Below are 57671 nucleotides of genomic sequence, written 5' to 3'. Positions count from 1 at the left end.
CATTCTCCGCTCTCGAGGTCGAAATGCTGCTTGTAGATCGGCGAGGCCACCACGATGCGCTCGCCGATGCTGCCGACCAGGCCGCGCGACAGCACGGCCGCGGCCGAATTCGGATCGAAGTTATCGATCGCGAACACGCGCGGCGCTTCTTCGCCGATCCGGAACACCGCCACCTGGCGGCCATTCATCAGCGCGCAGACGCCGGTGTCGGGGACGATCTCGTCGATGGCGCAGATCGCGGTCCAGTTATCCTGCTGAAGGTCACGGGGCATGTCGTTCTCCTAGAATCGTGCGCTCAGGCGGCGCTGGCAATGGGAATGGTGCGGCGGCGTTCATCGGGTGCGGCCGGGCGGATCTGGCCGCGCTCAGGCACGAACACGACGTTCTCGTCGCCCTGCTCGCTGTTGACGAAGTGACGGAAGCGGCTGCGCACGGCCGGGTCGGTGACGGCTTCCTTCCATTCGCAGGCGTAGGTGTCGACCACGTGCTGCATCTGCGCTTCCAGTTCGGCGCCGAGGCCCAGGCTGTCCTCGACCACCACCTGCTTCAGGTATTCCAGCCCGCCTTCCAGGTTCTCGCGCCACACGCTGGTGCGCTGCAGGCGCTCGGCGGTGCGGACGTAGAACATCAGGAAGCGGTCGATCAGGCGCACCGCGGTGGCGTCGTCCAGGTCGGTGGCCAGCAGCTCGGCGTGGCGCGGCTTCATGCCGCCGTTGCCGCACACGTACAGGTTCCAGCCCTTGTCGGTGGCGATCAGGCCCACGTCCTTGCCCTGCGCCTCGGCGCACTCGCGGGTGCAGCCCGACACGCCGAACTTGATCTTGTGCGGGGCGCGCAGGCCCTTGTAGCGGTTTTCCAGCGCGATCCCGAAGCCGATGCTGTCGCCGACGCCGTAGCGGCACCAGGTCGAGCCGACGCAGGACTTCACGGTGCGCAGCGACTTGCCGTAGGCGTGGCCGGATTCGAAGCCGGCCGCGATCAGCTCTTCCCAGATCAGGGGCAGCTGCTCGACACGGGCGCCGAACATGTCGACCCGCGCGCCGCCGGTGATCTTGGTGTACAGGCCGTACTTCTTGGCGACCATGCCCACCGCGATCAGGCCGTCGGCCGTCACTTCGCCGCCCGGCATGCGCGGCACCACCGAGTAGGTGCCGTCCTTCTGGATGTTGCCGAGGAAGTAGTCGTTCGAATCCTGCAGGCTGGCGTGCTTCGGCTTGAGCACGAAGTCGTTCCACACCGAGGCCAGGATGTTGGCGGCGGTCGGCTTGCAGACGTCGCAACCCAGGCCCTTGCCGTGGCGCTCCAGCAGTTCGCCGAAGCTCTTGATGCCTTCCACGCGCACCAGGTGGTACAGCTCCTGGCGCGAATACGGGAAGTGTTCGCACAGGTGATTATTGACGGCCACGCCCAGCTTCTTCAGCTCGGCGTTCATCACCTGGGTCATCAGGGGCACGCAGCCGCCGCAGGCGGTGCCGGCCTTGGTGCAGCTCTTCAGCTCGCCGAGCGTGGCGGCGCCGCCTTCGACCGCGGCGCACAGGGCGCCCTTCGAGACGTCGTTGCACGAGCAGACCTGGGCGCTGGCCGGCAGCTTGTCGACGCCGATCGCCGGGCGCTCCGCGCCGCCGCCGTCCGGCAGGATCAGGAATTCGGGCGCTTCCGGCAGTTCGATGCGGTTGAGCATGGTCTGCAGCAGGCTGCCGTAGGGCGAGGCGTCGCCCACCAGCACCGCGCCGAGCAGGTACTTGCCGCAGTCGGACACCACGATCTTGCGGTACATCTGCTTGCGCTCGTCCAGGAACTGGTAACTGCGGCTGCCCGTCGTTGCGCCATGGGCGTCGCCGATGCTGGCCACGTCCACGCCCATCAGTTTCAGCTTGGTGCTCATGTCGGCGCCGGTGAAGCCGGCTTCGGTGCCCAGCACGTGGCGCGCGGCGGTGCGCGCCATGTCGTAGCCCGGCGCCACCAGGCCGAACAGCTGGCCGTTCCACAGCGCGCATTCGCCGATCGCGTAGATATGCGGGTCGGAGGTCAGGCAGCTGTCGTCGATCACGATGCCGCCGCGCGGCCCGATGGTGAGGCCGGAGGTGCGCGCCAGCTCGTCGCGCGGGCGGATGCCGGCCGAGAACACGATCATGTCGGTCTCGAGGTGGCTGCCGTCGGCGAACTGCATGCGGTGGGTGGCCTCCTCGCCGTCGACGATGGCCAGGGTGTTCTTCTGCGTGTGCACGCCCACGCCCAGTTCCTCGATGCGGGTGCGCAGCACGCGCGCGCCCGGATCGTCGACCTGCACCGCCATCAGGCGCGGCGCGAATTCCACCACGTGGGCCGCCAGGCCCAGGTCGCGCAGCGCTTTCGCGCATTCCAGGCCCAGCAGGCCGCCGCCGACCACCACGCCGGTGCGCGAGCGCTCGCCGCATTCCTGCATCGCTTCCAGGTCCTCGATGGTGCGGTAGACGAAGCAGTCCTTGCGGTCGGAGCCCGGCACCGGCGGCACGAAGGGATAGGAGCCGGTGGCCACCACCAGCTTGTCGTAGGCGACTTCCTCGCCGCCCGCCAGGGTCACCACCCTGGCGGCGCGGTCGATCGCCACCACCTGGGCGTTCAGGCGCAGCGCCAGGCCGTCGCGGTCGAAGAAGCCCGGCTCGACCAGCGACAGGTCCTGCGCGGTCTTCCCGGAGAAGAATTCCGACAGGTGGACCCGGTCGTAGGCCGGGCGCGGTTCCTCGCCCAGTACCGTGACGCGCACGTCCGTGCGGCCGCTGGCCGCCAGGGTGTCGACGAATTTGTGGCCAACCATTCCGTGGCCGATGACGACGATATGCATTTGCTGCTCCTTCCTTATGCTGCCGAAACTGCCGGCGCCGATTCGGCGGCGGTCAGGGTGAAACGTGCCGCGAGCGCGCAGATGCTGGCTACCAGCACCAGGACGCTCAGGATCATCAGGGTCTGCTTGATGTCGCCGGTGCCCTTCATCAGGAAGCCGGCCGCCACCGCGCCGACGTTGCCGCCCGCGCCGACGATGCCGGCCACGCCGCCCAGCGCCTTGGGCGCCACGAAGGGCACCAGCGCATAGGTGGCGCCGCAGGCCATGTGGGTGAACAGGCCGAAGCACAGCATCGCGATCACGGCGTAGGCCACGCCCTCGGCGTTGGCGAACCACAGCAGGCCCAGGCCTTCGCCGATCATCATCACGAACAGCACGGTGATGCGACGGTTCAGGTCGCCGTTGCGGGCGAAGCGGTCCGACAGCATGCCGCCCAGGGCGCGGGCAAACAGGGCCAGCAGGCCGAAGCCGCCGACGGCCATGCCGGCCTGGCCCAGGGTCAGGTCGAAGTGATCGACGAAGTACACGGCGGCGATGTTATGGATGAAGATCTCGATGCCGAAGCAGGCGCCGTAGGTGATGAACAGCAGCCAGGCGCGGTGGTTGCGGCAGGCGGCCGTGAAGCTGGCCCAGCCGCCCTTGCCGCTGCCTTCCGGCAGGGTGCCGGCCTTGCGCAGGTCGTCGTAGTTACCGGCCGGGCAGTCCTGGGTATAGTTCCAGTAGACGAAGGCCATGATGATCATCAGGATGCCCGGCACCACCAGCGCCACCCTCCAGCTCAGCGCCTGGCTGACGCCCAGCATGGTGACCGCGCCCAGCAGCAGCGGCATCAAGGCCTGCGCGGCGCCGCCGCCGGCATTGCCCCAGCCGGCCGTCGCCGCGTTGGCGGTGCCGACCACTTTCGGGCTGAACATCACCGAGGTGTGGTACTGGGTGATCACGAAGCTGGCGCCGACGGCGCCGATCCCCAGGCGGAACAGCAGGAAGCTCTCGTAGCTCTGCGACATCGCCACGCCCAGCACCGGGATGGAACCGAGCAGCAGCAGGCCGGTATAGGCCTTGCGCGGGCCGAAGCGGTCGCACAGCGGACCGATCACCAGGCGCACGAAGATGGTGATCGCGACGGCGGCGATGTTGATGTTGGCGATCTGTTCCATCGAGAGCCCGAATTCGCCCTTGATCACCGGCATCAGCGGTGCGCAGGCGAACCAGGCGAAGAAGCATACGAAGAAGGCCATCCAGGTCAGGTGGAAGGCACGCATCGGTGCGTCTGAGAACGAGAAGAGCTTGATACTGTCCGCTTTGCTGGCCATGTCTTTTCCTTTGAAAACAAAAAGGCGTCCGCACTCCAGCACTTGATGCAGGAAAGCGGACGCCGTTGTCCAGGTTGCCGGCCCCTCGTTAGGCTAGCGTTGAATTTTGTAAAGAGATCGCCGTTGATCCTGCAAGACTATGTGCAAGACCCGTGCCATGTACGCCCGTGAGGGAAAGACGTCAGTACGGGGGCCGCCTGCGCTACATTGCAGTGCACCATGCCCAAGAATGATGCGTTTCCATGCACTGCGCATGCGCTACTCATGCCGCATGCGGGTGCGCGAACCCGTCCAGGTAGGTCGTGGGGTCGAGGCCATCCCATACCCGCCCATCCATCAGCACCGACTTGCGCATGTTGCCTTCCGGCAGAGGTGTGCCGGTCAGCTCGGCCGCCTCGCGGTACAGGCCGATGCGCTGGACCTCGAGCGCGACCGCGCGGTAGGCCGGATCGGTGCGCAGCAGGCCCCAGCGCCGGTGCTGGGTCAGGAACCACATGCCGTCCGACAGCCAGGGAAAATTCGCCTCGCCGTCGGCATGGAAGCGCAGGCCGTTGTGGCCGCGCCATTTGCCTCCCGCGCCTTGGCGGCCCGCCAGGCAGTACTGCAGCAGTTCGCGGCTGGCGTTGACGTAGCCCGGGCTGGCCAGCACCTCGGCCGCGGCTTCGCGGTTGGTGCGCGAGGCGTCCAGCCAGCGCGCCGCCTCCAGCATGGCCGCGATCGTGGCGCGGCAGGTGTTCGGGTGCCGGTCCGCGAAACTGGCCAGGGCGCCCAGCGCCTTGCCCGGATGGTTGGGCCAGACCTGCTCGCTCGATGCGGCCTGGATGCCCGCGCCGTCGCGCTGCGCGCGCAGGCCCCAGGGCTCGCCGGCGCTGAAGCCGTCCATGTGGCCGGCCGCCAGGCTGTTCGCCATCTGGCCGGGCGGCACGGTGACCACCTGGCAGTCCGCGGACGGATCGATGCCCGCCGCCGCCAGCCAGTAATACAGGAACATCGCATGGTTCCCGGTCGGGAAGGTATGCGCGAAGGTCAGGCGCCTGCGCTCGGCATACACCAGCCGCCTGAGCGCGACCGGATCGTGGGCGCAGCTCGCCAGCGCGCGCGACAGCGTAATGTTCTGCCCGTTCTGGTTCAGGTTCATCAGCACCGCCATGTCGCGGCGCTGGGTGCCGATCCCCATCTGGACGCCGTACAGCATCCCGTACAGCACCTGGCCCGCATGCAGTTCCTCGCTCAGCAGCCGGTCGCGCATGCCGGTCCAGGACTGCTCCCGGCTCAACGCGAACTTCACGCCATGCTTCTCGTCCAGGCCGAGCACCGAGGCCATCACCACCGGGGCGCAGTCCGCCACCGGCATGAAGCCGATCCTGACGGTCTCGATCTCGGGGCGGTCCGAGCCAAGCGCCCACGCGCCCTTGCCTGCCAAAGCTGCCATAGTTCTCCTTCGCGCCGGGTTCAGCCCAGCAGGTCTTCCACATCGAGTATGCGCTGGGCGATTTCCGCCAGCTTCAGGTTCTTGTTCATGGCCATGCTGCGCAGGCGCTGGTAGGCCTGCTCCTCGGTCAAGCGGTAGCGCGCCATCAGCAGGCCCTTGGCGCGGTCGACGACCTTGCGCTCGGCCAGCTTCTGGCGCGTGTCGGACAGTTCGTCGAGCAGCTTCTGCTCGCGCCGGAAGCGCGCCAGCGCCACGTCGAGTACCGCCTTGACCCGTTCCGGCTGCAGGCCCGCCACGATGTAGGCGGACACGCCCGCCGCCATCGCGGCATCCATGCTGGCCGGCGCGTCGTCCTCGGTGAACAGCACGATCGGGCGGCGCTCGTCGCGGGTGGCGATCACGACGTGCTCCAGGATGTCGCGCGCGTCGGACTCGCTGTCGGCGATGATCAGGTCGGGCTGCAGCTGGGCGATGCGCTCGGGCAGGAAGACGTCCGCCGGCAGCGAGGCGACCAGGTCGTAGCCCGATTCGAGCAGGCCGATGCGCAGCGCGGCGCTGCGCCGGGCCTGGGCGGCCAGCGCCTGGTCGGGATCGGCGCCCGGCGGCGTGGCCGGCAGCACGACAACGATGCGCAGATGGGATGAGGCGTTGTGGGGCGGTTTCATGCACCGGTTGAATGCAAGATTCGCACCACCCGTCCTCATGCCCCAGGAAAATACTCTGCGGCAATGCCCTTCTTATTCATGCCTCGACAGCGCAGACATTCCTGCAACAAATATCTTGCCTGAGGATAAAGCGACAGTTATTCATAATTTGTATCGATGAGATCACGAATCAAAAGTTTGCTTATGACGATGGAGCCCCTATACTGCAACGCAACATCGCAGTATTTACCGGAGAAAACAACATGAGCACCACCATCCGTACCAGCTTCTTCGCCGCCGCGCTCGCGGCCGTCCGCAGCTTTTCGCAGGAACTCTACGCCGCCCATGGCGGCTGGGCTCCGGCAGTGCGGGGTTGAACCATGAGCCTGCTCGAATACATCCCTGTCGCCCTGGCCGTGCTGGGCATCGTCGGCCGCCTCGCCCTGTTCCTGCCGCGCACTCCGAAAGGCCCGTACCGGGTGATCTGAACGCTGCGGCGCAGCATGCCGCTCCCCTTTCGCGCCGACCATACATATGTATTGCCGGCGTTTGTGTTTACCTGCGTATTTCCTCGCCGTTGAGTGGTGGCTGAGCTAGAATGCACTCGCTTTTTCTGGCGAGACAGCATTTCCTTTCACTCAACACTATCGACGATGCGTACCCCTGCACTTACGATTCTCGCGGCGCTGATCGCGCTGCCGGCGGCGGCCTCCACGCCCATCACCCTCGACCAGGCCATGGCCCATCCCGACTGGATCGGCACACCGGTGGAAACCGCATGGTGGAGCTGGGACGGCAAGCAGGTCTACTACAGGCAGAAGCGCACCGGCTCGCCGATCCGCGACACCTTCCTGGCCGCCAACGGCAAGCCGCGCCTGGTGCCCGACGCCGAGCTGGCGAAGATCGACGACGGCGCCGAGGTGACGTATGACCGCGACCACAAGCGCGTGCTGGTCCGCCGCAACGGCGACCTGTTCGAGCGCGACCTGAACAACGGCGCCCTGACCCAGATCACGCGCGGCGCCAGCAAGCTGGAAGACGCGCAGTACACCGCCGACGAGCGCGGCGTGCAATACCGCATCGGCGCCGACTGGTACCTGTGGGACCGCGCCACCAAGGTGGTCGGCCCGGCCGCGCTGCCGCGCGCCGCCAAGGACCCGGCCGCTCCCGACGACGACGCGCTGCGCGCCATGCAGCTGCGCCTGATCACCACGCTCCAGCGCCAGAAGGACGAGCGCGAGGCGCTGCGCTCGCGCACCGAAGAGCTGCGCCGGATCGACCCGTCGATGGCGCCGTCCCCGGTCTATTTCGGCGACAAGGTCACGCTCGAAGGCAGCACGCTGTCGCCGGACGGCCGCTGGCTGGTGGTCGTCACCGCGCTGAAGAACGGCGACAAGGGCCGCGTCGGCAAGATGCCGCGCTACGTGACCGAGTCGGGCTACGAGGAATTCGACGACCAGCGCACCAGGGTGGGGCGCAACATGCCGGCCGGCCATGCACTGAAGCTGGTCGACCTGCGCACCAATAAGGTGCAAGACCTGTCCTTTGACGTGCTTCCGGGAATTACGACCGACCCGCTGGCCGCCCTGCGCGCCGCCAACAAGCTCGATCCGCTCAAGGGCAGCCGTGCGGTGCGCGTGGCCGACGGCTCCGACGCGATCCACTGGAGCCGGGACGGCGCCAATGTCGCCATCATGCTGCGCTCGGTGGACAACAAGGACCGCTGGATCGCCACCGTCGACCTGGGCGCGGGCAAGCTCAAGCCGCTGCACCGCGTGAGCGACGCCGCCTGGGTCAACTACGACAACGCCGAATTCGGCTGGCTGCCGGACAACCGCAGCTTGTGGTACCTGTCCGAGGAAAGCGGCTATTCGCACCTGTACACGGTGGACGCCGCCAGCGGCGCCTCGCGCGCCTTGACCCAGGGCAAGTGGGAAGCGACCGACGTGCGCTGGACCCATGACGGCGGCACCGCCTACTTCGTGTGCAACCGCGCCACCCCGGGCGACTACGAAGTCTGCGCCGTGAACGCGAAGAGCGGCGCGCTGCGCGAAGTGACCCAGCTCGACGGCGTGGAAGGCTTCCGCCTGTCGCCGGACGAGGGCAAGCTGCTGGTGCACTGGTCGTCCAGCTACACCCCGGTGCAGCTCGCCACGGTGCCGGTCTCGGGCGGCGCGGCCAGCAAGCTGACCGACACCCGCACCCCCGACTTCAAGGCGCGCCAGTGGATCGAGCCGCAGTACGTGGCGGTGCCGTCGAGCGACGGCGGCGACCCGGTCTGGGCCAAGCTGTACCGTCCGGCCCAGCTGGAACCGGGCAGGAAGTACCCGATCGTGATGTTCGTGCACGGCGCCGGCTACCTGCAGAACGTCAGCAAGCGCTATCCGAACTACTTCCGCGAGCAGATGTTCCACAACCTGCTGGTGCAGAACGGCTACATCGTGCTCGACATGGACTACCGCGCCTCCAAGGGCTACGGCAGCAAGTGGCGCACCGCGATCTACCGCCAGATGGGCCATCCGGAACTGACCGACTACATCGACGGCGTGAACTGGATGGTCAGGCACCACCAGGGCGACGCCGCCAACGTCGGCGTCTACGGCGGCAGCTACGGCGGCTTCATGACCTTCATGGCCCTGATGCGCGCGCCGGAAGTGTTCAAGTCGGGCGCCGCGCTGCGCCCGGTGACCGACTGGATCACCTACAACCACGAGTACACCGCCAACATCCTGAATACGCCGGACATCGACCCGCAGGCCTACAAGGTCTCGTCGCCGATCGAGTACGCCGAGAACCTGAAGGGCCACCTCCTGATCTCGCACGGCATGGTCGACGACAACGTGTTCTACCAGGATTCGGTGCGCATGGCGCAGCGCCTGATCGAGCTGAAGAAGGACAACTGGGAGCTGGCCAGCTATCCGCTGGAACGCCACGCCTACGTGCAGCCGGAAGCCTGGTTCGACCAGTACCGCCGGATCTATAAATTGTTCGAACGCACACTCAAGCAGTAACGCGGTAAGATGAAAAGGCGCCTCCGGGCGCCTTTTTTCATGTCCAACCCGAGAAACGCCAAGCCAACATGCCTATGCCACGTCCTGTCTTGAGCGCCCTGCTCCACGCCGCCGCACTGCTCGCGCTTCCCTCCCACGCCTTCCAGAAGGACCAGGCGGAGCAGCCATACAAGGGCCTGCCCTCGGGCGAACAGCTCGACTGGGGAAAGGTGCTCGATTCCCGCTACGGCGCCGAGCGCGCGCCGGCGCCCGTGCAGGATCCGGCTGCGGGGCGCCAGCCGCCAGCGCAGGAAACGGCGCCGCCGGGTCGCAAATCCGCAACACCAGAAGCGGATTCCGCCACATCCGCAGCCACCCCGGCAGCCACCCCGCCGGCCGCGCCGCCCGCGGGGCCGGCGCGCATCGCGGGCGCGCTGGCCACGGTCTGGGTGGAGCGCAGCGGCGCGGCCGGCGAAGAGGAGCGGATTCCCGTCACCTTCGGCCAGGTGTTCGCGCCGGGCGCGGTGGAGCGCGGCGTGCGGCTGGAAGGCAGGCTGGCCGACGGCGCCGCCGTGCCGCTGCAGGTCGACGCCAAGGCGCGCCATCGGGACGGATCGCTGCGCCATGCGGTCGTCTCGGCCCTGCTGCCCGCGCCACAGGCCAGGCAGCTCGCGCTCGGCCTGGTCAAGGCCAAACCCGACAGCAAGGCGGCCGCCGCCGACGACAAGGCGACGCCGGCGGCCCTGCTGCGTGCCGGCCTGGACGCCACGGTCAGGGCGACCGTCGAGGGCAAGGCCTATACGGCCTCGCTGGAACAGCTGCTCAAGCGCGGACAAGCCGAGGCCTGGCTGGACGGCCCGGTGGCGCGCGAATGGCATGTCGCCGCGCCGCTGGCCGGCCCCGACGGCAAGGCCCACCCGCATCTCGCCGCGCGCTTCGCGGTGCGCTGGTATCCGGGCGTGCGCAAGGCGCGGGTCGACGTCACGGTCGAGAACAACTGGGCGTTCGAGCCGGATCCGCAGAATTTCACCTACGACGCCGAAATCACGGTCGGCGGCGAGAAGGTGGTCTCGAAAGCGGCCCTGGAGCATTACCACCACGCCCGCTGGCGCACCCTGGCCTGGTGGGGCGGCGCGGCGCCGGCCGTGCACCTGCGCCACGACACCCGGCAGCTGATCGATTCCTTCGCGCTGCCGAACTACGACCGCTCGGTCCAGGTGGACGAACGCGCGCTGGCGAAACTGGTCGAGCAATGGCGGGGACCCAGTTCGGAGCCGATGGGCGTCGGCCTGGCGATGCGGGCCATGGGCACCACCGGCGGGCGGCCCGACATCGGCCTCCAGCCCGGCTGGGCCGCGATGTACCTGCTGGGCATGGATCCGCGCGCCAAGATGCTCACCCTGGGCACCGCCGACCTGGCCGGCAGCTGGTCGATGCACTACCGCGACCGCCGCACCGGCCTGCCGGTCAGCCTGCTCGACTACCCCAACATGACCACCGTCGGGAGCGCGTCCGATGCGCGCAACCGGGAGACCGGAAAGTCCGAGATGTTCCCCCCGTGCGCCAGCAAGGAGGCCTGCCGCACGCCCAACAAGCACGATATCTCGCACCAGCCGAACTTCGCCTACCTGCCCTACCTCGTCACCGGCGACCACTACTACCTGGAAGAGCTGCAGTTCTGGGCCATGTACGACGTCTTCGCCTCGAACCCCGGCTACCGCGAGCGCCGCAAGGGCCTGCTCAAGCCGGAACAGGTGCGCGGCCAGGCCTGGGGACTGCGCACCCTGGCCGAGGCGGCCTACATCACGCCCGACGGCCATCCGCTCAAGTCCCACTTCCTGGAAATCCTGGACAGCAATCTCGAGTGGTACAACGCCGAGTATCCCCGCAATCCGGCAGCCAACAAGCTCGGCATCATCGCCAACGGCTATGCGATCGGCTACAGGAAGAAGACCGCCGCGGCGCCCTGGATGGACGACTTCTTCACTTCCGCGGTGGGGCGTGCGGCGGAACTGGGATTCGACAAGGCCAGGCCGCTGCTGAAGTGGAAGGCGAAATTCCCGGTCGCGCGCATGATCGGCGAGGGCAGCTGCTGGGTCACGGGCGCGATGTATGCGCTGGTGGTGCGGGACAGTCCCACCGCCCCGTTCTACGACACGATCGCCCAGGTGTTCCAGGCCAGCCACGAGCCCGAAGTGCGGCCGCTACCCTGCGCGAGCGCCGAGATGGCGGCCGCCCTCAAGCTGCGCCCCGGCGAGATGTCCGGCTATTCCTCGTCGGTGGCCGGTTTCCCGTCGAACATGCAGCCGGCGCTGGCCTATGCCGCCGACGCCCTGGGCGAGGAAGGCCGCAAGGCCTGGCAGCAGTTCATGGCGCGCAGCGTCAAGCCGAACTACGGCACCGGGCCGCAGTTCGCGATCGTGCCGCGCTGACGACGCTCATCCCTGGGCGGGCGCGAGGAAGTCGAGCAGGGTCAGCGCCACCACCTTGGTCGCCTTGCGCAAGTCCTCGAGCGACAGGCGCTCGTCGGCCTTCTTGGCGTTCGATTCCGGCACCGTGCGCGGGCCGGCGCCATACAGCACCGCCGGGATGCCGCGCTCTCCGTACAGGCGCGCGTCGGCGTACAGCGGCGTGCCCTGCGCCGCGATCTCCTCGCCCATGACGGCGCGGCCGTGGCGCTGCAGGCTGGCCACCAGCCGCTCGGAGCCGGGCAGCGGCCGCAGGGCCTGCGACAGCAGCAGGCGCCGGATCTCGAGCCGGATCCCGGGCATGCCGCGCACCGCGTCCTCGACCAGCGCGCGCACCTGGGCCTCGACCGCCACCGGGTCTTCTTCCGGAATCATGCGCCGGTCCATCTTCATGACCACCTTGCCCGGCACCACATTGGTATTGGTGCCGCCGTCGATGCGCCCGACCAGCATGGTCGGCGAATCGATGCCCGCCACCTGGCTCCGGATCTTCTTCAGTTCCGGCAGCTGGCCATAGATCGCATTCAGGATGCGGGTCGCGGCCTGCAGCGCGTCGACCGCGGTTTCCGGCATCGCGCCGTGGCCGGCCTTGCCGTGCACGGTGATCTCCAGCTGCAGGCAGGCGTTGTGGGCGGTGACGATGTGGTAGCTGAAGCCCGCCGCGATCACGGCATCCGGCCGCGTGAGCCCCTGCTCCAGCAGCCAGCCCGGCCCCAGCAGGCCGCCGAATTCCTCGTCATAGGTGAAGTGCAGCTCCACCGCGCCGCGCAGCGGCGCGCCCAGCGCCTCCAGCGCGCGCACCGCAAAGACATAGGTCGCGAAGTCGCTCTTCGACACCGCGGCCGCGCGCCCATAGAGATAGCCGTCCTCCACCACTGCGCCGTAGGGCGGACGGGTCCAGCCCTCGCCCGGCGGCACCACGTCGCCGTGGGCGTTCAGCGCCAGGGTCGGGCCGCCCGCGCCATAGGCGCGCCGCACGATCAGGTTGGTGATGCTTTCCATGCCATAGTCGCGCACCAGCTGCGCCGGCACCGGATGCTTCCCGACCTGCCAGCCAAGATTTTCCAGCATGGCGGCCACCGCCTCCGCATGCGGCGCGTTGTTGCCCGGCGGGGTGTCGGTGGGGACCCGCACCACCTGCTGGAGGAAGCCGACTTCCTCGTCGAAGTGGGCGTCGATCCATGCCAGCAGTCGTTCCTGCAGCTGTGTGGTATCCATCTAGTTGTTTCCTGTCCTGGCGCCGGCCTCGAACCAGGCCCCGATCTGGGCCCGTTCGGCGTCGGTCATGTGGGTGAGGTTCGCCAGCGGCATCGCCCTGGTCTGCACCGTCTGCTGGTAGATGCGGGCGGCGTTCTGCGTGAGCAGTTCCGGCGTGTGCAGCATCACCCCGGCCGGCGCGGTGGCGAAGCCGGGCTGGGTCGGCCGCTCGGCATGGCAGCCGACGCAGCGCTGGTCGACGATGGTGCGCACGCTGGCGAACTGCGCGGCGGGACTCGATCCGGCGGCCGCCGCGCCGCCCGCCGGCGGCGCGGGCGCGATCGCCACCGCCACCGCCGCCAGCAGGGCCACGCCCGCCGCCGGATACTGCCATTCGATGCGGCCCTTGTGGCGCAGGTTGAAGAAGTGGCGGATCAACACGCCCGCCAGCATGATCGCGCCCAGCACCGCCCAGGAATACGCATGGCTGTAGGTCATCGCATAGTGGTTGCTGATCATGATGAACAGCACCGGCAGCGTGAAGTAGTTATTGTGGACGCTGCGCTGCTTGGCCCGGATGCCGTGCGCCGGATCGGGCTTCCGCCCCGCCAGCATGGCATTGACCATCTTGCGCTGGCCCGGGATGATCAGCATGGCCACGTTGGCGACCATCATGGTGCCGATCATCGCGCCCACGTGCAGGTAGGCCGCGCGGCCGCTCAGCAGATGGCTCAGCACCCAGGCGCTGGCGACCAGGAAGCCGTAGACGACGGCGCCGAAGGCCAGGTCGTGCCTGCCCAGCGGCGAGCGGCACAGCAGGTCGTACACGACCCAGCCCACCACCAGGCTGGCCAGGCCGATGCCGACCGCCTGCCAGCTCGACAGGTCGGCCACGCCGCGGTCGACCATCATGGCCTGCGCGTTCAGGTAGTACACGATGACCAGCAGCGCGAAGCCCGACAGCCAGGTGGAATAGGCTTCCCACTTGAACCAGTGCAGCTCCTTGGGCAGTTCGGCCGGCGCCACCAGGTATTTCTGCGGGTTGTAGAAGCCGCCGCCATGCACCGCCCACAGCTCGCCGGCCACGCCCTTCTTCGCCAGCTCCGAGCCGGGCGCCGGCGGACGGATGCTGTTGTCGAGCCAGACGAAATAGAAGGACGCGCCGATCCAGGCGATGCCGGTGATGATGTGCAGCCAGCGTACGAGCAGGTTGAGCCATTCGAGGCCGTACGGGGCCAGGTATCCGAATACGTCCATGGGGGGTTCCTGGTTGCGGGATTCCTCGAAGATAAACCGATTTCAATTTCTACAACATGAAAACTAGCGTATATTCGACATATCTGCTTCGATATACACAGCGATGTCCAGCCTGCCCCAGCACCTCGACCTGCACCTGATCCGCATCCTGTACCTGCTGCTGGTCGAGAAGAACGTCTCGCGCGTCGCGCTCAAGCTGAACCAGCCGCAGCCCTCGATCTCGGCCTCCTTGCGCAAGCTGCGCGAGCTGACCGGCGACCCGCTGCTGGTGCGCGGCGCGCGCGGCATGGTGCCGACCCAGCACGGCGAAAGCCTGCTCAAGCCGGCCAAGCGCATCCTCGACGAGGCCGAGAGCCTGTTCGTGAAAAAATCGCCCTTCGTGCCCGAGGAGGCGGCGCGCACCTTCCACATCGCCGCCCCCGACTACCTCGACACCCAGTTCCTGCCGAACGTGGTGGCGGTGCTGCGCCGCGGTTCGCCCAACAGCAAGGTCGTGATCCACAGCCTGGGGCCGGGCCTGGACTATTTGCGCATGCTGTCCGACGGCGAGATGGACCTGGTGATCGCCAACTGGGACGAGCCGCCGGCCCACCTGCACATCTCGAAGCTGTTCGAGGACCCGATCATCTGCACCATGCGCGCCGACAGTCCCTACGCGCGGCGCACCGCGAGCGATGCGATGACGGTCGAGGACTACCTGAGCCTGCCCCACGTGGCGCCATCGCAGATGCTGCCGGGCTACCATGGCGTGATCGACGCCTACCTCGAGCGCCAGGGCATGCAGCGCAAGGTCGCCGTCGAGTCGCCCTACTTCGGCCTGATTCCCTATATGCTGACCCAGAGCGACCTGCTGCTGACGACCGGGCGCCAGTTCATCCGCTTCTATGAAAAGACGCTGCCGCTGAAGAGCTTCACGGTGCCGGTCAAGTTCCCGCCGATGCGCTTCTACCAGCTGTGGCACCAGCGCGTGCACCAGTCGACCGAGCACAAATGGCTGCGCGACCAGATCAGCGCCGCCGCGCGCGCCCTGGTCCAGGCCTAGGCCCGGGCCTTATATCGGCGCGCCGAGGGAGCGCATGCGGCGGGCGATATACGACGCGAGGCTTGCAGGATTTATCATCCACTGCTTGAACGATGGACAGCCCATGACCACTCTCACCAGCCTGAACGCCTGCGACCCGCAGGCCTTTGCCGCCGCCCTGGGCGGCATCTACGAAAACTCGCCCTGGGTCGCCGAGCGTGCGGCGCAGCAGCGGCCCTTCGCCAGCCTGGCGGCGCTCAAGCTGGCGCTGCAGGCGGCGGTCGGCGCGGCCGGCGAGGACCAGCAACTGGTCCTGCTGCGCGCCCACCCCGAACTGGCCGGCAAGGCCGCGATCGCGGGCGAGATGACGCCCGAATCGGTGGACGAGCAGGCCAGCTCGGGCCTGAACCGCTGCACGCCCGAGGAATACACGGCGCTGCACGACCTCAACCGCCAGTACAGCGAGAAGTTCGGCTTTCCCTTCATCCTCGCGGTCAAGGGGCCGACCGGGCGCGGCCTGACGCGCCGCGCCGTGATCGAGACCTTCGCCCGGCGCCTGAAGAACGGGCGCGCCGCCGAGATGGCCGAGTGCCTGCGCCAGGTGCACCGCATCGCCGAGATCCGCCTCAACCAGCTGCTGGGCGTGCGGCACGACTTCGGCCCTGCGGTGATGGAATGGGCCGAGACCCTCGGCGCCATCAGCGACAGCGAAGCCAATCTCACCTGCGCCTACCTGACGCCGGCGCACCAGCGCACCGCGGCGGCCATCGCCGACTGGATGCGGGAGGCCGGCATGGAGGTGCATATCGACGCGGTCGGCAACGTGGTCGGGCGCTACGCGGCAGCGCGGCCGGGCGCGAAAACCCTGCTCACCGGTTCGCACTACGACACCGTGCGCAATGGCGGCAAGTACGACGGCCGGCTCGGCATCCTGCTGCCGGTCGCCCTGGTGCGCCACCTGCACGCGCGCGGCGAGCGCCTGCCCTTCGACCTGGAAGTCATCGGCTTCGCCGAAGAGGAAGGCGTGCGCTTTCGCAGCACCTTCCTCGGCAGCAGCGCGGTGAGCGGCAGCTTCGATCCGGCCCTGCTCGAACAGCAGGACGCGGAAGGCGTCAGCATGCGCGAAGCGCTGGCCGCGGCCGGGCACGATCCGGCCGCCATCCCCGCGATCGCGCGCGACCCCGCCTCGCTGCTGGGCTTCGTCGAGGTGCACATCGAACAGGGACCGGTGCTGCTGGAGCGCGGCCTGCCGCTGGGCGTGGTGACCGCCATCGCGGGCAGCTCGCGCTACCTGGTCGAACTGGACGGGGTGGCCAGCCACGCCGGGACCACGCCGATGGACATGCGCAGGGATGCCGCCGCCGCCGCCGCCGAGATCGTGCTGCTGGTGGAGGGGCGCTGCACCGGGCGCGGCGCGCTGGTGGGCACGGTCGGGCAGCTCGAGGTGCCCGGCGGTTCGGTCAACGTGGTGCCGGGAGCCTGCCGGCTGTCGCTCGACATCCGGGCGGCCGCGGATGCCGAACGGCTGGCGGCGGTGGACGACATCCTGGCCGGCATCAGCGCCATCTGCGCGCGGCGCGGGATCGAGGAAAAGCTGTGGAAGCTGGTGGAAGCCGAAGCCGTGCCCTGCTCGCCGCACCTGATGGAGCAGCTGGGCGTAGCGGTCGAACGCGCCGGCCTGCCGCGCCATGACCTGCCCTCGGGCGCCGGCCACGACGCGATGCGCATGGCGCAGCTCACCGGGGTGGCGATGCTGTTCACGCGCTGCGGCAACGGCGGCATCAGCCACAACCCGCTCGAGACCATGACCGCCGACGATGCCGAGATCGCGGGGCAGGTGCTGCTCGACTTCCTGCGCTCGCTGGCGAGCTGAGGACGCTCAGCTCGCGCTGCGCAATGGACGCTCGGCCGGTCCGTTCCATGCCCTGCCCACCAGCCTGCTGCTCATGAATTCGGAAACAGGCATCGGCCTGGCGATCGCGAAGCCTTGGGCACTATCGCAGCCTGCCGCCGCCAGCCATGCCAGGGTGTCTTCGTCCTCGATGCCTTCCGCCGTGACCGTTGCGCCCAGATCATGGGCTAGCTGGATGCTGGTGCGGACGATCGATTGATCGCTGGCGGAGTGCAGCAGGTTGGTCACGAAGGAGCGATCGATCTTCAACTCGTTCGGGGCCATGCGCTGGAGATAGGTCAGCGAAGCGTGACCGGTGCCGAAATCGTCAAGCGAGATGCGGATGCCGATGGAGCGCAGGCGTCCGATCGAGCGCAGCACCTCGTCCGCGTCGCGCATGATGCCGGTCTCGGTGACTTCCAGGATGAGCATGTGTCCCAGGGCCTCGGCGTCGCCGATCAGCGCGTCGACCAGCTCCGGATTGGCCAGGTCGTTGACCGACACGTTGACGGACAAGGACATGTCGAGTCCGAGTTCCTGCCATTGCCTGCAGTGTTGCAGAGCATGCCGCACCAGGTACAAGGTCATCGTGCCGATCACGCCGGTTTGCTCGGCCAGGGGAACGAACATGTCGGGTGACAGGGCGCCGTAGCGCGGATGGTTCCACCGTACCAGCATCTCGGCGCCCACGATGCGGCGCGTGGAAAGGCATAATTTCGGCTGGATGGCATAGCCGAGCGTATTGTCCAGCAGTGCCTGCCGCAGGTCACCCAGCAGGGTCAGGTTGCGCGGATCGGGCTCCAGGCCCCGATGGTAGACCTGGGTACGCAGGTGGCCGTCACGGGCTGCTCCGCATGCGACCTCCGCGGCACGCAAGAGTTCGGAAGCTTCGGAACCGTGATCCGGGCATCGGGCCAGGCCGGCGCGGCAATCCAGGGTCAGCGTCAACTCCTGTGCGTCGATCGGCCGCTGCACCAGGTTCATCAGCATCGACAAGTCGTCGTCGAACGAGGCGTCGCAGTGATCGCCACGCAGCATGACGGCAAACTGGCCGCCTCCGAAATGCGCCACATGCCTTTCCTCCCATCGGCCCACCAGCCGTTCGGCCACGACCCGGACAAGCTCATCACTCAAGCCCTTTCCCGCCACCGTTTCGATCAGGCCGAGGTTGACCACATCGATACGCATGACCGCGCAGCTGCCGCCGCGTTGCGCGGCCAGCTTCAGCGGCCCGCCCAGCCCCCGTTCAAAGGCATGTCGGTTTGAAATGCCGGTCGTGGGATCACGGAAGGCGAGCAGGTGTATCTGGTGCTGGGCTTTCCGGCGCAGGCTCGCCTCGCCTTCCGCGCGCTGGAACTGCAGCTGGCTGCGCCGGTGCGCGCGCCGCCACCAAAGGACGCCAAGCACCGTTGTCAGCAGCAAGGGAACCGCCATCCACGCTCCCGCCATCAGGCCGGAACGGTCACTCGTGGCTGGAGGCGTCAGGTTCGCCAGCCATTTGATATACAGCTCATCCTGTCCGCCACTGGTCTGGAGCTCCCGCAAGCCGGCGTTGACCCTGGCGAGCAGTTCCGGCCGTGTACGCGCGATCCCGAACACGTAGCTGCGCTCCAGTACGGGAGGACTGACAGCGACGATGCCCTTGATGTCGTACTCCTTGATCGCGTGATAGCCGATGTAGTCCGGCACGATCGCATAGTCGGCTTGGCCTTGTGCAACGGCGGTAATGGCAGCCGCTTCCCGGTTCACCGGAATGATCATCGGCGATGCGGCATCCGCATGCAGCTCTTCCCAGGCCATGCTGGCGTACTGTACAGCAACACGCTGGTGCGAGAGCGCCTTGATCGAACCGACATACCTGCTCCCTGTACGCCCGAACACCAGATAGCTGCGGGAGAGGATCTGTTCGCTGAAAAGATATTTCTTCGCCCGCTCTTTGGTGACGAACATCGGCACGACATCGACTTCCCCGGACTCGAGGAGGCTCAAGGCCTTGTCCTAGTCCTCGAACCGGAATGCCGTGGACCAGCCTTCCTTTCTTGCCATGCGCTGGAACAGCTCGACATCGAAGCCCTTCGGCTCTCCCTTGTCGAGGAAATGATAAGGATAGTAATCGGCTTGGTCGCCTGCGAACACGACGCGCGCGCCGCGTCCCCCGGCTTCCTGCGCCGGTGCGGCGCCTTGCGCACCGAGCACCAGGCAAGCCAGGAAGAACAGGACTGATCGGAATGTCATGACCGGTTCAGGCATCCTTGTTCAGCACTGCTCCCATTCGCTGGGCGCAGACTCCGGGCTTGCGCCACGCGCTCGACCCGGCGCGCGCGCGCGTTCCACGACCGTCCTTGCCAGGGCAAGGCTCGCCGTCGCGTCGGAACCCCGGCGCCTGGAACCGGCGGGCTGCGCCGAAGACGCCTGCACGCGGTCGAGCTTGAACACGCTGACGACTTGCGCAAGCTTCGCGGACTGGTCCTGGAGCGAACCGGCGGCGGCCGCCGCCTCTTCCACCAGGGCCGCATTCTGCTGCGTCACCTCGTCCATTTGCGCGACCGCCTGGTTGACCTGTTCGATACCGGCGCTCTGCTCCTGGCTGGCGGCCGTGATCTCTCCCATGATGTCGGTGACGCGGCGCACGCTGTCGACGACTTCCCGCATCGTCTGGCCAGCCTGGCCGACCTGCCTGGCGCCGGTATCCACCTTGTCCACCGAATCGCCGATCAGCGACTTGATTTCCTTGGCCGCGGCGGCCGAGCGATGCGCCAGGTTGCGCACTTCGCTGGCGACGACGGCAAATCCCCGGCCCTGCTCGCCCGCCCTCGCCGCTTCCACGGCCGCGTTCAGGGCCAGGATATTGGTCTGGAAGGCGATGCCATCGATCACGCCGATGATATCGACGATCTTCCTGGACGAATCGTGGATCGAGGACATGGTCGCCACGACCTCGGACACCGCCTGCCCGCCCTTGATGGCGATCTCCGACGCCGCGACGGCCAGCTGGTTGGCCTGGCGCGCATTGTCCGCATTCTGCTTCACCGTCGATGCCAGCTCTTCCATCGAGGAGGCGGTTTCCTCCAGCGACGAAGCCTGCTCTTCGGTCCGCGACGACAGGTCCAGGTTGCCGGTCGCAATCTCGCTCGAGGCCGTGGCGATGGTATCGGTGCCGCTGCGCACCTCGCCGACGATATTCACCAGGCTGTCATTCATTTCCTTGAGGGCGAGCAGCAACTGCCCGGTTTCGTCGCTCGCGTTCACCTCGATGCGGCTGGTCAGGTCGCCGGCGGCGACGGACTGCGCCACGCGCACCGCATTGCCCAGGGGACGGGTGATCGAGCGGGTAAGGAGGACGCCGAGCGCAATGCCGGTGATGGCGCTGCCGGAAACGAGGACAATCATGATCCACAGGCTGTGCGCATAGGTTTCGCCGGTTTCCTCATCGGCCTGCCGGGCCGCCTGTTCCTTCATGGTGACCAGTTCGTCCACCATCTCGTCGAGGGTATTGACCGACTTGCGGAAATCGCCGAAGAAATATTGGACGACCTCGGATTCCTCCTGCATCTCCTGGGTCTGCATGCGCTTCATGAGGGATGGGATGAGCACATCGTATTCCGCGATCTTGCGCTCGAAGTCGGCAAACTTCTTCTTGCCCGCCTCGGTATGGAACAGGGGCCTGGCCTTGTCGGCATTCATGCGCAGCGCGGCCCGCGCCTTGTCGATCTGGGCGGTGTACGCCATCCGCTGCTGCTGGGAAGAAGCGAGCAGCATGTTACTGAGCGCACGGCCGATGTAGATGAGGTTAATGTTCGCTTCCTTGATGTAGGAAACGCCGAGCAACTCTTTTTCGTAAAGGTCGGTGGCCTGGTCGTTGATCTCCCCCATGCCGCGCATGCCGACGATGCCGACCACCGCGCTGAAGAGGGCAAGCGTCAGAAATCCCGCGAGAAGACGTGTCCCCACTCTCATAGTTGTAAACATTCACATTCCTTGTTCTTCAATTCGGATGGTAAAGCACCGTGCACTTCGTCATCGAAGCTTCTTCTTGTGCTCCGCCCATCCAGGGAATCAGCCACACACTGGATGTCGGCGCGTACGCCCGCCTGGTGCATGAGGCGCGCAAGATGCTTCCTGGATTTATTGATCGGAAGGTGGATGGCCAGGGCTGCCGGTCGATAACCGGGCGTTGTGACTTCTTGTTATTGGTTTCCAGGTAGGAATATTCCTACGTGGCAACTATACACAACTACACTTTGGGAGAGTTATTTATTGTAGGAAACCAAAAGAAAAATACGTCAAATGCCGGAGATCGTCTCACCCTTACAACGATCTCCCCTCCGGAGACGGCCTGGAGGCTCGAGGCTTGTTGCGCTGCTGGACAGTGCGTTGCCGGATGTTATTAATTTGACAAAATTTGCGCAAAATCGCAGACTGGCCCTTACCTCGTCAACCGGCCATTCACCATGAGCTTCCGCCGCGCCTGCCTCGTCCTGTCGTTCCTGGTCCTGGCTGGTCCGGCGCGCGCCGCCGTCCCTTCCAGGGTGTCGCCGGCAACAGTGCAGGCGCAACAGCTGGCGGCCCAGGGTGGCGATACGGACGCCATGGTCGAACTCGCCTGGCGCTTTCACGATGGCGATGGCGTCGTCCGGGATCATGCCGCGGCAGCCAACTGGTTCCGCCTGGCTGCCGGGAAAGGCAGCGCCTCGGGCATGTACGGCCTGGCACTGTGCCTCAGCCAGTGCACAGGCGTCGCGCACGACCCTGCCCTCGCGGACAAGCTGATGCGCGAAGCAGCCGACCTGGGCCATGCGGATGCCCAGGTCGAGGTGGGCCTGAGCGTCGAGCGCAGCGATCCGGTACAGGCGCTGCAGTGGTACGCCAAGGCTGCGCACCAGGACAATTCCTATGGCGTGCGCAATCTCGGCCTCCTGTACCTGCAAGGCCGCGGCGTCGCGCCCGACCCGGCGAAGGGCTACGAACTGATGCTGAAGTCGGCCGAACTGGGCAATCCCCATGCGATGGCCGATCTCGGCAGGGCCTATGAAAAGGGAACCGGCGTCAGGCAAGACCTGCAGCGTGCCCGACTTTGGTACCGTGAGGCGGCGGCGCTGGGCCAGGCCGATGCCCGCTTCCGGCTCAGCCGTCTTTATGCGAACGGCCATGGTGGCGAACCGGACAGCGAGGAAGCCCTGCGCCTGCTCCGGCTTGGCGTCGAGGATGGGCAGGTCGATTCGATCAACCTGCTGGGAATCATGTACCTCGACGGGCAAGGCGTGCCCCAGGATTATGTCGAGGCGTACCGCCTGCTGAGCAAGGGCGTCGAGATCGGCGACGCCCGGTCCATGGTCCAGCTGGGCCGGATGCACCTGAGCGGTGCGGGACGGCCGGTCGACCTGCCCGCCGCCATCGCGCTGTTCACGCGCGCGGCCGAGAGTGGCGATTCACACGGTCAGTTTTTGCTGGCGCGGTGCCTGGAGCAAGGTACGGGCGTCGCGCGCGACGACGCCAGGGCCGCGCAGCTGTTCCGGCAAGCCAGCGGGGCCGGCTTCGCTCCGGCGACGAGTTACCTGATCCGGATGCACGTCGAAGGCCGGGGCCTTCCACGCAATCCGGCCAGGGTCCAGGCCCTGGTCGAGCAGGAAATCGCCGCCGGCAATGCCGGGGCCATCCTGGAATCCGCCGCCCTGCTGGTCGAACATGGCCACGCCGCGGATGCCGAACCCATCATCCGGCGTGCGGCGGCGCAGGCCGCATCCGCCGTGGCGAGCCGCGACCTGTACTTCATCCTGGCACTGGGGAGGGTCGGCAGCGCCTACCGCGAGCGGCGCGAATTCGATGCCGCCGAACGCTACCTGAAGGACCAGATGGCCTTGCTGGACAAGCTGGGCAATGCGCCGCCTGCCATGGTGGCGGAAAACCTCGAGGAGATGGGCTACCTGTATGTGGAAAGCGAGCGCCCGGAACTCGCCGAGCCGATATTCCAGCGCAACCTGGCTCTGCACCTGGCAGTGCACGGACCGGAATCGGCACAGGCCGCTTCCAGCTACGGCATGCTCGGCACCATCCACTTCATGCGCGACCGCTTCGACCAGGCCTTGCATGACAAGCGGCTGGCCCTGGACATCCTGGAGAAGGCGCTCGGACGCGACGATCCGAAAACGGCGCGCGCACGCGGATCCCTGGCACAGCTGCTGTATTTCCAGGGCAACTATGCGCAGGCCGAACCACTCTTCCTGCAGTCCATTGCTGCGCTGGAGGCGCGCTTCGGCCAGGCCGACGCGTCCCTCGCAGGCCCCTTGGGCAACCTGGCCTATAACCACATGGAGCGGGGACAGCTCGCCCTGGCGGAACAAGGCTTCCGCAGGGCGCTGGCCATACGCGAGAAGCACAGTGGCGGCAAACCCGGGCATGCCCTTGCCACCAGCTGGAACAACCTGGGCGTGCTGCTGACGAAGGCCGGGAAATACCGGGAGGCGGAAGACCTGCTGTCGCGCTCGCTGCGCATGCGCGAGCAAGTCCTCGGCCGGCGACACAAGGAGGTATCGATCAGCCTGAAGAGCCTGGCAAGACTTTACCTTGCCACCGGCCGCCATGGACAGGCAAGGGCCGTGCTCGAACGCGCCATCGCGATCATGCAGGCCGACGCGCCCGGCCGCCCGGGCTGGCAGCTGGCCGAGGTCCTGCACCTGCAAGGCCTCGCCCTGCGGCAGCTGGGGCGGCATGCACAAGCGGGCGACCTGCTGCGCCAGGCGCTCGACATGCGCGTCCAGCTCCAGCCGGCGCATCATCAAACGATCGAGACCGCCCGCGACCTGGCCGCCGTGTACCGCGGCATGGACAACGAAAAGGCGGCGCTGGAAGTGGAGCAGCGGGCGAACGGCGCAGCCGGCGCAGCGCCCGTTGCGGCCGCGGCGCCGGCCGATTGAGCGCCCCTTATTCCAGGTCGCCGGTCTCGAAATACACGGTGCCGACCACCGGCGCCCGCTGGCCCAGCGCCGCCTCGGGATTCGACAGGTCCGGCCGCTCGATCGTCAGCGCTTCCTTCAGCGGCTGCGCCAGCTTCACGATGTGGTCGAAGTCCGGACGGCTGTCCAGCTTCTTCACCAGGTACTTCCCGACCGGCAGGTAGCGCGACGTGGTGGCCACCCGCAGGCCGGGATCGAGGCGCCAGTGGTAGACCACCTTCTCGACCACGAACTGCGCCTGCGCATGGCGCTGCCGGCCGCCGCGCTCGAAATGGCCTTCGACGATGTCGGCCTTGAATGCGCGCAGGGGCGAGGCGCTGGCCGGGTCGAGGCGCGACAGCTCGAAGCGCTCCGGATCGATGGTCCAGAGCGCGGTCGCGCCCTGCATGCGCGCGCGCAGCTCCCGGTCCAGGCGCGGATCGGCGAGGCGCAGCTGCAGCACCACCTGGCGGTCGTGCGGCGCCTTGAACAGCGGCAGGTGCGAGGCATACAGTCCGTCGCGGTCGCCGAACAGCACCATGCCGTGCGCGCCGTAGCTGTGGTCGTGGGCGCCGGCGGTGGCGGCCGCGCTCAGCAGCAGGATGGCGGCGGCCATGGACCTGGGCGCGGTGCGGAAGCGGTTCGATGCCATGTTCAACCCCGGCGGCGCATCATGAGGCCGTACACCAGCGCGGCGATCGCGACGCCGACGAACCAGGCGTAGGTGTAGATGGTCTTGAAGCCTTCGCCGACATCGGGGAAGGAAGCCGGGAAGGCCGCGTTCAGGAAGCCCGGGATATTCGGCAGCACCCCCAGCGCGAAGGCGACCAGGGCCGCCGTGTTCCAGCCGTTCCCGTACGAGTAGATGCCGTCGTGGACGTACATCTGCGCGACGTCGAGGCGGGTCTTGCGCACCAGGTAGTAGTCGACCACCAGCACGCCGGCGATCGGCCCGAGCAGCGCCGAGTAGCCGACCAGCCAGGTGAAGATGTAGTTATGGGTGGTTTCCAGGATCTTCCAGGGCATCATGACCAGCGCCAGGCCGGCGGTGATGTAGCCGCCGGTGCGGTAGCTGATCTGCCTTGGCGCCAGCGCCGAGAAGTCATAGGCCGGCCCCACCAGGTTGGCGGCCAGGTTCACGCTCACGGTGTCGATCAGGAGCACGATCAGCGCCACCAGCACCGCGATCCCGGTCATGCGCGCGGCCAGGTCGACCGGGTCCCACAGCGCCTTCCCGTACAGGACCACGGTGGCCGAGGTGACGATCACCGCCAGCGCGGCCAGCAGTCCCATCGGCAGCGGCAGGCCGACGCTCTGCCCCACCACCTGGTCGCGCTGCGATTTCGCGAAGCGCGTGAAGTCGGGGATGTTCAGCGCCAGGGTGGCCCAGAAGCCGATCATCGCCGTCAGCGACGGCCAGAACGCGGTCCAGAACTGCCCTTCCTTCTTGCCGCCCGGGGCGAACTGCGAAGGCTGGTCGAGCAGCGGGCCGAAGCCGCCGGCCTTGTCATGCACCCACCACAGCAGCACGAAGCAGATCGCGATCTTCAGCGGCGCGGTCCAGGTCTCGAGCTTGCGGATCGATTCCATGCCGTGCACCACGAAGTACAGCTGGATCGCCCAGAACACCAGGAAGCACAGCAGCTGGGCGAGGTTGATGCCCAGCGCCGCGATCGGCGCCCCGCCGATCGGTGCGCCGTTCATCACGCCCAGCAGCGTATGGATCATGCTGCCGCCGAACCAGGTCTGGATGCCGTACCAGCCGCAGGCGACGATGGCGCGCATCAGCGCCGGCAGCTTGGCGCCGGTGGTGCCGAACGAGGTACGGGCCAGCACCGCATAGGGAATCCCGTACTTGGTGCCGGCATGGCCGATCAGGAGCATCGGCACCAGCACGATGGCGTTGGCCAGGAACACGGTGAACACCGCCTGCCAGCCCGACATGCCGGCCTCGATCAGGCTGGCCGACAGCGTGTAGGCGGGAATGCACATCACCATGCCGACCCACAGCGCGGCAAAGTGATACCAGCGCCAGGTGCGCTGGGCGGCGTCGGTCGGGGCGAGGTCGTCGTTCCAGAGGTCGGTATGGGATGCGGGGGTGGTGCTCACGGGGCGGGTTCTCCATTCGTTCGTAGCGCGCGAGTGTAGCGCAAACCTACCTGCGCTGCCGGACGTCTCCCCATCCGTTTGCTTTTTTTTATGACTGCAGGTCGGCGTGGATCGCCTGCGCCGCCAGCCGCCCGTGGCGCAGCGCCTGGGGCGCTTCCTGGCCCGGTGCGACACAGTCGCCGCCGGCATAGACGCCCGGCAGCGCGGTGCGGAAACACGGGTCGACCCGGATGCGGTCGCCCTCGCGCGAGATGCGCCGGACGCTGTCGTCCGCCTCGCAGGCGCCCTCGCCCGCCCGTCCCACGGCCTTCAGGACGGCATGGGTGGCGATCTCGGTGAAGCCGCCGGTGTTGACCAGGCGGCCATCCTGCATGCGGGTCTGCTCGAAGCGCACCGCTGCGACCAGGCCGCGCTCGTCGCGCAAGACCTCGAGCGGCCAGGCCCAGGTGCGGATGCGCACGAAGCTGGCGCGCGCGGTCTCGAACTCGTAGCCATCCGCTTCCAGGCCATGCCGGTAGACCAGGGTGACGTCCTGCGCGCCGAGCCGCTTCAGGCGCGCCGCCGTGTCGACCGCGCCGCGCGCCGCGCCGATCACGATCGCGCGCTGCGGCGCCGCCAGCGCGCCCAGGTCCTCGGGGTGGCAGACCGCGGTCACCCGCCTGCCGGCGTCGCGCAGGCCGGGGGCCTCGTCCCCGGTCAGGCCCAGCACGCGGCCCGCGGCCAGGCCGACGGCGACGAACACGGCGTCATGCGACAGGTGCAGCTCGGCCAGCTCGAGGTTCAAGCCCAGCTTGCTGCCATGCTCGATGCGGATCCGTCCGGCCGCCAGCAGGGCGGCGAGCTGCTCGCGGGCGCCCTCTCCCTCCAGTGCGGGCGCGGCCTGCATGCGCTCCCGGGAACGGGCCTCGAACACGGTGACGCCATTGCCGAGCATGGCCAGGCGGTGCGCACAGGCCATCCCGGCCGGTCCCGCGCCGATGACGGCGACCTGCTTGCCGGTGGGCGGCGCCGCATGGCGCGGGAATGGGTGCGGCCGGCATGCCGGCGCGGCAGGCTGTTCTTCTGACTGGAACATATGCCTCTCTTGTTGTTATGGGAATGAGGTCCAGGTGGCCTTGCAATGGATGATGGGGGTAACGCCCATGCCGGTCAGTCGAGCTTCTTCAGCAGGGTCGCCAGCTTGCCGAACAGTTCGTCCACATGCTGGCGCTGCAGGATCAGCGGCGGCGACAGCGCGATGATGTCGCCCGTGGTGCGGATCAGGATGCCGTCGGCGAAGGCTTTCTTCAGGGCGCCGTAGGCGCGCGCGCCGGGCTTGCCGGGAATGGATTCGAGCTCGATGCCGGCCACGATGCCGATCGAGCGCAGGTCGATCACGTGCGGCAGCCCGCGCAGCGAATGCAGCGCATCCTCGAAATAGGACTGCATGTTCTTCGCATTCTCGAGGATCCGCTGTTCGCGGAACACCTCGAGCGTGGCCAGGGCGGCCGCGCAGGCCACCGGGTGGCCCGAATAGGTATACCCGTGGAACAGCTCGATGCCCGCCGGCGCATCCATGAAGGCGTCGTGGATGAAGCGCTTGCTGAACACGGCGCCCATCGGGATGGCGCCGTTGGTGATGCCCTTGGCGGTCGTCATCATGTCCGGCTCGACCTCGAAATAGTCGGCGGCGAAGGGCGTGGCCAGGCGTCCGAAGCCGGTGATGACTTCATCGAAGATCAAGAGAATGCCGTATTTGTCGCAGATCTCGCGCAGGCGCTTCAGGTAGCCCTTGGGCGGCACCAGCACCCCGGTCGAACCGGCCACCGGCTCGATGATGACGGCGGCGATGGTCGAGGCATCGTGCAGCGCCACCAGGCGTTCCAGCTCGTCGGCCAGTTCGACGCCGAAGTCCGGTTCGCCGCGCGAGAACGCGTTCTTCTGCAGGTCGTGCGTGTGCGGCAGGTGGTCGGCGCCGGGCAGCAGCGGGCCGAACTGCTTGCGGTTGGGGCCGATGCCGCCCACCGTCAGGCCGCCGAAGCCCACGCCGTGGTAGCCGCGCTCGCGGCCGATCAGGCGGGTGCGGCTGCCCTCCCCGCGCGCCTTGTGGTAGGCCAGCGCGATCTTGAGGGCGGTGTCGACCGCCTCCGAACCCGAGTTGGTATAGAACACGTGGCCGAACTTGTGGTTCGTGTAGTCCATCAGCTGCTCGGCCAGGTCGAACGCGGCCGGGTGGCCCATCTGGAAAGTGGGCGCGAAGTCGAGCTGGCCGGCCATGCGGCCGATGGCCTCGACGATCTTCGGCTGCGCGTGCCCGCAGGGCACGCACCACAGGCCGGCGGTGCCGTCGAGCACCCGCTTGCCGTCGACGTCCTTGTAATACATGCCTTCGGCCGACACCAGCAGCCGCGGGTCGGCCTTGAAATCGCGGTTGTTCGTAAACGGCATCCAGAAGGACGACATCGATGCGGGCCTCGACTCATTCATGCGACTCTCCTCGGCTGGCTGGCAACTTGTGCCAATAATGAAGTGTGAACAAATCTGGCCCATCTGGCAACCATCCGGGGGCCGGCAAACCCCTGTGAGCGCTTTTGTAACAGTCTGTTCATTTGGTTCAAAGCAATGATATGCTCCTGAATACAACATCGACAATACATCGCCATGTCCACATACGCCACCCCTGTCCTCACGACCGAACGGCTGGTACTGCGGCCCCTGACCCAGCACGATGCGCCGGCACTGTTCACCGTGTTTGCCGATCCCGCCGTGGTGCGATACTGGAGCGCCGAGCCCTGGACCGATATCTCCTTTGCCGAAACCGCCATTGCGCGGGCGCTGGAAAGCTACCGCGACGAGACCGATATCCGGTTCGCGGTGGAGCTGGCCGATAGCGGTGAGCTGGTCGGCACCGTCAACCTGCACCACTTCTTCAACCAGAACCGGCGCTGCGAACTCGGCTACGCCATCGCCAGCGCGCACTGGGGCCACGGCTACGCCACCGAGGCGATTGGCGCCGCGCTCGAGCATGGCTTCAGCGCCGTCGACCTGAACCGGATCGAAGCCGACATCGACCCTCGCAACGCCGCCTCGGCCGTGGTGCTGGAAAAGCTGGGCTTTCGCAAGGAAGGCTTCATGCCGCAGCGCTGGCTGGTGCATGGCGAATACGCGGACACGGTGTTCTACGGGCTGCTGCGCAGCTACTGGGACGAGCGCAAGCGGAAAATCTAGGCGCTTCCCATTCATCCGCCCTGTGCACCGTTAAACCCGGGAATCATGCGCTTTATCGGATGATGCTGGCGGTTGGGCTGGCGGCGGCCTACAGTGGATCCATCGACCCACGAAAGGACCCTGCATGAAACCCACCCGTCTCGAATCCCGTTTTTCCTCGTTTTTTGCTGACATGGAAGACCTTGGCCACCGCTGCGCCCGCGCGGTCCGCTCCGGCGCGCGCACGCTCGCCGCGCTGCCCTGGCCGGTGCTGCTGGTCGCCGCCATCCTGCTGGCCTGCCTGTTGACCATCGTGCCGCTGGTCCTGACGCTGTTCGTCGGCTTCCTGTTGCTGAAGTTCGTGGCTGGCGCCGTGTTCGGCCGCCGGCCGCGCCAGATCGGAGAGTAGGATGGTGGCTACGCAACTCAACCGCGCGGTGGACTTCGTCCGCGATGCCGTCAGCGAAGCAGGCGTCCTGTGGTGGCGCTTCTTCGACTGGCTGGCCATGGTCGAGTGGCGCCAGCTGTACCTGACCTGGTTCCTGGCGCTCGCCTTCGGCATCTTCCTGCAGCTGGGCGAGCAGGCGGTCTGGTTCATCCTGATCTCCTTCGGCGTCAAGGTGCTGGCCGGCGGCAAGCGCCGCGCCGAACTGATGGCCAAGGAAGCGGCCGACAAGGCCGATGTCGCCACCCTCGAGCGGCGCCTGATGGAAGCGAAGATGGCGGCGCTGCAGGCCCAGGTCGAGCCGCACTTCCTGTTCAATACCCTGGCCCTGATCGGCCAGCTGATCGACACCGATCCGAAGGAAGCCTCGCGCGTGCACGCCCACCTGGTCGAATACCTGCGCTCCTCGCTGCCGCAGATGCGTTCCGGCTCCGGCGGCACCCTGGGCAAGCAGGTCGAACTGTCGCGCGCCTACCTCGCCATCATGCAGGCGCGCATGAAGGAGCGGCTGGCGGTGCGCTTCGAGGTGCCCGACTTCCTCGGCAGCTCGCCCTTCCCGCCGATGATGCTCCAGACCCTGATCGAGAATGCGATCAAGCACGGGCTGGAACCGAAGGTGGCGGGCGGCACCATCCTGGTGCGCGCCCATGTGGTGGGCGCGATCCTGCACGTGGACGTGTGCGACGACGGGGTCGGCATCAACCTGCACAAGGGCGACGGCGTGGGCCTGGCGAATATCCGCGAGCGGCTGGCGCTGCTGTACGGCAGCCAGGCCGAACTCGTGATCGAGACGCCGCCGGAAGGCGGGGCCTGCGCCTCGATCCGCCTGCCCTACCGGATGACGGAGGACGGCTGATGGCCACCGCCCTGGTCGCCGACGACGAACAGGCGATGCGCGCGCAGCTGCGCATGCGCCTCGGCGAGGCCTGGCCCGAGCTGCGCATCGTGGCGGAGGCGGCCAACGGGCTGGAAGCCGTCGACCTGGCGGCCGCCCACCGGCCCGACATCGCCTTCCTCGACATCCGCATGCCCGGCATGGGCGGGATCGAGGCCGCGCGCCAGCTGTACAACCGCTGCCACATCGTGTTCGTCACCGCCTACGACGAGTACGCGGTCGACGCCTTCGAACACGGCGCGATCGATTACCTGCTCAAGCCGGTGACGGCCGAGCGCCTGGGCACGGCCTGCGAGCGCCTGCGGCGCCGGCTGGCGCACCCGCCCAAGGATATCGGCGCCCAGCTGGCCCAGATCAACGAATTGCTGCGCCAGGACGGCGCCAAGGCGCGCAGCTACCTGCGCTGGATCCAGGCCCAGGTCGGCAACAGCCTGCGCATGATCAGCACCCGCGAGGTGCTGTTCTTCCAGTCGGACGAGAAATACACCTGCGTGCAGACCGTGACCGGCCAGCACCTGATCCGCAAGACCCTGAAGGAACTGGCGGACGAGCTGGATCCGGACGAGTTCTGGCGCATCCACCGCTCGACCCTGGTGCGGGTGGACGCGATCGCCGAAGTCACGCGCGACCTGCGCGGCCGCCACATGCTCAGGCTGCGCAATTATCCGCACGAGCTGGAAGTCAGCCGCAACCACACCTACCTGTTCCAGCAGATGTGAGTTCAGCTGAACAGCCCTTCGTCCGAACCGTCGCCGTCGAAGAAGCCGTGGTTGCCCTCGATGCCGGCCTCGCCGCTGTCGAGGAAGCCTGCGGCCGGCTGGTCGAGGGACTGGTCGATCGCGTTCAGTCCTGCCTGGTCGGCCAGCGCGCTTCCCGACTGGTCGCCGGGGGCATTGCCTGCATCGTTATCGGACAACAGGTGATGGCCGCCCTGGTCGTGGTCGTGGAACAGGTTATCCAGTCCGTGGAACAGGAAACTGCCCGCCGCCACGCCGGCCGCGGTGGCGGCCATCGTGCCCAGGAGACCGCCGCCGCCGCCGCGCAGGAAGCCCGACCCGCGTTGCATGAATCCCGGCGTCCCGTGCTGGGAGGAAACCTGGTGGGCGTGCTGGTAGTGCTGGGGCGCATGCGAGGACACCTGCGCACGCTGCCCCCAGGAATGCGGATCGAGGAAGCCGCCGGCGCGCCGCTGCGAGCCGCTCAGCTGGTTTTCCAGCGACGCGATCCTCTCCTGCGCAGCCGAAAGCGCCTGTTCCATCAGCAGCGCCCGCTGCACGAGCAGGTAGGCCGCATCCGGTTGCTGGGACACGGCGCGCCGGATCAGCGCGTCCGCCTCGGGGTCCTTCTGGACGCCGCGCGCCTGGACCAGCTGGCCCAGGAAATCGTGCAGCATCTGTGCATCTGACTGGTGCATGGTGGTGCTCCTCATCGAAGAACAGATATCCACCATATGTTGTGCACTTGTCCAGGATTTCAAGCTTGGCACGGCGCCTGCGGTACCATGGGACCTTGTCCGACACCCATCACGAGGAGGATGCAATGAGCTCGACGGTCATACCCTGCCTGCGCTACCGCGACGCCCCCGCCGCCATCGACTGGCTGTGCCGCTGCCTCGGTTTCGAGCAGCGTCTCGTGGTGCCGGGCAAGAGCTGCGCGGTCGCCCACGCCGAGCTGGTGCTGGGCGGCGGCATGGTGATGCTCGGCTCGCACGCCGACGACAGGTTTGCGCAGCTGATCGTGCCGCCCGAACGGATCGGCGGCGTGCAGACCCAGACCACCTGGGTGCAGGTGAACGACGCGGATGAGATCTACGCGCGCGTGGTCGAGAGCGGCGCGCGCATCGTGCAGGAAATCGACGACGCGCCTTTCGGCGGACGGGTCTTCGCCTGCCGCGATCCGGAAGGCCATGTGTGGCATGTCGGCACCTACGATCCGTGGAAAGGCTGACGCTGGAGCGCCCGGCTTTGCTATGCTAGCGGCTGTGCACCAGCCGCCGATTCCGGTGGCGGCAAACAGGCAAACATTATCTAGGGAATTACAACATGGTCTCGCTGCAGGAGCAGTTATTGAAAGCCGGCCTGGTCGACAAGAACAAGGTCAAGAAGGTCAACCAGGACAAAACCAAGCAGAAGAAAATCGAACGCCGCACCGGCACCGAATCGGTGAACGAGGCGCGCGAGGCGGCGCTCGAGATGCAGCGCAAGAACGCCGAGCGGGCGCGCGAACTGAACGCCCAGCGCGACGCGGCCGCGACCCAGAAAGCCATCGTCGCGCAGATCGCGCAGATGGTGCAGCAGAACCGCCAGGACAAGGGCAAGGGCGACGTCCCCTACAACTTCACCTTCGGCAGCAAGATCGAGCGCATCTACGTGTCGTCCAGGGTGCAGGAGCACCTGGTCGCCGGCCGCCTGGTGATCGTCGGCCTGAACGGCCACTTCGAACTGGTGCCGCGCGTGATCGCCGAGAAGATCGCGGAACGCGACGCTTCCATCGTCGTGCAGGTGAAGAAGAAGGTCGAAGAAGTGGAAGAGGACGATCCTTACGCCGCCTACAAGATCCCGGACGACCTGATGTGGTAAGCCGTCCGGTTCAGGACAGGGCCGCGACCAGGTCGCGGTCCGCCACCTGCCCTGGGCGCACGCCGATCACCTTGCGGTACAGCGGCGGCAAGGCCGCGCACAAGGCGTCCAGCTCGCCCGCCTCCAGGCGCGGCAGCACGTACTGGAACTGCGCCGGGTTTTCCGCCGGCAGCGGTCCTTCCATGGTCGAGCCGTACGCGCCCAGGTCCATGTAGCTGTCCGCCGTCCTTCCCGGCCCGCGCGCGAACACGAAGGTGCCGTGCTTCGGATGGGCCAGGTATTCCCTCACTTCCCGCTGGACCCGTGCATCGGCGCCGTGCATCAGGCGGTGGCGCAGCTGCGCATACAGGCGCGTGCATTCCATGAAGGCGGTGCGGATGCCGGATTCGCCGCGCCGTCCCGGCACGCACAGCAGCAGGTTGCCGAAGGCGTCGAGCAGCGCGACGGCGTCGCCCTCCCCGCCCTGCCGGCGGTCCAGTTCCATCGCCTGCCGCAGGACCGGCGCCAGGCCCGCATCCGGCCTGGCCGGCGCGCAGCGGACGTCGAGCGCGCCAGCGCAGGCACGGCGCAGCGCGCGCCGCAGCGGATGTCCGGCCGGCAGCGTGGCCGGATCCTTCAGTTCATCGCGCGCCAGGTCGCTGTTGAGCAGCGCCTGCACCCTGGCGGCGCTGGCTTCGCACAGCAGCGCGCACAGCGCCTGGCTTTGTTCGGAAATGGTCTTCCCGATGAAGAACGAAGCCGGTGGCGCACCGCCGGCCACGCGGGCATAGGCCGAGCCGCCGAGCACCGCCGGGTAGGAGAACGCCGCCGCCGCTTGCGCACGCAGGCCTTCGGGCAGGCCGCCGAAACCGCAGCGGCCGTCGTGGTTGGCCCCGGCTTCGGTATCCGGCGCGGCCACCACGACGCGGAAACCGGCGGACAGGATCGCTCCCGTGCACATCGCGCACGGATCGAGCGAGGTGACGATCGTGATCTCCTGCGGCGGCGGCAGCGCACGCCCGCCGGCCCGCTCGGAAAAATACCAGTCGATCAGCTGGCGCTCGGCGTGACCGGTCGGGTCGTAGGGCAAGCCGTCGCGCACCACGCCGTTGGGCATGGCGCGCAGCACGTTGCCGTGCTGGTCGAGCATGACGGCGCCGATCCCGAACGTGCCGTTGCCGCGCGCCGCGATGGCCTCGCCGGCCGCGATCGCCACCGCGGCCTGGATGTCGACCGCTTTCTTCAAGGGCTTAGCCGTTCAGGTCCCGGCCGCCAAAGGCGTTCGGCAGCTGCTCGGCAGCGGTGGTTTCGAACACGTCGCCCTCGAGGTTGGCCAGCACCACCGGCAGCGCGTTGCCGCCCAGTTCGAGGATGACCTGGCGGCAGGCGCCGCATGGGGCGATCGGGCCTTCGGTCTGGCCGATCACGGCCAGCGCGCTGAAGTCGCCCGGCTTGTAGCCGTGCGCGATGGCGCTGAAGAAGGCGGTGCGCTCGGCGCAGTTGCACAGGCCGTAGGACGCGTTTTCCACGTTACAGCCGCGGAAGATGCGGCCGTCCTTGCACTCCAGCGCCGCGCCGACCTTGAACTTCGAGTACGGGGTGTAGGCCAGTTCGCGCGCGGCGCGTGCTTCGGCTATCAGTGTTGCGTAGTTCATGTCGGTGTCTCTCAAGGACGGATGGTACGGTGGATCATCGGCTCGGCAGCCGGCTTGCTGTCGCCGATCCGGTAGGCCGCCTGCACCTGGCGCACGGCCTGCCCGGCTGCCTCCGGGGTGCGCGCATGCACCAGCGCCAGCGGCTGGCCGGCGTCGACCTTGTCGCCCAGTTCCACCAGGCCGGTCAGGCCGACGGCGAAGTCGATCGGGTCTTGCGGACGCACGCGGCCGCCGCCCAGGGCCACCACGCTCAGCCCCAGGCCGCGGGTATCGACCGCAACCGCATAACCGGCCTGCAGCGCAGGCGCCGGAACGATGACGGGCGCGGTCTCCAGATGCGCGTCCGGCTTGTCCATCAGGTCGGCCGGACCGCCCAGCGCGGCCACCATGCGCGCGAAGCGCTCGGCGGCTTCGCCCGAATCGAGCGCCGCCTGCAACCTGGCGCGGGCCTCGGTCTCGCTGGCGGCCAGGCCCGAGATGAGCAGCATCTCGGCGCACAGCGCCATCGTGACTTCGTGCAGCCGCCTTGGGCGCGACTTGCCGCTCAGGTAGTCGATGGCAACCCGTACTTCGACCGCGTTGCCGGCGGCGTGGCACAGCGACTCGTTCATGCCGGTCAGGATGGCCGAGGTGCGGGTGCCGGCGCCATTGCCCACCTGGACGATGCTTTCCGCCAGTTCGACCGATTTCTCGTAGGTCGGCATGAAGGCGCCGCTGCCCACCTTGACGTCCATGACCAGCGCATCCAGGCCCGCCGACAGCTTCTTGGACAGGATCGAGCCGGTGATCATCGCCACCGATTCCACGGTCGCCGTGGTGTCGCGGATGCTGTAGAAGCGCTTGTCGGCCGGCGCCAGCTGGGCGGTCTGGCCGATGATGGCCACGCCCACGTCCTTGACGACCTGGCGGAACAGTTCCGGGTCGGGAACGGTGCAGTAGCCGGGGATGGAGTCGAACTTGTCGAGGGTGCCGCCGGTGTGGCCCAGGCCGCGTCCCGAGATCATCGGCACGAAGCCGCCGCAGGCGGCGATCATCGGGCCCAGCATCAGCGAGACCACGTCGCCGACGCCGCCGGTGGAGTGCTTGTCGACCACCGGGCCCGGGAGGTCCAGGGACTTCCATTCCATGACCTGGCCCGAATCGCGCATCGCCAGGGTGAAGGCGACGCGTTCGTCCATGTTCATGTCGTTGAAATAGACGGCCATCGCCAGCGCGGCGATCTGGCCTTCGGTGACGCTGCCGTCGGGGATGCCGCGCACGAAGAACTGGATCTCCTCGGCGCTCAGGATGCCGCCGTCGCGCTTCTTGCGGACGATTTCTTGCGGGAGAAACATCAAGTAATCCTTTCAATGCAGGGTGGGCGGGAGAAATCAGTCCTGTGGACTGATTTCTGACCACGCGTTGATACGAAACGGCTCCGTTCCCATCAAGGGTCCGGCAACCGCCAACTCTCACCGCGTGGGCGGGTGACCCGCCCACCCTACGTAGCTAATTCAGACGCCGTACGGAATCCAGACGTTCTTGACCTGGCTCGCGTGCTGCAGCACCGTGCGGCCGCACGCCTGCTTCGCATCGAACCAGTCACGGCCCTTGCCGCCGCCGGTCCAGGTGCGCTTGAGCGAATCCGCCGACAGGCGCTCCACTTCGGCGCAGCCCTCTGCCTTCCCGTCGTGGCGCCACACCGCATCGACCTCGCCGTGCGAGGCCAGGGTACGCGCCAGCTCGTCCGCGCTGCCGGTGACGATGTTGAGCGCGCCGCCCGGCAGGTCCGAGGTGTCCAGCACCTGGTACAGGTCGGTCGCCGACAGCGGATGCGCTTCCGACGGCACGGCCACCACGCGGTTGCCCAGCGCCAGCGCCGGGGCCACCAGCGAGATGAAGCCCAGCAGCGGGTTCTCGTTCGGGCAGATGATGCCGATCACGCCGACCGGCTCGTTCAGCGCCACGGTGATGCCGTGCATCGGCGGCTGGTGCGCCTGGCCGTCGTACTTGTCGCACCACGCCGCCCAGTAGAACAGGCGCTCGATCGATGCCTGCACTTCCTGCTGCGCGTTGCGGCTGCCGGTCTGTTGCGCGATGCGGGCCACGAATTCGTCGGCGCGGATCGCCAGGTTCTCGGCGATGTAGTACAGCACCTGCGCGCGGTTGTGCGCAGTCGCCTTGGCCCAGCCGGATGCCTTGTGCGCCGCTTCCACCGCGTTGCGGATGTCCTTGCGGTTGCCCTCGCCCACGTCGGCCAGGAAGGCGCCGTTGGCGCCATTGATCGCGCGGCTGTAGGCGCCGTCCGGGCGCGCCTGCTTGCCGCCGATGTACAGCTTGGCGGTGCGGTCGACCGCGAACGGGCTGTCGGACTCGATGGCCTTGGGCTTGACCTTGTCCACCACGGCCGGCGCGGCGGGACGCGCGTCTTCCGACAGCGGGGTCAGGTACTCGTACATGCCTTCCTTGCCGCCTTCGCGGCCGTAACCCGATTCCTTGTAGCCGCCGAAGCCGCAGGCCGCGTCGAACTGGTTGGCGGTGTTGATCCACACCACGCCGGCCTTGATCTGCGGCGCCACGTCCAGCGCCAGGCTGATCGACTCGCTCCACACGCAGGCCGCCAGGCCGTACACGGTGTTGTTGGCCAGCTGCACGGCTTCGGCCGGGGTGCGGAAGCTCATCGCCACCAGCACCGGTCCGAAGATCTCGGCCTGGGCCACGGCGGCCGAGGTCGAGGCGCCGGTGATCAGGGTCGGCAGGTACCACGAGCCCGCGCTCGGGGCTTCGCAGGCCGGCTGCCAGACCTGGCAGCCCTCGGCACGCGCCGATTCGACCAGGCCGTGGATGCGCTGCTGCTGGACCGGATCGACCAGGGCGCCGATGTCGTTCGACTTGTCGAGCGGCGAGCCGACGCGCAGGTTTTCCATGCGCGCCTTGACCTTGGCGATGAAGCGGTCATACACCGATTCCTGCACCAGCAGGCGCGAACCGGCGCAGCAGACCTGGCCCTGGTTGAACCAGATCGAATCGACCAGGCCTTCGACCGCGGCGTCCAGGTCGGCGTCGTCGAACACGATGAAGGGCGACTTGCCGCCCAGTTCCAGCGACAGCTTCTTGCCGCTGCCGGCGGTGGCCTTGCGGATCAGGCGGCCGACTTCGGTGGAGCCGGTGAAGGCCAGCTTGTCGATGCCCGGATGGTTGACGATCGCCTCGCCCACGCGGCCGTCGCCGGTGACGATGTTGACCACGCCCGCCGGCACGCCGGCGCGCTGGCAGATCTCGGCGAACAGCAGTGCGGTGAGCGGCGTGTACTCGGCCGGCTTGAACACCACCGTGTTACCGGCGGCCAGCGCCGGGGCGATCTTCCATGCCAGCATCAGGAGCGGGAAGTTCCACGGCACGATCTGGCCGACCACGCCGACGGCGCGGTAGTCCGCGAACTCTTCGGATTGCAGCTGGGCCCAGCCGGCATGGTGGTAGAAGTGGCGCGCGGCCAGCGGCAGGTCGGCATCGCGGGTCTCGCGGATGGTCTTGCCGTTGTCCAGGGTCTCGAGCACCGCGAACAGGCGCGCATGCTTCTGCAGCAATCTGGCCAGCGAGTACATGACGCGTGCGCGGCCATGGCCGCCCAGCGCCACCCAGCCCGGCTGGGCGCGGCGCGCGGCTGCCACGGCGCGCTCCACGTCTTCCGCGGTCGCCTGGGTCACCTGGGCCAGTTCGCTGCCGTCGGCCGGGTTGTTGCTGGCGAAGGTCTCGGCAGCCTCGGTCCAGGCGTTGTCGATGAACAGCCCGAAACGGCGTCCATGCTGGTCCAGCCACGCTTGCGCTTCCTTGGTGCTTTCTGGTGCGGGGCCGTAGTCCATGGTCTGAAGAATCTCTTTAATTGTTGGCATGACGAATCCGTTGGAGTTTAAGGTTGCGCGTGGCGGTGGGCGGCCGAGTAGTTGCCCGTCACGTAGTGCTCGAGCTGCCGTTCGATGTCGGTCAGCAGGCTCGATGCGCCGATGCGGAACAGGTGCGGCTGCAGCCATTCATTGCCCAGCTCTTCCTTCATCACGGTCAGGTACTGCAGCGCCGACTTGGCGGTCGAGACGCCGCCGGCCGGCTTGTAGCCGACCATGAAGCCGGTCTGCTCGTAGTAGTCGCGGATCGCGCGCACCATCACCAGCGACACCGGGATGGTGGCGTTGACGCCTTCCTTGCCGGTCGAGGTCTTGATGAAATCGGCGCCGGCCATCATGCACACCCACGAGGCCTTGGCCACGTTTTCCAGGGTGACCAGGTCGCCGGTCGCGAGGATCGCCTTCACGTGCGCTTCGCCGCAAGCCTGGCGGTAAGCCACCATCTCGTCGTACAGCGCCTGCCAGTTGCCGGTCAGGACGTGCTGGCGGGTGATCACGATGTCGATCTCGGTCGCGCCGGCGGCCACCGACAGCTCGATCTCGCGCAGCTTGGTTTCCAGGCTGGACAGGCCGGCCGGGAACGCGGTCGACACCGCGGCGATCGGCAGGCGGCCTTCCAGGATGCGGACGGCCGGCTGGATCATTTCATGGTACACGCAGACCGCGCCGGTGGTCAGGCGCTCCAGGCCCAGGGCCTGCATCAGGTCGGTGCGCAGCGGGCGCATCGCCTTCATGCACAGGCGCTCGACGCGGCCCGGGGTGTCGTCGCCCGACAGCGTGGTCAGGTCCATGCATTCGATCGCGCGGACCAGCCAGGCGGCCTGGTATTCTTTCTTGACCGTGCGGCGGTTGGCCAGGCTGGCGGCGCGGCGGTCGGCCGCATTGCGGTTGACCTTGATGCCGTTGACCAGGCCCAGGTCCAGGCCGACGGCGGTATTACGTTTGAAATCCAGGGGCTGGGTCATAGCAGTGCGGTTCCGTTCGAAAGTGGTTTGACGCCAAGGTGCTTGGCCAGGGTGGCGCCGATGTCGGAGAAAGTATCCGCAACCGGCAGTTCGCGCGGGGCGACGCCCGGGCCGAAGAAAATCATCGGGATGTGCTCGCGGGTGTGGTCCGAGCCGGGCGCGGTCGGGTCGCAGCCATGGTCGGCGGTGATCACGACCAGGTCGCCTTCCTTGAGCCTGGCCATGAATTCCGGCATGCGCGCGTCCAGTTCGTGCAGCGCGTTCGAATAGCCGGCGACATCGCGGCGGTGGCCGAAGTGCATGTCGAAGTCGACGAAGTTCACGAAGGTGAGCGACTTGTCGCCCGCTTCGTCCGCCACCTCGAGCAGGCGGTCGAACAGGGCCATGTTGTCCGGCCCCTTGACCAGGCGCGTCACGCCCTGGGCCGCGAAGATGTCGCTGATCTTGCCCAGCGCGATGACTTCGCCGCCGTCGTTCTTCACGTGGTCCAGCAGGGTCGGCGCGGTCGGCGGCACGGCGTAGTCGTGGCGGTTCGCGGTGCGCTTGTAGTCGCCGTTCGCACCACGGAACGGACGGGCGATCACGCGGCCGATGTTGTACGGCTTGACCAGCTCGTAGGCGGCTTCGCACACCTGGTACAGGCGCTCCAGGCCGAAATGCTCTTCGTGCGCGGCGATCTGCAGCACCGAGTCGGCCGAGGTATACAGGATCGGCTTGCCGCTGGCGACATGCTCGTCGCCCAGTTCGTTGATGATGGTGGTGCCGGAAGCGTGACAGTTGCCGAGCCAGCCGGCCACGCCGGTGATCTCCTGCAGCCTGTCGGTCAGCTCTTTCGGGAACGAGGGCACGGTCTTCGGGAAGTAGCCCCAGTCGAACAGCACCGGCACGCCGGCGATTTCCCAGTGGCCGCTCTGGGTGTCCTTGCCGGTCGACTGCTCGCGCGCGACGCCCCAGGCGCCGGTGAAGCCGTCGCGCAGCCCGAAGCCGGCGGCCCATTCGCCGCTGGCCTTGTGCGCCGCGGCCGCCAGGCCCAGGCGCTCGAGGTTCGGCAGCGACATCGGCTTGCCTTCCCTGGCGGCCCACTCGGCGATGTGGCCGAAGGTGTTGGCGCCCGTGTCGCCGTATTTGTCGGCATCGGGCAGCGCGCCCAGGCCGAACGAGTCAAGCAGGAGGATGAATGCGCGTGACATGATATCGCTCGCTCTCTATGGATAAAGGGTTCAGGCTGCGCGCGGGGTCGCGCCCAGGCGCTCGACGAAGGAGTGGATCAGGGTGACCATGTCCTTGGCCGCCACGGCGGCGTACTTCAGGGTCTGCTCGTGCGACAGCGCGAACGGGCTCAGGCCTTCGGCCAGGTTGGTGATGGCCGAGACGGCGGCCACTTTCAGGCCGCAATGGCGGGCGGCGATCACTTCCGGGATCAGCGACATGCCGACCACGTCGGCGCCCAGGGTCTTGAAGGCGCGGATTTCGGCGACCGTCTCGAAGTGCGGGCCGGCCGCGGCCAGGTACACGCCTTCGTGCAGGGTGATGCCCTTCTCCTGTGCGGTCAGCTTGACCAGTTCGCGGATTTCCGCATCGTAGGCGTTGGCCATGCTGAAGAAGCGCGGACCGAAGCGCTCGTCGTTCGGGCCGGCCATCGGGCTGCCCGGCAGGAAGTTGATGTGGTCGGTCAGGGCCACCAGGCTGCCGGCGTCGGCCTCGACGCGCAGCGAACCGGCGGCGTTGGTGACGAACAGCAGTTCGGCGCCGATCAGCTTCAGGGTGCGGATGGCCGAGGTCATCACGCCCGGGCCATAGCCTTCGTAGAAGTGGCCGCGGCCCTTCATGCAGGCGACCGGCACGCCGGCCAGGGTGCCGAGCACCAGTTCGCCCGCGTGGCCGTGCACGGTGCTGATCGGGAAGCCCGGCAGGTCGGCGTAGCTGATCGCCACCGCGTCCGCCATCTGCTCGGCCAGCACGCCCAGGCCCGAACCGAGGATCAGCGCCACGCGCGGCGTAAAGCCCGGCTTGCGGGCACGGATGATGTCGGCGGCTTCGAATGGGGTATTGCTGGACATGGATCTTCCTTGTGTGTGCTGGTCGGGGGGCGTTCGGAGAGGCTGGTGGCGCTGCCGCAGCAGGTGCGGAGATGGTCAGCCGAATAGTATTACTATGCATGAAGCCCGATATGTATGGCAAATACCATTTTTCTTCCCGATTTATATCATTACCGGATAAATAAGCGGATCCAGTGCTACCATGCAGACGACTGGTTGACACCGGAAAAACATTTGTCTAGTATTGATAAACATTTGTTTGAGACACGACCGTGAGCGACCTGCCCAAAAAAGAACAGTTATATGAACTGATCCGTGCCAATCCCTTCATTTCACAGCAGGATCTGGCCACGCAACTGGGCTTGTCGCGTTCCGCGGTCGCCAACTACATCGCCACCCTGGTGCGCGAGCGCCGCATCCTCGGCCGCGCCTACGTGCTGCCGGACCACCGGCCGATCCTGTGCATCGGCGCCGCCAACCTGGACCGCAAGCTGCGCTCGCTCGGCAAGCTTACTCTCGGCACCTCGAATCCGGCGCGCCAGGACGAATCCTTCGGCGGCGTGGCGCGCAACATCGCCGAGAACCTGGCCCGCCTAGGCGCGCCGGTATCCCTGATCACGGCGGTCGGCGGCGACGCCTCCGGACGCGCCCTGCTCGCCCATGCGGAAGGCGTCGGCATCGACACCCGCGGCACGCTGCGCCTCGACGGCGCCAGCAGCGGCACCTACACCGCCGTGCTGGACACCGATGGCGAGATGGCGGTCGCGCTGGCCGACATGGCGATCAACGAAGCGCTCACCCCCGACTTCCTGGTGGCGCGCCAGCAGCAGCGCGCCGGCGCCTCGCTGATCGTGGCCGACCTGAACCTGCCGTACGACACCATCGCCGCCCTGCTCGAGGATGCCGTGCGCGACGGCGTCGACATGGCCGTGGTCGCGGTCTCCGAACCGAAGATGGCGCGCCTGCCGCGCAAGCTGTCCGGCCTGCGCCTCCTGATCCTGAATGCCGGCGAACTGGCGGCCCGGGTCGGCCGTCCCCTGCTGGACGATGCCGATATCGCCGCCGCCTGCCTTGCAGTCCAGCGCGAAGGCGTGCAGGACGTGGTCGTCACGCGCGGCGCCGGCGGCGTGATGTTCACCAGCCCGGACGGCATGGCGCGCCTCGACGCGCCGCCGGTCCGGGTGGTCGACGTCACCGGCGCCGGCGACGCCTTCGCGGCCGCCGTGTGCTGGTCGCTGCACGGCGGGGATCCCGACCTGGCACTGGCCTGCGGCCGCGGACTGCAGTTGTCCGCCATGACCCTCGAGTGCGAGCAGACCGTGTCGCCGCTGCTCGACCCCGGCCGCCTCCAGGCTCCTTTCCACGAACCTTCCCAGGACTGACCATGCAATCCTTCCTCCTGTTTTCGCCCGAAGTGGCGGCCGCGCGCGCCGCCGGCAAGCCGATCGTCGCCCTGGAATCGACCATCATCTCGCACGGCATGCCGTACCCGCAGAACGTGCACACCGCGCGCGAAGTCGAGCAGGTGATCCGCGACGCCGGCGCGGTGCCGGCCACCATCGCCATCATCAAGGGCAAGATCTGCGTCGGCCTGTCGGAAGACCAGCTCGAGCTGCTCGGCTCCTCGCCCGACGCCATCAAGGTGAGCCGGCGCGACCTCGCCTATGTGCTGTCGCAGGGCCGCCTGGGCGCGACCACGGTGGCCGCGACCATGATCTGCGCGCAGCTGGCCGGCATCGAGGTCTTCGTCACCGGCGGCATCGGCGGCGTGCACCGCGGCGCCGAGACCAGCTTCGACATCTCGGCCGACCTGCAGGAACTGGCCCGGACCAACGTGGCGGTGGTGTGCGCGGGCGTGAAGTCGATCCTCGACATCGGCCTGACGCTCGAATACCTGGAAACCCATGGCGTGCCGGTGCTGAGCGTGGGCCAGCCCGACTTCCCGGCCTTCTTCACGCGCGACAGCGGCTTCAGGGCCGACTTCCAGATCGACGCGCCGGAGGAGCAGGCGGCCTTCATCCGCACCAAGTGGCAGCTCGGCCTGCGGGGCGGCGTGGTGGTCGGCAATCCGGTGCCGCTCGACGCGGCGATGGAGCCCTACGAGATCGACGGCATCATCGCCCAGGCGCTGGGCGAGGCCGGCCAGCAGGGCGTCAAGGGCAAGGCGGTCACGCCCTTCCTGCTGGGCCGCATCAAGGAACTGACCGGCGGGCGCAGCTTGAGCACCAACATCGCGCTGGTGAAGCACAATGCGCTGGTCGGCGCGCGCCTCGCGGTCGCCCTGCACCCTGCTCCCGCAGCCTGACCCCATTGACGCGCACGCCCATGTCGATCGACCTGAAACAGCTGAAATACTTCCTCGCGGTGGCCGAAGAAAAGAGCTTCAGCCGCGCCGCCGAACGCCTGCACATCTCGCAGCCGCCGCTGAGCCAGCAGATCATGAAGCTGGAGAGCGAGCTGGGGGTGCGCCTGTTCACCCGCACCACGCGCAGCTTCGAACTGACGGTGGCCGGCAAGGCGCTGATGGTCGAGGCGGCCGAACTGCTGGCGAAGATGCGCATGACCATCGACACCATCCGCCAGATCGACCGCGGCGAAGTCGGCCGGCTGCGGGTGGGCATCGTCGGTTCGGCCATGTGGGGACCGATCCCCAGCCTGCTGGAGCAGTTCCAGAGCCAGTTCCCGCGCGTGACCTGGACCATCCACGAGATGGGGCCGAACGACCAGTGGGAAGCGCTGCGCAACCGGCAGATCGATATCGGCTTCTGGCGCGAGCCGCGCATCGAGCAGGATGTGCTCAGGCAGGCCAGCCTGCACCAGGAACTGTGCTTCCGCGAGAACGTGTGCGTGGCGGTGAACGAGCAGCATCCGCTGGCGGCGCACGAAGACATCGAGCTGCTTGATATCGCCGGCGAGCCGATGCTGACCCTGCACCTGGACCAGTCGGCCGAGCCGCGCTACCTGATCCAGTGCTGCGTCAACGCCGGCTTCCAGCCGACCATCTTCCAGGAAGCGGCCGAGCCGCAAACCCTGCTGGCCATGGTCGGCGCCGGGCTGGGCGTGGCCCTGATGCCGGAAACCACCAGCCGCATCGGCTGGCCGGGCGTGCGCTTCCTGCCGATCCGCACCAATGCGCCGTCCGCCAACCTGTACATCAGCTATCCGGTGCAGGACGACGCCCCGGTGGTGCGCGCCTTCCTGAACATCCTGTCGCCGGACGAGAAGCAGGCCTGAGGCGCTGCGCGCTGCGCCTCACACCGGTCAGGTGCCGGCAGGCAATCGTGTGCGGCCGCTGTCCCGCTTGGCCCATACTGGGGCCGAGGCCTGCCTGAGCGGGCCGGCTTCGGCGGACTTCATCGAAACACGGATACCCATTGTCAAGAATCATGTTGCAGCACGCTCCCTCCAGGCCCTGTTTCGTGACGGAGCCGCCCAGGCGCCGTGACCGGAGCCAGTTGCCGGCGTCGCCGGACCAGGACGAATCCACCGGAGCATCGCTGGCCAAGGTGCTGGTCGTCGACGACGAGCAGGACCTGGCGGAACTGGCGGAGGCGCTGCTGCGCAACCAGGGACTCGAGGTGGTGGTCGCGTATTCGGGAGCGGAGGCGCTCGCGCTGCTCGAGCGCCACGACGATATCGATGCCGTGTTCTCCGACATCATGATGCCCAGCATGAACGGCTTGCAGCTGGCCGATACGGTCACCGAGCGCTATCCCTGGATCAAGGTGGTCCTGACGTCCGGCTTCACGGTGCCGGCGCTGCTGGCCAACCGCGACCGCAACTATCTGTTCGTGGGCAAGCCGTACAAGATCGCGACGGTGATGCATCTGCTGCGTAGCTGAGCAGGCGCGCGCTGCGCCTGTCCTGCCTCAATGCGGGCTCTCGGCGGCAGCCGTGTGCTGCGCCGTTTCGTTGACGACCCAGCGGAACTTCCCGGCCGCCGTGTCGGGCAATTCGGTTGCCAGAACCACCTTGACGTCGACATGGGGATCGACCAGGGTGTGAATGTTGTCAACCAGCTTGTTCTGGTCGGCTGCCGAGAATTCGGGGAAAGGCACCAGCCGCACTTCCCAGCGCGCCGGACCGACCTGGGCAACCTGCGAGCGCCGGATATGCTCGACCCCCTTGAAGGCGAAGGTCAGCACGGACGGGCTCACGACGGCGGCATTGCTGCCGGTGATGCTGTCTTCGTACTTGCCGGTGACGCTCTCGATCATGGGAAAGCTGCGCCCGCAGGCACAGCGTCCCGGCTTCCAGCGGGTGCGGTCGCTCAGGCGATAGCGTACCAGCGGCATCGCCTGGTTATGGAAGGTCGTGCCGACCACATAACCGTAGTCATCGGTCCGCCTGCCCTGCTCGTCGACGATCTCGACGTACGAATAATCGGGATTGATGTGCATCTCTCCATGTTCGCACTGGGTCGCGAACGCAACCCGTTCGGCCATGCCGTACATGTCCATGATCCTGAGACCCAGGCGCTCCAGGATCAGCTCGCGCTGGTGGGGATACAGCGGCTCGGAAGCGGTGAAGACATGGGGAATGCGCAGTTGCCGCTTGCTGCGCGCAAGATAGGTGGCCAGCGTAAACGCCGTCGACGGATAAGCCTGCATGATCGGCGGCGACAGCGATTCCAGGCGGTCGATGATGGCGCCGACGTGGGCGCTGGTCAGATGACGCGAGGACAGCAGCAATTGCTGGTTATACCGGTTCCAGAACCAGAATGGCGGTTCCTTGCGCTCCAGGCCGACGACCATGTCGCCCCTGAGCGTCGCCCGTGGCATGCCATCCTCGTAGCCCGCCCAGGTCCAGTGGCGCTTCACGAACGCGTTCTCGAGCAGCAGCGATTCGATACTGCGATAGATGACGAGCGGCGTTCCCGTCGTGCCGCTGGTCTTGCCGGCGGCTTCCCAGGGCCGCCGGGCGCCTCCGTGCGGGTACAGGGTGGCGGGATTGGCCAGCAGCGTTTCCTTGGTAATGATGGGAAACAAGGTGTGCAGCACGTCCCGCGCTTCGTCCACGGAGAACGCCGGCGAGATGTGGGAATAGAACGGCAAACGCGCGATCGCGGTTTGCAGGGTTTTATGCAGGTAGCGCGCCTGCATGCGGTCCAGCTGTTCGCTGTCGAGTTGTTCGTTGCGCCGCAGCTTACGCAAGGAGGACTGGCATAACCAGTTGTCGCGAAGCAGCGCACGGGTAGCAAACCGCAATTCGTTCGTCAGTTGCGACGTCATCCCTCGTTCCCTCCGCCATGCAGGATTGTGGCCGTGGACATCTAATGGGCAAGGACAGTCGAGACGACTCTATAACAAAAATACAAGTAACAGCGCACGGGTCCGCCTGGGGTGGCAGGCCCGGCCTGGTGTGCGCTACAGCGATTTGAGGTACTGCGCCAGGTCCGCGACCTCCTGCGGGCTCAGGCCCAGGGCCTTGCGCTCGTTATAGGTCTTCACCACATCCTCCGGCGTCGCCGCCGTCCCGTTGTGGAAGTACGGCGGGTGCTGCCACAGCCCGCGCAGCGGCGCCGTGCGGTATTTTTTGGTCGCGCTGCGCGACGCATAGCTGGGCGCGCCGCCCGGTTCCGGTTCGCTCACCACTTCCGACACCTCGTGCAGGCGCTCGTTGGCGTCGGTGAACTTCGGTCCGCTGTGGCAGCTCAGGCAGGTGCCCTTGCCGTTGAACAGCAGGCGGCCGCGCGCGGCGGCCACCGCATCGAAGCTGCCCGCCGGCGGCGGCGGGGCGTCGAGCGAGAGCTGGTAGGCGCGCAGCGCCGGCAGCAGCGGTTCCACCCGGTTGACCGCGCCATTGGTGATGTCCACGCCGATACGCGGGTCGGCGAAGTGCCCGAGCCCACCCATCTGGGTCACGGCGACGTAGCGGTTCCAGTAACTGACATCGTCGCCGTCGCCGGTGAAGGTAATGCTGCGCAAGTCCTTCAGGCCGTAGGCCGGCGGGATCGTCACCGGGCCATTCTTTCCGTCGATGCTGAAGCGCGGGTCGTACTTGCCCGGTCCCCAGGAGTTGTAGACGGCCTTCTGCGCGGCGCTCAGCGCGGGCGAGAGCGCGATGATCGCACCCGGGTTCAGGTCGCGGTTCGGCCAGCCGTCCAGGCGCTTGCCGATGCCCTTGGCGAACGAATCGTCGACGGTCGAATGGCACAGCGCGCAGGTGGTGCCGACGCGCCTGAGCACATCCCTGCCGGCCACCGTTTCCACCTGCCCGGCCAGGCCGACCACGGCATTGAGCTTGAGCAGGGTGACGGTCGTCTGCGGATTTTTCAGGTCGACGCTGCCGTCCTTGATGCCCTGCTGGACGGCCGGCGGCAACGCGTCGACGTCGACCTTCAGGCCGACGGCAAGCGCGGTGGTCGGGTCGACCGCTGACGCGATCGTTTCATGCAGGCGCAAGGTGTCGGTCCATTTGACCTCGTCGCCAAAGGTTTCGAAGCGGAACACCTGCTTGCCCTGGGCGACGAGCTTCGCATCGGCATCCGCTCGCGGCCGGTCGTCGTCATCGTCGTCGCCGCCGCAGGCGGCCAGCAGCGCAAGGGAAACGAGGACTGCCGGCTTGCAAAAATGTCGTATCAGCATGGTGGTCTCCTGGGCGGCGTCTGCAACTGCATGTGCGACATTAGATGCGGCGCGCGCTCGCGCCGTTCCCGCGGGGGCGACACGAGCGTTTGCCACACTCGCATGGCGCAGCAGATATGAAGAAGCCCCCAGGGAGAGAACGCCCATGCGCTACGACTTCCCTGCCGCCCGCACGCTAGCGCGCGGGCATCGTCACGTCACAAGGCGCGTGGATAGGTGAACCAGGCGAAGTGAATGACGTTCAGCAGCACGTGGGCCAGGATCGCCGCCTCGATCGAGCGGGTGCGCGCATAGACGACGCCATACCCTGCCCCGGCCAGCGTCGCCAGCAGGAACAGCGTGACGCCGCCGCCCAGGTGGGCGAGGCCGAACAGCAGGCTGCTGAGCGCGACCGCGCACGCGGCGCCGGCCTTGTGGCCCGCCCAGGCACGCTGCAGGCGCTCCTGCAGCACGCCACGGAAGAACACCTCTTCGGCGACACAGACGAACAGCAGGTTGACCAGTCCGAACTGCAGGACCAGCTGCCAGTCGTTCGGATCGAAGGCGATATAGCCGAGCGCCAGGCCGATGCCCAGCACCGCGGCCGCCGTCAGCAGACCGCCGGCCAGGCCCGCGCCCAGCGCCCGGCGCCAGCCGTCGCCATCGACGACGCGCGTGCACAGCAGGCCAAGCAGGACGAGCCCCGCCGCCGCCTTGTCGAAGTTCAGGTACATGGTGAACGGCGGCGCGTTCGTGCTCACGACCAGCTGATCGAACAGCTTGGGATTATGAAAGCCCGGCACCGCATGCAGGGCGAGGGCCAGTATCACCAGCATGGCGGCCGCCAGCAGCAGCACGCGCGGCACCTTGCCCGCGGCGCGCTCGGCGCCGACGGCAAGCGCCGCCAGCAGCGCCAGCGCCACCAGCGCCGGCGCACTCAGGAAGCCCTGGACCAGACCCGCCACGACCGCGGCGCCGAGCAGCGCCTGCCATGCAGCAAATGAAAATGTGGCGCCGACGCGCAATGGCGGCAGCCATGCGACGGCAATGGCTGCGAACAGCAGCCCGAACGTGAACAGCACTTCTACTTCTCCTTGGCTGGCAGCGCGGCGCTCAGCATTGGCCGCACTGTATTTACGCGAGACAATATCGTATGAGCTTGGAGTTAAGCAAGATGTACTGCTCAGCCATGAATGAGGGGCAAGGGTGATCCATGCCGCGGCGGGGCTTCACCGCAACGATGAGGCCTTCATCGAGGGACAACGCCAGGGTTGCGCCCGACAAAAAGAGCGCCTTCGAACCCGACACCCAGGCCTGCACTGGACTGCTTCTGGCCGTATGCAGGCATTCGGCGTTTCAACGCTTCAGCCACCAGCACGCTTCGGATGGTGGCCATGCTTTCTGAGGGTGTCCATGACCAGCTCGCAGTGGTCGCCCTGCACTTCGATCACGCCATCCTTCACGGTTCCGCCCGAGCCGCATGCCGTCCGCAACTGCTTGCCCAGTAGCGCCAGTGCGGTGGCATCGAGCGCGAGCCCCTTGATGAGCGTCACACTCTTGCCGCCCCGGCCCTTCGTCTGGCGCGACACGCGCACCACACCATCGCCCGTAGCGAGGGCCTTGGCCTTGCACATGCATTCCGGGAGGGGCCGCCGGCATTCCGGGCACATGCGCCCGCCATCGGTGGAATAGACCAGGCCGCTGTTCGAACTACTCTTCATGTCTTGTTCAAGGATGTTTGCCGTGTGAAGCACGCGAGTGTAGCAGCACCTGGCCGTGCTTCAAACATGCCTAGCGTCCCACCCCGATGCCAATGCCCACGCCGGAACCGCTGCCCCAGCCGCTCCTTCCCCAGCTGCCAAAAATGGACGTCGATACGCCACTGCGCTTGCTGTCGTTCTTCGCGGCTAACTGAACAACACAGTTCCGCCAAGGGTCTGAATTCGCCGGATAGCCCAGCTGAACGCAGGCTGGCCCGAATTCGGCCATCATGCGATTCATCTCAGCTTGTTGCTTTAGTGCTTGTTCTTGAGGAGTCGTACACCCGAGCAAGCAAAATACGCTCGCTGCCGACAAAATCAAAGCGCGCATGGCGGTTCTCCTTTAACCAAAAGATCGAACTCAATTCAAGCTCGAGGGCGATGGAACGATCATACCTCTCAATTGAGCCCGCCAACTTGGCTTGGCCGCGCTACGTAGCCTGACTACGGCAGTACGTTCAACTCTTTCAATCGCTCGAAGCTGTTGCGGTCACGGGTCACAAGGAACATGTCTGGTGCGCCTGCGCCGTGTAGCGGCTGAGTCTTCCTGTCGACCAGCGCGGCACATCATGTCGACCTACTTGATGGTGGGAATTGGCATTGCCACAACTCAGCCTGGCGGCAGTTCTCTTGTTTTGACAAAGAGTCGTTGCCGCATCGCGAGCACAAAGCTTAGCATGTCCAGGCGTACAGAACACTGTAGCCAGTACGGTCGAGCGCAGAACGGCCGGCAACCGGCTGAAGGGACTGGCGCCATGTTTGTCAGATCTTGATTGGAACAGTCATGACCAAGAGAAGAGACTTCCTTCGGATTGCCTCCAGCGTGGGCGTCTCCGCGTGCGCGGGGACAGTGCTTCCCAGGTTCGCAATGGCCCAAACCGGACGCAACGCGAATGTGCATTACATCGATCCAACTGTCACCGGTCCGGGTAACGGAACGCTTGCCAGCCCTTTCCGCTCATGGGCCAGCGTTTCCTGGGCGCCTGGCCATACCTACCTGCAGAAACGAGGCACGACGTATTCGGGTGTCTTCCAGGTGTCGGCAAGCGGCACTGCGTCCCAGCGCATCACGATTGGCGCTTATTATCGATCCAACGGCAGCGACGATGCTTCACGGCCCAAACCGGTCATCATCCTGCCGGGGGCGCCCACCACGCCGGCCGACGGCGCCTCGATCGCGGCGTATAAACAGGAGCGCGATTTCGTCACCTACCGCAACCTGGACATCCGGAATAGCGCCTTGCCGGAAGACAGCGACGTGGCGATCATTTGGCTGGGCAATAACTGCGTTTTCGAAAATAACAACGTGACGTCGAATTGTGCCGGCGTGTATATCTTCGAAAAAAACCACGTGACCGTCTCCGGCTGTGTGCTCGACGTCATCAGCAACGGCCCCACGCATGGCAACCAGGGGATCCTGGTGGCAGCGAACGCCAGTATCGACGACATCCGCCTGCTCACCAATACTGTCCGCCACCGCGGCGGCGGCACGGTGGCATCGCATGGCATCCGCTGTGAAACGTACGACAGCGCCGCCTTCCTCAAGCGTCTTGTGATTCGCGGGAACCGCGTTTCTCCGCCACCCGGTGTCGATTACAACCCGAACCGCAGAGCGATCGGCATCTACCTTGTCCGGGGGGACGCTGCCACGCTGGACAAGAATACCGTGACCGGTATGCTGACCGGCATCTTCATCAACAGTGGAGATCGCAGCTACGTGGGCAACAATAACTGCAGCAAGAATATGAATTTCGGAATTCATATCACTGGCGTTGCCAGGTCTTACATCATTGAGCGCAACGTCTGCAATTCCAATGGCGGGACATTGGCCAGCACCTATTACGGCCGGGGTATCGAGCTATCGTCGGCGGCCGGACAGGGCGCCGTAGCCGGACATACGATCCGCTACAATACCTGCAGGTTCAACTATAACTACGGCGGTCCGCGGGACAACGGTTCGGAAGGCGTCGGCATCGGTGTGGACGATGGGACCAGCAAGTGCTCGGTCTACGGCAACGTTATCTCGAACAATGAAGGGAGCGGTATCCAGGTGTATGGCGGCGGCGTCCCCGCCACGTGGCCCGACACAGGCGGCCACAAGATCGATTCCAACAAAATGGATTCAAACTGCACCTTTTCCGTCCTGAACCGGCGCAGCGGAGGGAAAACACCCAGCCCATTCCAGGCGCATATCTCGCTGACTTACGTTTACGGCAGTCCCACCATTATTTCCAACAACACCTTCTCGGGAAGCACCCTCATGGGGATCTACACGGACGGCACGGACGCGAACATCACTATCGTCGGCCAGGCCTGAGTACTCGCCCAGACATTCGCGAGAATTTCAGGCGCTAAGATCAGGGCCGCTTCAACTGGCCGATGACGCTCGCTACCTTGGTGGTAATGACATCGACTGCCGGGCCATTCGCGCCGTGAGGCAAAATGACATCGGCGTGGCGCTTGCTTGGCTCGATGAATTGCTTGTGCATCGGCCGTACCGTTTCCAGGTACTGGTCGACGATGCTCTCCAGCGAGCGGCCGCGTTCGGTAATATCCCTTTGCATGCGGCGGATGAAGCGGACGTCGGGGGCGGTGTCGACAAAGATCTTCAGCGACATCATGTTGCGCAAGTCCGCGTCATACAAGGCAAACAGGCCTTCGATCACGATGACCGGGGCCGGTTTGACTGGAATGGTCTTGTTGGAGCGGTTGTCGATCGTGAAATCGTACTCCGGCATCTCGATCGCTTCGCCATTGCGCAAGGTCTGGACGTGCCGTACCAGCAGTGGCCAGTCGAAGGCCTGCGGATGGTCGTAGTTCTGCTTGCGGCGGACTTCAGGCGGGAGATCGGACTGGTCGCAGTAGTAATCGTCCTGCATCACGACCGAGACCATATCAGCGCCAAACGACGCTCGCACTTGCTGGGACACCGTTGACTTGCCACTGCCGCTTCCGCCCGCGACACCAATGACAAATGGAAGGAAAGAAATCTCATTCATCCCAGAATGATACCGGAGCGGCGACCGAACCGACAGGGGCCTGTCGCTCCAACCAGAAGTTCGGCAATCCCATGAGGCCTGCCTGAGGATTGCCCCTGAACGGATGCTCCTGGCCGCTTGCGGAGCTTTGTTCACAGTGACATCGATCGACGATAACACCTCGCTTCTGCCGGCGAGCATGCGTATCAGTGCGTCGCCCCGCCCGTTTCGGCAATGTCACGCTCGACCGCCAGCGACACCTCCACCGCCGTCCTGATGCCCGCAACGATGTCGTCCAGCGCCATCGACGGCGGATTCTCGGGACGCCCCTCGGCCTGCTCCGGCAGGAAGGGAACGTGGATGAAGCCGGCCTTCAGCTCCCGTCCCGCCACGTGGTGCATCAGGCCATAGAACACGTGGTTGCAGACGAAGGTGCCGGCCGTCTGCGACACGCCCGCCACCAGCCCCCGTTCGCGCAGCGCATGCACGATGGCCTTGATCGGCAGGGTCGAGAAATAGGCCGCCGGTCCGCCGGCCACGATGGGCTGGTCGACCGGCTGCAGGCCGCCGTTGTCGAGGATGGACGCATCGTCGACATTGATCGCGATCCGCTCCACCGAGATGTCGGGGCGCCCGCCCGCCTGCCCCACCGCGATCACCAGGTCGGGGTATAGCTCGTCCACTGCGCGCGCGATGGCGTCGATGGCCTGCCCGAATACGCACGGCAGCTGGCGCACCTCCACCCGGAAATTCGCACCTTGCCAGCCGTCGAGCGCGCGCACGGCCTCCCAGGCCGGGTTGACGGTCGCCTTGTTGAACGGCTCGAAGCCGGTGAGCAGCACAGTCTTGATCATTGGTTCATCAGGAAGTAGAGCAGGAAGATGTTCGCGACCAGCAGCGGCAGCGCGGTCGGCACCTGGGCGCGGATCACGGCGTTCTTGTCGGGCAGGTCGAGCAGCGCCGCCGGCACGATGTTGAAGTTGGCCGCCATCGGCGTCATCAATGTACCGCAATACGCGCTGAACATGCCGATCGCCGCCATCACGGCCGGATTGGCGCCGTACACGCCGACCAGCACCGGAATGCCGACGCCGCCCGCCATCACGGGAAACGCCGCGAAGCCGTTGCCCATCACGATGGTGAACAGCGCCATGCCGAGGCAGAACACCGCCACCGCGATGAAGCGCGAATCCATGCCGATATAGGAGGTGGTGACGTGGGCCACCGCCTTGCCCACGCCGGCCTCGGTGAACAGCAGTCCCAGCACGGCCAGCATGTGCGGCAGCACCACGGCCCAGCTGATCGCATCGATCAGGCGGCGCGCCTCGCGCACGCCCTGCAGCGGCGTGGCGCGCGTCAGCCAGCAGGCCGCGCCCAGGGCGATGACGGCGGCGCAGCCCAGGCTCACCAGGGTCAGGTGCTTCGGATCGAGCAGCGGCAGGCCGCCCACCTGCACGTCCTTCAGCAGGGTCGCGCCGATCACGGTCACGATGGGCAGCAGCAGCGCGGGCAGGAACAGGCGGTTGCCGAGGCGCGCGGCGCTGGCGCGGCGCGCTTCCTCGGGCAGCGTGGACGGCTTGCCGCCATGGGCGCCGCCGAAGCCCGCGACCAGGGCCATCAGGATCATCAGGGCGCCGACCGCCGCCGCCGGCATGCGTTCGCCAGCCAGGTACAGCAGCGCATACAGTCCCCAGAACAGCGCCGTGCTGAAGCGGCGCGGGTTGCTGCGGTCCAGCAGGTTCATCACGGCCACCGCGCCCAGCAGCAGGCCGACCAGCACGTAGAAATGTTCGAGCGCGATGGTCATGCCTTGCCCATTTCACGAACGATGTGGGCGTCCAGGCGGCGCAGGTTCCAGGCATGGATGATGAAGGCCGTGATCGCGGTCGGGATGCCCCACAGCGCCATGTGCAGCGGATCGACGGCGATGCCCTCGGCCTGCAGGATGGTCTGCATCAGCACGATGGCGCCGAAGGCGACGAAGATGTCCTCGCCGAAGAACAGGCCGACGTTGTCGGTGGCGGCGGCCATCGCGCGGATGCGGTGGCGCAGGGCTTCGGGCAGCGGTCCGAACTTCGCTTCGGCGGCCGCTTCGGCCATCGGCGCCACCAGCGGGCGCACCATCGAGGCCTGGCCGCCCAAACTCGTCAGGCCGGCGGCGGCCGAGGTTTCGCGCGCGAACAGGTAGACGATCAGGAGGCGGCCGGCGGTGGCCGAATGCACCCTGGCGATCGCGGCCTGGGCGCGCTCGCGCAGGCCATGGCGTTCGAGCAGGCCGATGGCGGCCAGGGGCAGCAGCAGGATCAGCGGCAGGTTGCGGGTCTTGACGAAGGCATTGCCGAGCGACTCGAGGATGGCCATGACCGGCATGGCGGCGGCGGCGCCGGTGACGCCGCAGGCCGCGACGACCACCAGCACCGGGTTGGCGCGCAGCAGGAAGCCCGCGATGATGACCGCTACGCCGAGCAGCGGCCACAGGTTGACGGCAGATTGCATGAACTCTCCGGCTATTTATTGTTTTGAAAGCCGGGCAATATTACCTGATGTCCAGGGCCCTTCCTGCAGAGAATCAGGCGGGGCGGACCGGGGTGGCGGCCTGCTCGCCGACCACGGTGTTCCATTGGCGCACGTGGAAGGCGCGCACCAGGCCGTGGGTCACGTAGGGATCCCTGGCGGCGAACAGCTGGACCGGTTCGGGGGTGTCGCACTGGAAGATCAGGACGGCCTGGTCGACCGGTTCGGCCAGGGCGCCGGCCAGCAGCAGCTCGCCGCGTTCATGGGCTTCCCAGGCCAGCTTCAGGTGGGCGTCGCGGAATTCGCCGCGGCGTTCGAGGTAGTCGGGGGCGAGGTCGTACGTCAGGACGTAGTGCACGTGGGGACTCCAGTGGTTGTCGGTCAGAAAACAGAAATGGTACCGGAATACGCGGCATCCCCATACCCAAGCGTGCGATCCCCTCTCCCCTCCTATGCCACACTGGACTCCACACGAGCCCAGGAGAACCCCATGCCCAAGTCAAGCCTCGCAGGCCATCCCCTGCACCCGATGCTGGTCGTCGCGCCCGCCGCGCTGATTCCGTTCGCCTTCATCCTCGACGCCCTGCACCGCTCCACCGACAACGACGACTACGCCAACGCCGCCTACTACAGCCTGACCGGCGGCCTGGTGGGCGGCATCGCGGCCGGGGTCGCGGGCGCGATGGATTACCTCACCATCGACCAGGACACCGAGGTCAAGCGCACCGCCAACGTGCACGCGATCCTGAATGGCGCGGCGCTGGCGGCCACCGCCGCCAATGTCCTGATGCGCAAGGATAATCGCCGCCACACCGGCGGCTCGTTCGCGCTGTCGGCCCTCGCCGCGGCCGGCGTGATCGTGTCCGGCTGGTTCGGCGGACGCATGGTCTACGAACTGGGCATGCGCGTCGAAGGCGTCGACCCCACCGCCGGCAAACCCGCGCTGGGCGCGCCGGGCGACGAGCGCATCGACCACAGCTTCATGGACGTCGAAAAATACGCCGCCGCCGCGAATCCCGCACCCCACTGACCTGTCCCCTGCGCGATGGAAGCGGGTTTCCGTCGCGCCAGCTTTTGTAGTATTAACGCAACCATTTCCTTGCTCCTGGAATGTGCATGGCACAGTGCGGTCTGGCGCACAGAACAAGGCTCGGCGGCGGGCGTAGACTGGTGCCATGTACACACCAAAGAAAATGGCTGCGGGAATAACAGGTGTCGCCAGCGTGCTCTGGCTGGGCTTGACTGCTGCCGTGGCGGCCAGCCAGCGCCGCCTGGTGTTCAATCCGACCATCGAGCGTGAAGTCCAGAGTCCGCGCAGCAGCGGCCACCGCACCCGCCAGGTGGTGCTGCGCTCCAGGGACGGCACCCGCCTGTGCGGCTGGCTGATGACGCCGCAGACACAGGGGCCGCATCCGGCGGTGCTGTACTTCGGCGGCCGTTCCGAGGAAGTGTCCTGGGTCGTGCGCGACGCCGGCAAGCTGTTCCCCAACATGACCGTGCTGGCCATGAATTACCGCGGCTATGGCGACTCGCACGGCGATCCGGCCGAGATCCACATGATCGAAGATGGCTGCGCCCTGTTCGACTGGCTGTCCAAGCGCGGCCAGGTCGACGCCCGGCGCATCGCCGTGGTCGGCCGCAGCCTGGGTTCGGGCGTCGCGGTGCAGATCGCGAAGGAACGGCCGGTCCATTCCGTGGCCCTGATCACGCCCTACGATTCGATCCTGGCCATCGCCAAGCGCAAGTTCCGCGCGATGCCGATCGAATACCTGCTGCGCCACCGTTTCGAGTCGATCAAGTATGCCCCGTCGCTCAAGGCGCCCACCTACGTGCTGCGCGCCGCCCAGGACGACGTGGTGCCCCACTCCCACACCGACCAGCTCGTGGCAAAGCTGGCCAACCTCGTGGCGGACGAGGTCGTCCCCGGTTCCGACCACATGAACATCCCTTACCTGGAAGCGACCCAGGCGCTGATCGCGAGTTTCCTCACCCGCCAGTTCAGCCAGCCGATCACGCCCGCGGCCTTGCCGCCGGTCCAGGTCGAAGAAAATAATTGTTGAATGTTGTCGGCAGTTATATTTCTTCCGAATAAATTGGCAAGTAAAATCGTATTTGTCATCAATATGTCGATTGATGCATATTTGATAGGCT

General features: G+C 66.8%; 50 protein-coding genes (1 of these 50 cut by a window edge). 18 read left to right on the top strand and 32 right to left on the bottom strand.

The features are described 5' to 3' along the window. The 5 genes from nirD to H162_RS0100740 form a co-directional block, all read right to left on the bottom strand. Nucleotides 1-272, bottom strand: partial view of a nitrite reductase small subunit NirD gene (gene nirD, locus H162_RS0100760; protein ID WP_020651531.1) — the 5' portion only. 76 nt of this gene lie to the left of the window's left edge; only the first 272 of its 348 coding nucleotides appear in the window; the start codon lies at nt 270-272; the stop codon falls past the left edge of the window. 23 nt (nt 273-295) lie between these two features. Beyond that, nucleotides 296-2824: a nitrite reductase large subunit NirB gene (nirB, locus tag H162_RS0100755; RefSeq protein ID WP_020651530.1), complete on the bottom strand. Its 2529-nt coding sequence runs from the start codon at nt 2822-2824 to the stop codon at nt 296-298. A gap of 14 nt (nt 2825-2838) precedes the next feature. Continuing rightward, nucleotides 2839-4137 (bottom strand): MFS transporter, encoded by a 1299-nt coding sequence (locus tag H162_RS0100750; protein WP_020651529.1) that lies wholly within the window; start codon nt 4135-4137, stop codon nt 2839-2841. Between the two features lie 262 nt (nt 4138-4399). After that, nucleotides 4400-5569, bottom strand: coding sequence for a CmpA/NrtA family ABC transporter substrate-binding protein (locus H162_RS29825; RefSeq protein ID WP_040786024.1), 1170 nt, complete (start codon nt 5567-5569; stop codon nt 4400-4402). Between the two features lie 20 nt (nt 5570-5589). Further along, entirely contained in the window at nt 5590-6234 is a 645-nt protein-coding gene (locus H162_RS0100740) for an ANTAR domain-containing response regulator (protein ID WP_020651527.1), read from the bottom strand. 632 nt (nt 6235-6866) lie between these two features. Between H162_RS0100740 and H162_RS0100725 the strand changes: the two genes are divergently transcribed. Both H162_RS0100725 and H162_RS0100720 read left to right on the top strand, forming a co-directional pair. Next, entirely contained in the window at nt 6867-9224 is a 2358-nt protein-coding gene (locus tag H162_RS0100725; RefSeq protein ID WP_020651524.1) for a S9 family peptidase, read from the top strand. An 89-nt stretch (nt 9225-9313) separates the two neighbouring features. Continuing rightward, nucleotides 9314-11635, top strand: coding sequence for a hypothetical protein (locus H162_RS0100720; protein WP_020651523.1), 2322 nt, complete (start codon nt 9314-9316; stop codon nt 11633-11635). Between the two features lie 6 nt (nt 11636-11641). Here the strand turns inward: H162_RS0100720 and H162_RS0100715 are convergent, their stop codons facing one another. Next, entirely contained in the window at nt 11642-12889 is a 1248-nt protein-coding gene (locus H162_RS0100715; RefSeq protein WP_020651522.1) for a M20/M25/M40 family metallo-hydrolase, read from the bottom strand. After that, nucleotides 12890-14125, bottom strand: coding sequence for a urate hydroxylase PuuD (locus H162_RS0100710; RefSeq protein WP_020651521.1), 1236 nt, complete (start codon nt 14123-14125; stop codon nt 12890-12892). A gap of 103 nt (nt 14126-14228) precedes the next feature. Here H162_RS0100710 and H162_RS0100705 point away from each other — a divergent pair, with 103 nt between their 5' ends. Continuing rightward, complete coding sequence (locus tag H162_RS0100705; protein ID WP_020651520.1) at nt 14229-15167, top strand: LysR substrate-binding domain-containing protein; 939 nt, start codon at nt 14229-14231, stop codon at nt 15165-15167. Nucleotides 15168-15270: 103 nt separating this feature from the next. Further along, nucleotides 15271-17019, top strand: coding sequence for an allantoate amidohydrolase (locus H162_RS0100700; protein ID WP_020651519.1), 1749 nt, complete (start codon nt 15271-15273; stop codon nt 17017-17019). A 6-nt stretch (nt 17020-17025) separates the two neighbouring features. Here H162_RS0100700 and H162_RS0100695 read toward each other — a convergent pair whose 3' ends face one another. Genes H162_RS0100695 through H162_RS0100685 form a run of 3 tightly spaced genes read right to left on the bottom strand, consistent with a single transcriptional unit; the run spans nt 17026 to nt 20994 of the window. Further along, nucleotides 17026-19026 (bottom strand): EAL domain-containing protein, encoded by a 2001-nt coding sequence (locus H162_RS0100695; protein ID WP_020651518.1) that lies wholly within the window; start codon nt 19024-19026, stop codon nt 17026-17028. Nucleotides 19027-19035: 9 nt separating this feature from the next. Then, nucleotides 19036-19272 (bottom strand): type 2 periplasmic-binding domain-containing protein, encoded by a 237-nt coding sequence (locus H162_RS35690; protein WP_020651517.1) that lies wholly within the window; start codon nt 19270-19272, stop codon nt 19036-19038. Between the two features lie 21 nt (nt 19273-19293). Continuing rightward, complete coding sequence (locus H162_RS0100685) at nt 19294-20994, bottom strand: methyl-accepting chemotaxis protein (RefSeq protein WP_040786019.1); 1701 nt, start codon at nt 20992-20994, stop codon at nt 19294-19296. Nucleotides 20995-21488: 494 nt separating this feature from the next. Here H162_RS0100685 and H162_RS0100680 point away from each other — a divergent pair, with 494 nt between their 5' ends. Continuing rightward, a complete protein-coding gene (locus H162_RS0100680; protein ID WP_020651515.1) occupies nt 21489-23951 on the top strand; it encodes a tetratricopeptide repeat protein in 2463 nt (820 codons plus the stop codon). Between the two features lie 7 nt (nt 23952-23958). Here H162_RS0100680 and H162_RS0100675 read toward each other — a convergent pair whose 3' ends face one another. From H162_RS0100675 to aptA, 4 genes are all read right to left on the bottom strand, one after another. After that, nucleotides 23959-24621, bottom strand: coding sequence for a hypothetical protein (locus H162_RS0100675; RefSeq protein ID WP_156885409.1), 663 nt, complete (start codon nt 24619-24621; stop codon nt 23959-23961). A gap of 2 nt (nt 24622-24623) precedes the next feature. After that, entirely contained in the window at nt 24624-26078 is a 1455-nt protein-coding gene (locus H162_RS0100670) for an NCS1 family nucleobase:cation symporter-1 (protein WP_020651513.1), read from the bottom strand. Between the two features lie 88 nt (nt 26079-26166). Then, entirely contained in the window at nt 26167-27153 is a 987-nt protein-coding gene (locus H162_RS0100665) for an FAD-dependent oxidoreductase (RefSeq protein WP_020651512.1), read from the bottom strand. Between the two features lie 74 nt (nt 27154-27227). Beyond that, the gene (gene aptA, locus H162_RS0100660) at nt 27228-28544 is read right to left on the bottom strand and encodes an omega-aminotransferase AptA (RefSeq protein ID WP_020651511.1); all 1317 of its coding nucleotides are present in this window, start codon (nt 28542-28544) and stop codon (nt 27228-27230) included. 174 nt (nt 28545-28718) lie between these two features. Between aptA and H162_RS0100655 the strand changes: the two genes are divergently transcribed. The 4 genes from H162_RS0100655 (at nt 28719) to H162_RS0100640 (ending at nt 31323) form a co-directional block, all read left to right on the top strand. Beyond that, on the top strand, nt 28719-29285 hold the full coding sequence (locus H162_RS0100655; protein WP_020651510.1) for a GNAT family N-acetyltransferase: 567 nt from the start codon (nt 28719-28721) through the stop codon (nt 29283-29285). A 124-nt stretch (nt 29286-29409) separates the two neighbouring features. After that, nucleotides 29410-29673 (top strand): hypothetical protein, encoded by a 264-nt coding sequence (locus H162_RS0100650; protein ID WP_040786016.1) that lies wholly within the window; start codon nt 29410-29412, stop codon nt 29671-29673. Nucleotide 29674: 1 nt separating this feature from the next. Then, complete coding sequence (locus H162_RS0100645) at nt 29675-30565, top strand: sensor histidine kinase (protein WP_020651508.1); 891 nt, start codon at nt 29675-29677, stop codon at nt 30563-30565. Then, nucleotides 30565-31323, top strand: a complete 759-nt coding sequence (locus H162_RS0100640) for a LytR/AlgR family response regulator transcription factor (RefSeq protein ID WP_020651507.1) — start codon at nt 30565-30567, stop codon at nt 31321-31323. The genes H162_RS0100645 and H162_RS0100640 overlap by 1 nt, the downstream gene beginning before the upstream one ends. Nucleotides 31324-31325: 2 nt before the next feature. On the opposite strand, the gene H162_RS0100635 is transcribed toward H162_RS0100640, so the two are convergent. Next, nucleotides 31326-32018: a DUF2076 domain-containing protein gene (locus H162_RS0100635; protein ID WP_026354072.1), complete on the bottom strand. Its 693-nt coding sequence runs from the start codon at nt 32016-32018 to the stop codon at nt 31326-31328. 125 nt (nt 32019-32143) lie between these two features. Between H162_RS0100635 and H162_RS0100630 the strand changes: the two genes are divergently transcribed. Further along, nucleotides 32144-32551 (top strand): VOC family protein, encoded by a 408-nt coding sequence (locus tag H162_RS0100630; RefSeq protein ID WP_020651505.1) that lies wholly within the window; start codon nt 32144-32146, stop codon nt 32549-32551. Between the two features lie 95 nt (nt 32552-32646). Next, complete coding sequence (locus H162_RS0100625) at nt 32647-33183, top strand: DUF2058 domain-containing protein (RefSeq protein WP_020651504.1); 537 nt, start codon at nt 32647-32649, stop codon at nt 33181-33183. Nucleotides 33184-33193: 10 nt separating this feature from the next. On the opposite strand, the gene H162_RS0100620 is transcribed toward H162_RS0100625, so the two are convergent. The 7 genes from H162_RS0100620 to xapA form a co-directional block, all read right to left on the bottom strand. Beyond that, nucleotides 33194-34408, bottom strand: a complete 1215-nt coding sequence (locus H162_RS0100620) for a nucleoside deaminase (protein ID WP_020651503.1) — start codon at nt 34406-34408, stop codon at nt 33194-33196. 4 nt (nt 34409-34412) lie between these two features. Further along, nucleotides 34413-34817 carry a cytidine deaminase gene (locus H162_RS0100615; RefSeq protein WP_020651502.1) on the bottom strand — a complete coding sequence of 135 codons (405 nt, stop codon included), beginning with the start codon at nt 34815-34817 and terminating at the stop codon, nt 34413-34415. Between the two features lie 11 nt (nt 34818-34828). After that, a complete protein-coding gene (gene deoA / locus H162_RS0100610; RefSeq protein WP_020651501.1) occupies nt 34829-36151 on the bottom strand; it encodes a thymidine phosphorylase in 1323 nt (440 codons plus the stop codon). Nucleotides 36152-36310: 159 nt separating this feature from the next. After that, a complete protein-coding gene (locus H162_RS0100605) occupies nt 36311-38689 on the bottom strand; it encodes an aldehyde dehydrogenase family protein (RefSeq protein ID WP_371846778.1) in 2379 nt (792 codons plus the stop codon). A gap of 17 nt (nt 38690-38706) precedes the next feature. Continuing rightward, complete coding sequence (gene deoC / locus H162_RS0100600; protein ID WP_020651499.1) at nt 38707-39663, bottom strand: deoxyribose-phosphate aldolase; 957 nt, start codon at nt 39661-39663, stop codon at nt 38707-38709. Then, nucleotides 39660-40853, bottom strand: coding sequence for a phosphopentomutase (locus tag H162_RS0100595; RefSeq protein ID WP_020651498.1), 1194 nt, complete (start codon nt 40851-40853; stop codon nt 39660-39662). Before H162_RS0100595 ends, deoC begins: the two co-directional genes overlap by 4 nt. Nucleotides 40854-40883: 30 nt before the next feature. After that, nucleotides 40884-41723, bottom strand: a complete 840-nt coding sequence (xapA, locus tag H162_RS0100590; RefSeq protein ID WP_020651497.1) for a xanthosine phosphorylase — start codon at nt 41721-41723, stop codon at nt 40884-40886. Nucleotides 41724-41974: 251 nt separating this feature from the next. Between xapA and H162_RS0100585 the strand changes: the two genes are divergently transcribed. The 4 genes from H162_RS0100585 to H162_RS0100570 all read left to right on the top strand — a co-directional run bounded on the left by H162_RS0100585 (nt 41975) and on the right by H162_RS0100570 (nt 45544). Further along, nucleotides 41975-43084 (top strand): carbohydrate kinase, encoded by a 1110-nt coding sequence (locus tag H162_RS0100585; RefSeq protein WP_020651496.1) that lies wholly within the window; start codon nt 41975-41977, stop codon nt 43082-43084. 2 nt (nt 43085-43086) lie between these two features. Further along, nucleotides 43087-44007: a pseudouridine-5'-phosphate glycosidase gene (locus H162_RS0100580; protein ID WP_020651495.1), complete on the top strand. Its 921-nt coding sequence runs from the start codon at nt 43087-43089 to the stop codon at nt 44005-44007. A gap of 20 nt (nt 44008-44027) precedes the next feature. Next, nucleotides 44028-44936 carry a LysR family transcriptional regulator gene (locus H162_RS0100575; protein WP_020651494.1) on the top strand — a complete coding sequence of 303 codons (909 nt, stop codon included), beginning with the start codon at nt 44028-44030 and terminating at the stop codon, nt 44934-44936. A 185-nt stretch (nt 44937-45121) separates the two neighbouring features. Beyond that, a complete protein-coding gene (locus H162_RS0100570) occupies nt 45122-45544 on the top strand; it encodes a response regulator (RefSeq protein WP_229451874.1) in 423 nt (140 codons plus the stop codon). A gap of 27 nt (nt 45545-45571) precedes the next feature. Here H162_RS0100570 and H162_RS32450 read toward each other — a convergent pair whose 3' ends face one another. The 5 genes from H162_RS32450 to H162_RS33795 all read right to left on the bottom strand — a co-directional run bounded on the left by H162_RS32450 (nt 45572) and on the right by H162_RS33795 (nt 50359). Continuing rightward, nucleotides 45572-46855 (bottom strand): phenylacetate--CoA ligase family protein, encoded by a 1284-nt coding sequence (locus H162_RS32450; RefSeq protein ID WP_020651492.1) that lies wholly within the window; start codon nt 46853-46855, stop codon nt 45572-45574. A 213-nt stretch (nt 46856-47068) separates the two neighbouring features. Further along, entirely contained in the window at nt 47069-48289 is a 1221-nt protein-coding gene (locus H162_RS0100560) for a c-type cytochrome (RefSeq protein ID WP_020651491.1), read from the bottom strand. Between the two features lie 197 nt (nt 48290-48486). Then, nucleotides 48487-49350 (bottom strand): CPBP family intramembrane glutamic endopeptidase, encoded by an 864-nt coding sequence (locus H162_RS0100555; protein WP_020651490.1) that lies wholly within the window; start codon nt 49348-49350, stop codon nt 48487-48489. A 282-nt stretch (nt 49351-49632) separates the two neighbouring features. Beyond that, nucleotides 49633-49989: a translation initiation factor Sui1 gene (locus tag H162_RS0100545; protein WP_020651488.1), complete on the bottom strand. Its 357-nt coding sequence runs from the start codon at nt 49987-49989 to the stop codon at nt 49633-49635. A gap of 70 nt (nt 49990-50059) precedes the next feature. Continuing rightward, a complete protein-coding gene (locus H162_RS33795; protein WP_156885407.1) occupies nt 50060-50359 on the bottom strand; it encodes a hypothetical protein in 300 nt (99 codons plus the stop codon). 453 nt (nt 50360-50812) lie between these two features. On the opposite strand from H162_RS33795, the gene H162_RS0100540 reads away from it, so the two are divergent. Then, nucleotides 50813-52345, top strand: coding sequence for a right-handed parallel beta-helix repeat-containing protein (locus H162_RS0100540; protein ID WP_084676887.1), 1533 nt, complete (start codon nt 50813-50815; stop codon nt 52343-52345). A gap of 40 nt (nt 52346-52385) precedes the next feature. On the opposite strand, the gene udk is transcribed toward H162_RS0100540, so the two are convergent. The 5 genes from udk to H162_RS0100515 form a co-directional block, all read right to left on the bottom strand. Continuing rightward, the gene (udk, locus tag H162_RS0100535) at nt 52386-53027 is read right to left on the bottom strand and encodes a uridine kinase (protein WP_026354071.1); all 642 of its coding nucleotides are present in this window, start codon (nt 53025-53027) and stop codon (nt 52386-52388) included. 185 nt (nt 53028-53212) lie between these two features. Beyond that, nucleotides 53213-53860, bottom strand: coding sequence for a pyroglutamyl-peptidase I (gene pcp / locus H162_RS0100530; RefSeq protein ID WP_020651485.1), 648 nt, complete (start codon nt 53858-53860; stop codon nt 53213-53215). Then, nucleotides 53857-54813, bottom strand: coding sequence for a DUF979 domain-containing protein (locus H162_RS0100525; RefSeq protein WP_020651484.1), 957 nt, complete (start codon nt 54811-54813; stop codon nt 53857-53859). Before H162_RS0100525 ends, pcp begins: the two co-directional genes overlap by 4 nt. Continuing rightward, a complete protein-coding gene (locus tag H162_RS0100520; protein WP_020651483.1) occupies nt 54810-55502 on the bottom strand; it encodes a DUF969 domain-containing protein in 693 nt (230 codons plus the stop codon). The genes H162_RS0100525 and H162_RS0100520 overlap by 4 nt, the downstream gene beginning before the upstream one ends. Nucleotides 55503-55575: 73 nt before the next feature. Continuing rightward, on the bottom strand, nt 55576-55878 hold the full coding sequence (locus tag H162_RS0100515; protein ID WP_020651482.1) for a YciI-like protein: 303 nt from the start codon (nt 55876-55878) through the stop codon (nt 55576-55578). A 132-nt stretch (nt 55879-56010) separates the two neighbouring features. Between H162_RS0100515 and H162_RS0100510 the strand changes: the two genes are divergently transcribed. Further along, nucleotides 56011-56550 carry a DUF2231 domain-containing protein gene (locus H162_RS0100510; protein WP_020651481.1) on the top strand — a complete coding sequence of 180 codons (540 nt, stop codon included), beginning with the start codon at nt 56011-56013 and terminating at the stop codon, nt 56548-56550. 145 nt (nt 56551-56695) lie between these two features. Then, nucleotides 56696-57580, top strand: coding sequence for an alpha/beta hydrolase (locus tag H162_RS29815; RefSeq protein WP_051109848.1), 885 nt, complete (start codon nt 56696-56698; stop codon nt 57578-57580). Nucleotides 57581-57671: the final 91 nt, after the last annotated feature.

Source organism: Massilia niastensis DSM 21313, from assembly GCF_000382345.1.
In the GTDB taxonomy this organism is placed as follows: Bacteria; Pseudomonadota; Gammaproteobacteria; order Burkholderiales; family Burkholderiaceae_D; genus Telluria; species Telluria niastensis.
This window is presented reverse-complemented; position numbering and strand designations above follow the sequence as displayed.

Coding starts and splice junctions, on each gene's coding strand:
- nirB (WP_020651530.1), bottom strand. CDS start 2,824: ATGCATATCGTCGTCATCGGCCACGGAATGGTTGGCCACAAATTCGTC.
- H162_RS0100750 (WP_020651529.1), bottom strand. CDS start 4,137: ATGGCCAGCAAAGCGGACAGTATCAAGCTCTTCTCGTTCTCAGACGCA.
- H162_RS29825 (WP_040786024.1), bottom strand. CDS start 5,569: ATGGCAGCTTTGGCAGGCAAGGGCGCGTGGGCGCTTGGCTCGGACCGC.
- H162_RS0100740 (WP_020651527.1), bottom strand. CDS start 6,234: ATGAAACCGCCCCACAACGCCTCATCCCATCTGCGCATCGTTGTCGTG.
- H162_RS0100725 (WP_020651524.1), top strand. CDS start 6,867: ATGCGTACCCCTGCACTTACGATTCTCGCGGCGCTGATCGCGCTGCCG.
- H162_RS0100715 (WP_020651522.1), bottom strand. CDS start 12,889: ATGGATACCACACAGCTGCAGGAACGACTGCTGGCATGGATCGACGCC.
- H162_RS0100710 (WP_020651521.1), bottom strand. CDS start 14,125: ATGGACGTATTCGGATACCTGGCCCCGTACGGCCTCGAATGGCTCAAC.
- H162_RS0100705 (WP_020651520.1), top strand. CDS start 14,229: ATGTCCAGCCTGCCCCAGCACCTCGACCTGCACCTGATCCGCATCCTG.
- H162_RS0100700 (WP_020651519.1), top strand. CDS start 15,271: ATGACCACTCTCACCAGCCTGAACGCCTGCGACCCGCAGGCCTTTGCC.
- H162_RS35690 (WP_020651517.1), bottom strand. CDS start 19,272: ATGACATTCCGATCAGTCCTGTTCTTCCTGGCTTGCCTGGTGCTCGGT.
- H162_RS0100685 (WP_040786019.1), bottom strand. CDS start 20,994: ATGAGAGTGGGGACACGTCTTCTCGCGGGATTTCTGACGCTTGCCCTC.
- H162_RS0100680 (WP_020651515.1), top strand. CDS start 21,489: ATGAGCTTCCGCCGCGCCTGCCTCGTCCTGTCGTTCCTGGTCCTGGCT.
- H162_RS0100675 (WP_156885409.1), bottom strand. CDS start 24,621: ATGGCATCGAACCGCTTCCGCACCGCGCCCAGGTCCATGGCCGCCGCC.
- H162_RS0100665 (WP_020651512.1), bottom strand. CDS start 27,153: ATGTTCCAGTCAGAAGAACAGCCTGCCGCGCCGGCATGCCGGCCGCAC.
- aptA (WP_020651511.1), bottom strand. CDS start 28,544: ATGAATGAGTCGAGGCCCGCATCGATGTCGTCCTTCTGGATGCCGTTT.
- H162_RS0100655 (WP_020651510.1), top strand. CDS start 28,719: ATGTCCACATACGCCACCCCTGTCCTCACGACCGAACGGCTGGTACTG.
- H162_RS0100650 (WP_040786016.1), top strand. CDS start 29,410: ATGAAACCCACCCGTCTCGAATCCCGTTTTTCCTCGTTTTTTGCTGAC.
- H162_RS0100645 (WP_020651508.1), top strand. CDS start 29,675: ATGGTGGCTACGCAACTCAACCGCGCGGTGGACTTCGTCCGCGATGCC.
- H162_RS0100640 (WP_020651507.1), top strand. CDS start 30,565: ATGGCCACCGCCCTGGTCGCCGACGACGAACAGGCGATGCGCGCGCAG.
- H162_RS0100635 (WP_026354072.1), bottom strand. CDS start 32,018: ATGCACCAGTCAGATGCACAGATGCTGCACGATTTCCTGGGCCAGCTG.
- H162_RS0100630 (WP_020651505.1), top strand. CDS start 32,144: ATGAGCTCGACGGTCATACCCTGCCTGCGCTACCGCGACGCCCCCGCC.
- H162_RS0100625 (WP_020651504.1), top strand. CDS start 32,647: ATGGTCTCGCTGCAGGAGCAGTTATTGAAAGCCGGCCTGGTCGACAAG.
- H162_RS0100615 (WP_020651502.1), bottom strand. CDS start 34,817: ATGAACTACGCAACACTGATAGCCGAAGCACGCGCCGCGCGCGAACTG.
- deoA (WP_020651501.1), bottom strand. CDS start 36,151: ATGTTTCTCCCGCAAGAAATCGTCCGCAAGAAGCGCGACGGCGGCATC.
- H162_RS0100605 (WP_371846778.1), bottom strand. CDS start 38,689: ATGCCAACAATTAAAGAGATTCTTCAGACCATGGACTACGGCCCCGCA.
- deoC (WP_020651499.1), bottom strand. CDS start 39,663: ATGACCCAGCCCCTGGATTTCAAACGTAATACCGCCGTCGGCCTGGAC.
- H162_RS0100595 (WP_020651498.1), bottom strand. CDS start 40,853: ATGTCACGCGCATTCATCCTCCTGCTTGACTCGTTCGGCCTGGGCGCG.
- xapA (WP_020651497.1), bottom strand. CDS start 41,723: ATGTCCAGCAATACCCCATTCGAAGCCGCCGACATCATCCGTGCCCGC.
- H162_RS0100580 (WP_020651495.1), top strand. CDS start 43,087: ATGCAATCCTTCCTCCTGTTTTCGCCCGAAGTGGCGGCCGCGCGCGCC.
- H162_RS0100575 (WP_020651494.1), top strand. CDS start 44,028: ATGTCGATCGACCTGAAACAGCTGAAATACTTCCTCGCGGTGGCCGAA.
- H162_RS0100560 (WP_020651491.1), bottom strand. CDS start 48,289: ATGCTGATACGACATTTTTGCAAGCCGGCAGTCCTCGTTTCCCTTGCG.
- H162_RS0100545 (WP_020651488.1), bottom strand. CDS start 49,989: ATGAAGAGTAGTTCGAACAGCGGCCTGGTCTATTCCACCGATGGCGGG.
- H162_RS33795 (WP_156885407.1), bottom strand. CDS start 50,359: ATGCGCGCTTTGATTTTGTCGGCAGCGAGCGTATTTTGCTTGCTCGGG.
- H162_RS0100540 (WP_084676887.1), top strand. CDS start 50,813: ATGACCAAGAGAAGAGACTTCCTTCGGATTGCCTCCAGCGTGGGCGTC.
- udk (WP_026354071.1), bottom strand. CDS start 53,027: ATGAATGAGATTTCTTTCCTTCCATTTGTCATTGGTGTCGCGGGCGGA.
- pcp (WP_020651485.1), bottom strand. CDS start 53,860: ATGATCAAGACTGTGCTGCTCACCGGCTTCGAGCCGTTCAACAAGGCG.
- H162_RS0100525 (WP_020651484.1), bottom strand. CDS start 54,813: ATGACCATCGCGCTCGAACATTTCTACGTGCTGGTCGGCCTGCTGCTG.
- H162_RS0100520 (WP_020651483.1), bottom strand. CDS start 55,502: ATGCAATCTGCCGTCAACCTGTGGCCGCTGCTCGGCGTAGCGGTCATC.
- H162_RS0100510 (WP_020651481.1), top strand. CDS start 56,011: ATGCCCAAGTCAAGCCTCGCAGGCCATCCCCTGCACCCGATGCTGGTC.
- H162_RS29815 (WP_051109848.1), top strand. CDS start 56,696: ATGTACACACCAAAGAAAATGGCTGCGGGAATAACAGGTGTCGCCAGC.